Consider the following 55,386-nt stretch of genomic DNA (forward strand, 5'->3'; position numbering starts at 1 on the left):
TGGAACAGGCACAGCGGCGAGTCGGTGAAGTGCGCGTGGCCGTCGGCGTAGCGCACTTCGCTGGCCCAGCGCGGCCAGCGTGCCGCATACATGCCGCAGACCGGGCAGCGCGCCTCGGCCGGCACCGCGGCCGGGCGTTCGGGCGACGCCAGGTCCAGCGTCCCGGGCGCCCAGGTCGGCGCGCTGATGCAGACCTCGCCGGGGCCGTCGTCGCCGGTGTCGGCGACAGGCGGGCGCTCGCGCCGCGCCCAGGCGGCGGCGCCCGCGCCGGCGCAGGCGGCCAGCGCGGCGGCGGCCAGCAGGCGGCGGCGGGTGGGCATCACATGCGGCCGTCGTGGCGCACGCCGCCCGACAGGTCCACGTCCTCGGCCTTGATCGCGGCGAAGGCCAGCACCTTGCCGCCGTTCTTGGTCGCGAAGGCCTGGGCGTCGGCGACGTTGGCGAAGCCGGCCGAGGTCGGCCCCATCGAGCCGTGCTTGCGGCTGCCGAGCACGAAGGTGGCGGTCTGGGCGGCTATCCAGTGGCCCACCGGGCGCTCCCAGTCGGCCTGGGCCATGTCCTGCACCCAGGCGGCGGCCACCGGGCGCACCTGCTCGGGCGCGATCAGCGTCGACAGCAGCTCGGTGGCGTCGCAGAACCAGACGGTCTGCTCGCTGTCCTTGTAGCGCAGCTGGCCCTTGGGGCCGGGGTAGTCGGCCAGCAGCATGCCGTCGAGCGCACAGCTGGTCTTGGCGTCGGCCTCGACGGGCGCCAGCGCGGTGCCGGCGCTGCCGCCGCGGCTGCAGGCGCCCAGCCCGACGGCCAGCAGGCCGGCGCATCCGCACAGCAGGCGGCGGCGGGTGACGGCGGTTTGAAGAGTCGATTCGGTCACGGCTTGAACCTCCAGGCCGCCGCGGCCAGCGGCAGCACGATCCACAGGAACATCGCCCCGCCCAGCCGCCAGGGGTCGGCCAGCGCGGGCGGCACGACGCTCGCCAGCCCGTAGAGGCGGCGCACGTCGTCCAGCGAAAACACGTTGAGCACGCGGAACACGTCGGCCGGGTTGGCCAGCAGCAGCCAGGCCACGAAGTCGCCACCCCATTCGCCGCCCGAGGCCACCAGCAGGCCCAGCAGCACCAGGTCGAAGACGAGCACGAAGACGAACCACAGCGCGATCGCCAGTCCCGAGGCCTGGGCGCGGTCGCGCGCCAGCACCGAGACCAGCGTCGCCAGGCTCAGGAACGAGAGCCCCAGCAGCACGGCGCTGAAGACGAAGCCGCCGTAGTGCAGCAGCGCGGCGTCGCCGAAACGCTGCACCAGCACGACGGCGACGACGGCGAAGCCGGCGCAGGTCGACAGCGCCAGCGCCGCGGCCAGGCCGGCGAACTTGCCGACCAGCAGCTCCAGCCGCGTGATCGGCAGCGACAGCAGCAGGTCGAGCGACCCGCGCTCGCGCTCGCCGACGATGGCGTCGAAGCCCAGCAACAGCGCGATCAGCGGCACCAGGTAGATGACCAGGCTCACCAGGCTGGCGATCGTCAGCTCCAGGCTGCGCGGGCCGATCTGGCCTTGCGCCGCCGAGCCGAAGTAGGTGATGGCCAGCGAGAACACGGTGAACACCACCGCGACGACCAGCACCCAGCGGTTGCGCAGCCGGTCGCGGAACTCCTTGGCGGCCAGCGCGCCGGCCTGGCGGAACTCGAAGCCGGTGTTCATGCCTGCACCTCCTGGCGGGCGGTGGCGGGCGCCAGCACCGGCAGCTCGCCGCCTTGCTGCAGCCCGAAATAGACGTCTTCGAGCGAGGGCTCGCGCACGACGAGGTCGTCCAGCCCGGCACCGGCCAGGCGCGCCAGCAGCGCCATCTTCTGCGGCCGCGGGCACTCCAGCAGCGCGTGTTCGCCGTCGCGGGCCACGAAACGCACGCCCGCCGGCAGCGAGCCCGCCAGCCCGGCGATGGCTGCCGGCACGCCGCTGATCTGCACCCGCAGCGGCTGCGCCGACCGTTCGCGCAGCGCCTGCACGCTGCCTTGTGCGTGCACGCGCCCCTGGGCCAGCAGCGCCAGCGCGTCCACACGCTCCTGCAGCTCGGCCAGGATGTGCGAGCTGACGACGATGGTCGTGCCGCGCGCGCGCAGCGCGTCGAGCTCGGCATAGAACTCGCGCACCGCCAGCGGGTCCAGGCCGGTGGTCGGTTCGTCCAGCAGCAGCAGCCTGGGCTCGCCGAGCAGCGCCTGGGCGAAACCCAGCCGCTGGCGCATGCCCTTGGAATAGCCGCGCACCGGGCGCGAGGCCGCGGCGCCCAGGCCGACACGGTCCAGCAGCGGCGCGCATTCGGTGGCGTCGGCGCCCTTGAGCCGGGCGAAGAAACGCATCGTCTCGACGCCGCTCAGGTTGTCCCAGAGCACCAGGTTCTCCGGCAGGTAGCCGATGCCGCGGCGCACGGCGCGAAAGCCGCGGCCGCCGACGTCGGCGCCGCCGACGGTGACGCGGCCGGCGCTGGGTTCGATCAGCCCGAGCAGCAGCTTGAACAAGGTGCTCTTGCCGGCGCCGTTGTGGCCGACGAGCGCGAACAGCGTGCCCGCCGGCACGGCGAGGTCGACGCCGTCCAGCGCCTGCACCGTCTGGCCGCGGCCGCGGTAGCACTTGCCGACGCCGTGCAGCGCCAGCGCTTCAGCGTGTGCGTTCAATCCATTCGCTCCCGTTGGTGTGGCCGGGTTTCATCGCCGGCCGGTCGTCGACGACGCTGGGCACGCGCAGCACCGGGAACTGCTGTGCCAGCAGGCGCAGCGCCTGCACCGCCGGGCTGCCCATCAGCAGGCGCAGCGCCGGGTGGCGGTTCTGCAGCCGGTCGACGACGTCGTTGGCCTCGTAGGGCACGTCGCCGACGCCGTCGCCGTCGCGGTCCCAGCCGAGGTAGGTGCTGAAGTAGTTGCCGCCGTTCCAGTGCTCGTCGCGGCCACCGACGTAGCGCACGGCCTCGCGGTTGGCGATGAAGTCGTTGTGTTCGACGGTGTTGCGTGTCGAGCCGGCGGCCAGGTGCACGCCGACGGCGTTGCCGACGATCAGGTTGCCGCGCAGCGTGGCGTACTCGACGTCGTAGATGAAGAAGCCGCGCTCGTTGCCGGCGACGACGTTGTCCTCGATGACCGAGTCCTGCAGCGTGCGCAGCATGATCCCGTGGTCGCTGTTGCCCCAGGTGCGGTTGCGGCGCACCACCTGGTCGCGCACCTCCATCAGCGCCAGCCCGCCGCGATTCGCCCAGCTGTCGTTGTCCTCCCACAGGTTGCGGTAGGAGTTCATGTAGTGCGTGCCGTAGCGGCTGTGGTGCAGCCGGTTGCCGCGGAACACGGCGTCGTGCGAGACGTCGACGTAGAGTGCGTCGCGCACGAAGCTGATCTGGTTGCCGACGATCCGGGCACGCAGCGTGTTGTAGAGCTGCACGCCGTTGCCGCGCTGCGCCGAGTTCAGGTCGCGCAGGCCGGTGATGACGTTGTCTTCCACCCGAACGTCGTTGGCCTTCTCGATCCACAGCCCGAAGAGGTTGTAGGTCAGGTCGCAGCGACGGATGACGGCGCGGTGCGCGCCCGGCTGCACGTAGATGCCGGCCTGCTGGTCGACCAGGCTGTGGCCCGAGTCGCGCACGATCAGGCCTTCGATCGTCACGTCGGTGGCGCGGATGCGGATGACGTCGCCGCGCTGGCCGCCCGAGATCGTCGGCCGGTTGATGCCGCGCAGCGTCAGCGGCTTGTCGATGACGAGCTGGGTCTCGTAGCGCCCGCGTTCGATCTCGACGACGTCGCCCGCCGCGGCGCGCGCCACCGTGCCGGCCAGGTCGCCGCCCGGCGCGACGCGCCAGGTCGCGGCCCAGGCGGGCGCCGTGGCCAGCGCCACGGTGCAGGCGAGCGCGCGCAGGAGTTTCATGCGTCGGGCAGGCCGGCGGCCTTCAGCAGCAGGAACAGCGAGGCGCCGATCAAGAGGTTCTTGAAGCCGACGTAGCTGGCCATGTCCATCCAGCTCGCCTGGCGGAAGTTCATGCGCCACCACGGGCCTTCCTTCACGTAGCGCCGGCCCTGCAGGCGGATCAGCAGCTCGTAGAGGCTCCAGCCGAACCACCAGCCGATGACCGCGGCCTGCGACAGCCGGCCGCCGGCGGCCAGGCCCCAGGCGACGGTGACGGCGAGCGCCAGCGCCAGCCCGGCGGCCGACAGCGCACGCTGCTCGCGCCAGCCATCGCGTGTCCAGGGCCAGAGGTGGTCGTGCAGCTCGTGCGTCCACCAGGCGAGGCCACGCGCGCTCGCCGGGTAGGGCGGGCGTGCCGGGGCGCTGGCCATGCGCGGGTCGGGGCCGTCGTTCGTGCGCGGCACCGCGGTTTCGGGCTGGAGGGGGATGAAGTAGCCGTCGCGGCCGATCTTCGTGATCAGCAGGCCGTCGCGTTCACGGCGCTTGCGCTCCTGCGACAGCGGCGGGCAGGCCTTGGTGTCGGTGTAGAGCACCATGCAGTCCAGGCAGTGCAGGCACTCGCGGTGGTCGATGCGGCCCGCGGCGTCGATCGCCTGCGCGCCGCAGTCGGTGGCGCAGGCCTTGCAGCGGTTGCAGTCGATCTTGCGGCGCAGCCCGAACCAGCGGAAGGTGCTGGGCATCGCCAGCGCCGCGCCCAGCGGGCAGATGTACTTGCAGTACGGGCGCTCGATGAAGATCGACAGCCCCAGCAGCGTGGCGACGAACAGCCCGTAAGGCCAGGGCCGGTTCCAGATGCCGACGAGGAAGGTGGTCTTGAAGGGTTCGACCTCGGCCAGCTGCTCGGCCGTCGTCATCGACACCATGGACACCGCCAGCAGGCCGAAGAAGACGGCGTACTTGCCCCACTTCAGCCGGTCGTGCCAGGCGCGCGGCAGCTGGCGCTGGAAACGCGCCAGGCCGACCTTGCCGGCCAGCTTGTAGATGGCCTCGGACAGCGAGCCGAACGGGCACAGCCAGCCGCAGAAAAGGCCGCGGCCGAACAGGAACACCGTGACCGCGATGAAGATCCAGAACAGGAAGATGAACGGGTCGCTCAGGAACAGCGACCAGGTCCACTGGTACAGCACCGAGTGGAACCAGGTCAGCACCTGTGTCACCGAAGGCTGGGCCATCAGCCCGAAGCCGACGAAGACGATGGACAGCGCCCAGGCCGTGTACTTGAAGGCGTTGACCGGCCACTTGTTCTTGCGCGTCGATCGTTCGGTCAGCCGGTCACGCAAGGACCAGACGACGCCGACGGCCAGCAGCAGCGCGGCGAACAGCGCGATCTTCAGCCGCTGCGTCGACCAGACGCGCTTCCACGGCGCGTCGTCCTCGTCGGCCGCGGGCCGGCCGCCTTGCAGCAGCTCGTCGGGCAGCCAGTAGCCGGCCTCGAAACGCATGAAGCTGCGGTGGCCGGTGGCGCGGTCGACACGGCTGCCCAGGAAGGCCAGCTTCCACGGGTAGGCGGCCGAGAAGGCGCTGGAACGCACGATGAAGATCGCCGACTCGGTGACCGCCGGCGCGCCTGCGGCCTCGATGCCGTAGAGGTTCATCGCGTCGAGGTCGCGGAAGGTGAAGGCGTCGTGGCCCTGCTTGATCTGCACGCGGTCGAAGATGCCGCCGCGCACGAAGCCCGAGCCCTTGAACGATTCCTTGCCGGCGGTGCGCACGATGAAGATCGCGTGTTCGCCGTCGGCCAGCTGCGAGCGCAGGCGCGCGTAGCCGGCGTCGCCGAGCACGCTGGCGCCGACGCCGGGGTGGTTGAGGTCGCCGAACCAGAGTTCGATGAACGGTGCGCCGCCGTCGGCGTCCAGGCCGACCTGCTGCGGCGTCACGCGCAGGCGCTTGACGAGGCCGGCGTCCACGAGCTGCGGCCAGGTCCAGCGGCGCTCGGCGCCGGCCCACGACGCCGGCTCGCGGTTCACCGGCGCGATCAGCCCGACCTGACGGCCGACGGCCGCGCCCGACAGGCTCATCACCTGGTTCTGGGCGATGACGGTGACGGTGGCACCGGAGATCGCGTCGACGCCGAGGATGTTCTCGTCGGGCCGCGACGGCCCGACCTCGATCTTGTCGGCGATGCCCTTGCCGACGTACTGCTCGTTGAACCTGATCAGCGCCGACTCGGGGATGCCCAGCAGCAGGATCGGCTCGGAGTGCTTGAGCACCTTGACGCCGACGTAGCGGCCGTCCCGGGCGATGCCGATCAGCGTGACGACCGGCTTGCCGGAGTACGCCGGCGTGTCGGTGACGTCGGTCGACAGCACGACCCAGCCCAGCAGCGTTTCGCCGGCACCGTAGGCCTCGACGTAGGGCGGGCTGCCGCGACGCGTGGAGAAGCGCACGGCGCCGGGGAAGACCGCGGCGCAGGGCACACGCGCGCACAAGTCGGGCGCGCTCGCCAGGTCGGCGGGCAGTTCGGCCTCGTAGGCGCCGCCGGCGGCTTGCGCGGGCAGCGCGGCGGCGAAGGCCAGCCACAGCGCGACGAGGAACAGGGGCAGGGGCAACAGGGACTTCCTCATCGCGGCACGAATGGAAAAAACCCCGCCCGCGGGTGCAGGCGGGGTGACAAGACTCTCCTGAGGACGTTTCCGGAGAGAGGGACGAGCGACGAGGCCTAGGCCTCGACGATCATGCGGGTGCGCATCTCCAGGTGCAGCGCATGGCAGAAGTGCGTGCAGTAGCACCAGTACACGCCCGGCTTGCCGGCCGTGAACGTCACCGACTTCGTCTCCTGCGGGTTGACGATGAAGTTGACGTTGTGGTTCGGGATCGCGAAGCCGTGCGTCAGGTCCTCGACCTTGTCCAGGTTGGTGAGGATCAGCGTCACCTCGTCGCCGCTCTTCACCTTGAACTCGCGCAGGCTGAACGCCGGCGCCTGCGAGGTGAGCTTGACGGTGACCTTCCTGCCGTTGCGCGTGACGCCGGACTCCTTCGGGTCCTTCACCGCGATCGGCGATTCGTCGAGCGAATACACCTGCTTGGGCTTGACGATGTCGCGCTTGAAGATGATGAAGTCGTGCGGCTCGCCACGCACCGGGTGGTCGGCCAGCAGCACCATCTTGTCGCCCGAGATGTCGATGAACTGCTCGTTCTCCGGGTGCAGCGGGCCCACCGGCAGGAAGCGGTCCTTGCTGAACTTGCAGCCCACCGCGAGGTACTTGCCGTCGGCGGCCGCGGTCTCGCTGTGCGTGGCGCTCAGGTGGCCCGGCTGGTAGTGCACGTCCAGGCGGTCGACGACGTACTTGGCGCTCTTGTCGCCCTGGTGGAACTTGATCGCGGCGTCGACGTTCCACTTCACGACCTGGCTGTCCAGGAACAGCGTGGTGTAGGCGTTGCCGCGGCCGTCGAAGGCGGTGTGCAGGGGGCCCAGGCCCAGCTCGACCTCGGCGACGATGACGTCGTCGAGCTTCTCGAGCTTGCCGTCGAACCAGTCCAGCACCTTGGCGAGTTCGATGACGGTGCCGGTGGGCGAGAGCTTGCCCGAGCAGATGAAGTACTTGCCGTCGGGCGAGGCGTTGACACCGTGCGGGTTCTTCGGCACCGAGACGTAGCCGGCGAGCGCGGTCTTCGGGTCCTTGTTCGCTTCGCGCGTGGCGTCGACGACCGGCACCTTGCTGTCGCCGATGGTCTTGAACTTGCCGGCCTTGACCGCCGCCTCGACGCGCGCGACGTGGAAGAACAGGCAGGCGTCGCGCTCGGCGGACATCATGTCCTCGTAGTGCACGCCGCCTTCGGTGTTGTACTGGTTGGTCGCCGCGAGCTTGCCGTCGTACGAGGTGGCGACGAGGTCGCAGTTGCCGTCGATCAGCGCCTGCCAGCGCACTTCCATGGTCTCGGCGTCGACGCAGCTGAAGATCGAGCGGTACTTCGAGCCGTCCTCGGTGCCGGCGTTGGGCAGCGGGATCGCGAACTCGCCGCCGCAGAACACGCGCGTCGTGTAGTTGATCGCCGGGTCCACCGGGTCGCGCTTGTCCGGGAAGATGCCGTGGAAGCCCTGGACGTTGGGCAGCTGCGTGATCTTGTCGCAGACGAAGTAGTCCAGCCGGATGCGCGCGATGCGGGCGTTGATCTTGTCGTTGATCCACGCGTAGCGGCCGTCGTAGTTGCCGTCCTTGTACGAGGCGTGCGTGTGGTGGGTGTCGGCCACCGTGTAGCGCAGCGAGCCGTCGGGCTTGGTGCCCATGACCTTCTTCGACTCGTTGGTGATGCCCCAGCCGACCAGCGCGTCGGGGTTGAACACCGGGATGCGGTGGATCTCGCGACCCGAAGGCAGGCCCAGCACGCGCATGTCGCCGGTGTGGCCGCCGCTCCAGAGGCCGTAGTAGGAGTCGAGTTCGCCCGGGGCGAGGTGCGTCGCGTTGGCGGCACCGGCATGGCTGCCGGCCGCGGCCGACGCCGGCGCGGCGGCACCGGCGGCACCGCTCTTGTCGGTGCAGGCGCCGACGGCCACCGCCAGGCCCGACAGGGCCGCGGTGTTCAGGAAGCGGCGCCGCGCCGGCACGTCGGCCGCGGCTTCGGGGGTCTTGTCGTGTTGCATGTGACTCGGAAGGTCAGGGGGTGGGGCGGCTCCCGACGACCGACCGGTCATCACCTTGGAGCGCAAGGTGGATGCTGCGGATTTGGTGAATTCATCGCCTTAAACGAGTTCAAGGATTTCCTGGGACCGCCGGGCTATGGTTCGCGCCCACACCGCCTCGACCGCGGTCCCGCTGCCTGGCAGTGCTCTCCCGACACCGACACCATGACCCTCGCCCGCACCTTGATCGCCACCGTCGCACTTGCCGCGCTCGCCGCCTGCGGCCGCCAGGAGCCTCCGGCCGCGCCGGCCGCCGCGCCCCAAGCCTCGACACCCGCCCCCGCCGCCGCGACCACCGCCCCGGCCACGCCGGCCGCCACCGAAGTCGCTGCCGCCCCGGCGGCCAACGACACCGGCAAAGCCACCTACGGCAAGGTCTGCGTGATGTGCCACGGCGCCGGCATCGGCGGCGCGCCGAAGATCGGCGACAAGGCCGCCTGGGGCCCGCGCATCGCGCAAGGCCAGGACACGCTCTACAAGCACGCGCTCGAAGGCTTCACCGGCAGCCAGGGGATGATGCCGGCCAAGGGCGGCGGCGCGAACCTGAGCGACGACGACGTGAAAGCCGCCGTCGATCACATGGTCGCCGCAGGGAAGTGATGGCCCCCGGCCGCCTGGCGGCCGCCCCCCGAGGGGGCAACCTGACCGGACCGGGAGACCCGGATCCGGTCAGGCGCATTAACCGCGCCACTCCCCCTGGTCGCCGGTGGCGACCTGTCCCCGAGGGGCATCCGTGCCCACGACTCCGATGACTCTTTCGCCAATGCTTCGCCACCCCACCCGGCGCCGGCTGCTGCTCGGCGGCGGCCTGGTCATGGCCGCGCCGCTGGCCTCGCAGGCGATGCCGGCCGCCGCGGCCGGGCACGAATCGCGGGTGCTGATGGGCACGCGCATCGACCTCACCGTCGTCGACGCCGACCCGGCGCGCCGTGCCGCGGCGCTGGCCGCGGCCTGGCGGCGCATGGAGGCCGACGCGGCGCGCTGGAGCCGCTTCCGTGGCGACGGCGCACTGGCGCGGCTGGCCGCTGCCGCCGGTGCGCGTGCGCTGAGCGTCGACCCCGACACCGCCGAGCTGCTGCGCGGCGCGCGCCGCTGCGCCGAGGCCACCGACGGCTGCTTCGACCCCACCGTCGGCGCTTACGAAGACTGGCACTTCGGCGACGGTGCCGAGGCCCGTGTGCCCGCCGCCGCGCGGCTGGCGGCCCAGCGCCGGCGCGTCGGCTTCGAGCATCTGGAGATCGAGCGCGACGCGCCGCGTGCACGCCTGGCGCGCAGCGGCATGCGGCTGGATCTGGGCGGTTTCGCCAAGCTGCCGGTGCTGGCCGGCGGGCTGCAGGCGCTGCAGCAGGCCGGCGTGCGGCGGGCGATGGTCAACGGCGGCGGCGACGTGCTGTGCCTGGGGCAGGGCCGCGACCCGGCCTGGCGCATCGGCGTGCGCGACCCGGCCGAGCCTTCGCGGCTGCGCGGCGTCGTCGCGCTGCGTTCGGGCGTCGTCGCGTCCTCGGGCGACTACGAGCGCTTCTTCATCGATGCCCAGGGCCGGCGCCAGCACCACATCCTGGACCCGCGCAGCGGCTGGCCGACACGCGGCCTGCACGGCGTGACGCTGGTGGCCGAGCAGGTCGAGACCGTCAACGGCCTGGGCGCGGCGACCATGGTCGGCGGCGTGCGACGCGCGCAGAGCTGGCTGGCGGCGCGCCCCGGTGTCGACGCGCTGACCGTCGGCGACGATGGCGCCTGGTTCGCCGGGCGCATGGCCGAGCGCCTCGCTGCGCTGTGAGTGCGACCTAGAATCGCTTGACCTTGAGCAAGCGCGGCCGCCACCCATTCGCCCTCTGGATCGCCGCGCTGGTGATCCTGATGGCCTCGCTCGCGCCCTCGGTCTCGCAGGCGCTGGGTTTTGCGCGCAGCGCCGCGGCGGTGGAGATCTGCACCGCGCACGGCTCGGTCTGGGTCGATGCCGACACCGGCGACGAGACCGACGGCCCGGCGAGCGCCGGCCACCTGTTCGAGCACTGCCCCTTCTGCTCGCTGCACGCCCCGGCGCTGGGCCTGCCGCCGGCGCCGCTGGCCTTGCCCGGCGTGCCGCCGGGCGCGGAGCCGCTGCCGCGCGCCTTCCTCGCGGCCGCCCGCACGCCGCACGCCTGGGTCACGGCCCAGCCCCGCGCACCGCCGCGGGCCTGAACGAAACACGCTGACGCGCCGCTGCGGCCGTCATGCCTTCCGCCTTGGGCCTCCCGGCCCGCCCGTCCTGGCCGTCCGTCGGCCGGGGCTTCGTCGCCGTGCCCGCTCGGGCTGCGGCGCCACCGGATTTCGTTCCCATGTTCTGCCCCCGTACCCCCATCGCGGCCGCCGTGCTGCTGCTCGCCGCCACCGCGTCCGCCCAGGACGCCGCTGACACCTCGTCCAGCCCCGACCAGATCGTCATCACCGGCACGCGCGACCGCCTGCACCTCGCCGAGCCCGGCAGCACCGGCAGCCGCCTCGGCCTGACGGCGCGCGAGACGCCGGCCACCGTGCAGACGCTGACGCAGGAGGAGATCCAGGCCAAGGGCCTGCGCACCGCACGCGAGGCTTTCGCCGAGATCCCCGGCGTCATCGCCGGCAACGTGCCCGGCAACCCGGCGGCGGTGATGATGCGCGGCTTCTCCGGCAACACCGTCTCCATCCTGCAGGACGGCGTGCGCGTCTCGACCTCGACCATCGTGCAGCGCGACACCAACACCTGGCACTTCGAGCGCATCGAGGTGCTGAAGGGCCCGGCCTCGGTGCTCTACGGCGAAGGCGCGCTCGGCGGCGTCATCAACAAGGTGACGCGCAAGCCGACGCTGGACGGCAACCACGTCGACACGCTGCTGAGCGTCGGCAGCTTCGGCACGACGACGGTGGCCGCCGGCGCCAACCTCAAGCTGTCGGACAGCGTCGCGCTGCGTGTCGACGCCAGCCAGCTCGACTCGGACAGCCTCTACGACGTCGACGACAACCGCACACGCTCGCGCGGCGCCACGGCCAGCCTGCTGTTCGAACCCGGCGAGCGGCTGTCGGTGCTGCTCGCCGTCGACCACTTCAAGGACCGCTACGACAGCACCTACGAGGGCCTGCCGCTGGTGCAGGCTGCGGTCGCGCGCGACCGCAGCGGCATCGTGCAGAGCGCCAACGGCCTGGTCGTCGACCGCTCGCTGCGTCGGCGCAACTACAACCCCGACGGCGCCTACTCGGGTGCCGAGGACACGACGCTGCGCTCGCACATCGACTGGAAGTTCGCCGAGGGCTGGACCTCCAGCACCGACCTGACGGCCTACGCCGCGCACCGCGCCTTCGTGTACAGCTATGTGCAGACCTTCGTCGCCGCCAGCGACGGCTTCCCCGATGGCAGCTTCGCGCGATCGGCGCAGCGCTTCTATCACGACCACGACTTCTGGAACGTTCGCAGCGCGCTGGCGCACGACGGCCTCGTCGCCGGGCGGCGCAACCGCTTCACGGTCGGCGCCGAAGTCAACGACACCGACTTCTCCAGCCTGCGCCAGATCGCGCCGACCAGCGCGCTGGCCGCCGTCGACCCCTGGGCACCGCAGGTCGGCAGCTTCCCGAGCGCCGACAGCGTCTACACCGCCACCAACCTGAACTACGACTCGAAGCTGAAGACACGTTCGCTGTTCGCCGAGGACGCCTTCAACCTGACACCGGCCTGGCTGCTGGTGGCCGGCCTGCGCCACGACGACATCGACCTGCAGCGTGTCGTCACCGACTACAACGCCACGCCCGTCACGGTGCAGCGTTCTCGTCCGCACTACAGCCCGCTGTCCTGGCGCGTCGGCACGACCTACGATCTGTCGAAGGCGACGACGCTGTACGCGCAAGTCACCTCGGCGGCGGTGCCGGTGTCGACGATGCTGCTGCAGTCGATCAAGAACACCAGCTTCGAGCTCAGCCAGGGGCGTTCGGCCGAAGTCGGCTTCAAGTCCACGGCCTTCGACGGCCGGCTGACGCTGACCGGCGCGCTCTACGAGATCGTGCTGCACGACATCCTGACGCGCGACCCGGCCGACCCGTCGCTGACGGTGCAGGGCGGCACGCAGTCGTCCAAGGGGCTGGAGCTGGTCGCCGCGGCGGCGCTGACGCCGGCGCTGTCGGCCGGGGGCGGTGCCGGATACGTCGACGCGCAGTACGACAAGCTGATCGAAGCCGGCGGCGCGGTGCGCAGCGGCAACCGCCCGATCAACACGCCGGCGACGACCGCCAACGCCTGGCTGGCCTACGCGCTGCCCGGCCTGCCGCTGAGGCTGAGCGGTGCGCTGCACCACGCCTCGGGCTTCTACACCGACACCGCCAACTCGATCCACGTCGACGGCCATACGACGCTGGACGCCGCGGTGGCCTGGCGCGTCACGCCCGAGACGACGCTGACGCTGCGCGGCCGCAACCTGACCGACGCCTTCTACGGCGAGTACTCGGGCTATCTGACGACCAACGTCTACATCGGCGCGCCGCGCAGCGTCGAGCTGTCGCTGACGTCGAAGTTCTGACGATGCAGCGCTGGCGCGGGGTGGTGCGCAAGGCGCACCTGTGGCTGGGTCTGGGTCTGGGCGGCCTGTTCGCCGTGCTCGGGCTCAGCGGCTCGGTGCTGGTGTTCTACGAGGCGGTGGACGCGGCTTTGAACCCGGAGATCCGGGTTCAAAGCCGCCTGCCGGCGCCGGGCTGGGACTCGCCGGTCTGGGACCAGGCGCTGGCCACCGTGCGCGCCCGCTGGCCCGAGCGCCGCGGCGCCTGGCGCTTCGAGGCGACTGGCCGGCCCGGGCCGCTGGCGGCGCGCTACCAGCCGCCCGGCGTCGGCCACCACGGCCAGCGCATCATGGTCTGGCTGTCGCCCGACGGCCGCCAGGTGCTGCGCGAAGACGAGTGGGGCCGCTACGCGATGACCTGGCTCTACGACCTGCACATGAACCTGCTGCTCGGCGAAGGCGGCCGCGCCGTCGTCGGCTGGGCCGGCGTCGCGACGGCCGCGCTGCTGGCCAGCGGGCTTTGGGCCTGGTGGCCACGCGGCAGCTGGCGCCGTGCGCTGCACTTCAAGCGCGAGGCCGAACGCACGCGCCGGCTGCGCGACCTGCACAAGCTCGCCGGCCTGGCCGGCCTGCCGCTGCTGGCGATGCTGGTCGTCACCGGCGTGATGCTGGCGCTGCCCGACGAGAGCAATGCGGTGCTGGCGCGCACGCTGGGGCCGGTCACCAAGCCGGGGCCGGTGCGCGCGGCGTCGTCGGGCGAGCCGGTCGGCATCGCCACCGCGCTGGCCGCCGCGCACCGGGTGATGCCCGCAGGCCGGCTGGCCTGGGTCGAGGCGCCCGGGCCGGGCTTCGGTGCCTACATGGTGCGTGTGCAGCAGCCGGGCGACCCGAGTTACCGCTTTCCGCACAGCAGCGTCTGGATCGACCCGGCCAGCGGCGCCGTGCTGGCGGTGCAGGACCGGCAGCGTTTCGGCGCCTCCAACCTCGTCAACAACTGGCTGCACCCGCTGCACGACGCTTCGGCCGGCGGGCTGTGGCTGCGCGTGCCGGTGGCGCTGGCCGGGCTGCTGCCGGCGCTGCTGCTGGCCACCGGCGTCTGGCGCTGGGCGCTGCTGCGCCGTGCGCGCCGCGAGGCGTTCAGCCGGCGCGCCGCCTGAGCAGGTAGATGTCCATGATCCAGCCGTGGCGCGCGCGGGCTTCGGCGCGTGCGGCCAGGATCTTCGGCGCCGCCTCGGCCAGCGGCCCGGCGACGGTGATCTGCTCGGGCATGCCGACGTAGGCGCCCCACCAGATCTCGACGCCCTGCGGGTCCAGCGCCTCGAAGGCGCCGCCGGCGTCGAGCATCACGACGACGGTGTCCACCCCCGGCGGCCAGCCGTCTTCGCGCAGCCGGCGCCCGGTGGTGACGACGAAAGGCGCGCCGATCTCGTTGAGCGGGATCGCGTGCGCCGCGGTCAGTGCGTGCACCGAGGTGATGCCCGGCACCACCGTCACCTGCGGCGGCGGCTGCAGCCGTGCGGCGATGCGCAGCGTGCTGTCGTACAGCGACGGGTCGCCCCAGACCAGCAGCGCGACGCGGCGTGCGCCGGGGTGCTCGGCGATCGTCTGCATCCAGACCTCGGCGATGGCGTCGTGCCAGTCGTCGACGCGGCGGCGGTAGTCGGCGGTGGCCGCATCGCGCACCGGCAGGTCGAACTCGGCGACGACGGTCTTCGCGTCGCGCAGCACCTCGGCGCAGATCGTGCGCCGCAGCTCGGCCAGGTCGGCCTTGTCCTCGCCTTTGCGCGGGATCAGCACCAGGTCGGCCGCGGCCAGCGTGCGCATGGCCTGCAGCGTCAGGTGCTCGGGGTTGCCGGTGCCGATGCCCACCAGCGCCAGTTCGATCATCGTCGGTCCTCGTGTCGCCGGGGGGCGACGGGCGGGCGAGTGTACGGCGGGGGCCGGTGTTCAGGCCGAGGCATAGGGCTCGCGCGGCCGCGTGTCGGCGTCGATGCGCAGCGCCCGGCCCAGCGCCGGGTAGGCGCGCTGGGCGCAGTCGCGGCGTTCGCAGAGCTTGCAGCCGGGGCCGATCGGCACCGCGGCGTCGGCACGGTCCAGCGCCAGGCCGCGGCCGTAGACCAGCCGGCCGGCGTGGCGCAGGTCGCAGCCCAGCGCGACGGCGAAGCGGCGCCCGGGCCGGCCCCAGCCGCCGTCGTGCTGCGTCACGCAGCGTGCGATCCACAGATAGCGCCGGCCGTCGGGCATCTGCGCCAGCTGCGTCAGCACCTGGTCGGGCTGGGCGAAAGCCTCGTAGACCTTCCACAGCGGGCAGGTGCCGCCGGTGCGCGAGAAGTGGAAGTCGGTCGCCGACTGGCGCTTGGAGATGTTGCCGGCGCGGTCCACGCGCACGAAGAAGAAGGGCACGCCGGGCGTGCCGGGGCGCTGCAGCGTCGACAGCCGGTGGCAGACGGTCTCGAAGCTGACGCCGTGGCGCCGCGCCAGCAGTTCGATGTCGTAGCCCAGAGCCTCGGCGGCGCCGAGGAAGGCGCCGTAAGGCAGCAGCAGCGCGCCGGCGAAGTAGCTCGCCAGGCCGATGCGCGCCAGCGCCCGTGCTTCGTCGCTCGGCAGCGCCGGGTCGGCGACCAGCGTGGCGATCGGCGCGGCGGCTTCGAGCAGCGCCAGCTGCGCCGCCATCTGGAAGCCGCGCTGGCCGGGCGCCAGCTCGGGATGCAGGCGCAGCGTGCGGCGCACCGGGTCGTAGCGGCGCAGGCCGGCGGCCTCGTCGGGCGCGGCCAGGTGCACGTCGACGCCGTGGCGGCGCTCCAGCCGCTGCTGCAGTGCCGGCGCCAGGTCGGCGGCCGAAGGCGAGGCCACGCCCAGTTCGGCATGCAACGCCTCGGCCAGCGCATCGAGCTCGGCGACGTGGTTGTGGCGGGCGTAGAAGAAGTCGCGCACTGCCTCGTGCGGCTGCGCCGGGCCGACCTGCGCCAGCAGCTCGCGGTCGCCGGCCTGCGCGGCCAGCGCCTGCAGCCGCTGGCGCGTGTCGTGCGCCTGGTGGTGCAGGGCGATGACGCGGCGCGCCAGCCCCGGCATCTGCCGCGCCAGCGCCTGCAGCTCGGCCTGCGCCACCGGCTCGGCCGCGTCGCCGTCGGCCACGGCTTCCTGGAGCTGGGCCACGAGGCGCGCTTCGTCGTCCTCGCTGAACCACTGCGCGTCCACGCCCAGCGTGGCCTGCAGCTTCAGCAGCACCGGCACCGACAGCGGCCGCTGGTCGTGCTCGATCTGGTTCAGGTAGCTCGGCGACAGGCCCAGGCGCTGGGCCAGCGCCGCCTGCGTCAGCCCGCTGCGTTCGCGCAGCGTGCGCAGACGCACGCCCATGAAGGTCTTGCGCATCGTTCAGGTGCTTCGCAATCTTCGCAAGATGGCGAAGAAGGCTTCGCATTCATTCGCCGTTTCAGGCGTTCTCGGGAGGCGACAGCATAGCGAAGATTGCGAACCTCACGAACTCTCCGAAGACCCCGATGCACGCCGTGCAAGACCTCCCCCGCCACCGCCCGCTGCCGGCCGACCCGGCGCACGAACTCCCGGCGCTGGACCGCCTGACGCTGACCGAGCTGGTGCTGCCCGAGCAGAGCAACCACTACGGCACGCTGTTCGGCCCCTACGGCCTGGCGCTGCTGGGCAAGGCCGCCTACCTGGTGGCCACGCGTTTCACGCGGCAGGCCATCGTGATGGCCGCGGCCAGCCGGGTCGAGTTCCTGAAGCCCGCGCCGGTGGGCAGCGTGCTGCGTGTCGAGGCGCGCATCGCGCGCGTGGGACGCAGCTCGCTCACCGCCACCGTCGTCGCCAGCTTCGACGCCGCGCCCGGCACCCGCGGCGAGCAGGCGCTGCTCGGCAGCTTCGAGATGGTCGCCGTCGACGCCCACGGGCGGCCGACTGCGGTGCAGCCCTCGCCGGCCTGAGGGTGACATTCGTCATGTCGACCGCCTGACACCGTTCACTGGTGCGCGCCGCGCCGCCCGGCGACAGTGGCTTCCTGTCGGAGCCCGGGAGAACGGCGATGGATGAGGCGGCGGCCGTCGAGGCCCGCGATGTCGTGCACTGCTACGGCCCGGTGAAGGCGCTGGACGGCCTGAGCCTGGCGCTGGAGGCCGGGTGCGTGACCGGCCTGCTGGGCCCCAACGGCGCCGGCAAGAGCACGCTGGTCGGCCTGCTGCTCGGCCGCTGGCGGCCCCAGGCCGGCCGCGTGTGTGTCTGCGGCCAGTTGCCCGGCAGCCTGGCCGCACGTGCGCTGACCGGGGCGATGCTGCAGAGCGCCGCGCTGGCCGCCCAGCTGACGGTGGCCGAGCATCTGCGGCTGCACGCCTCGTATCACCGCGCGGCGCGGCCGCTGGAGCAGACGCTGGCGCTGGCCGGGCTGCAGGCGCTGGCCGGGCGCCGCTACGGCGCGCTGTCGGGCGGCGAGCAGCGGCGCGTGCAGTTCGCGCTGGCCTTGTGCGGCCGCCCGCGGGTGCTGGTGCTCGACGAGCCCAGCGCCGCGCTCGATGCCGAGTCGCGCCGCGCGCTGTGGCAGGCGGTGCGCACGCTGGCCGATGAGGGCGCCGCCGTGCTGATGACGACGCACCTGCTCGAAGAGGCCGAGGCGCTGTCCGACCGCGTCGTGCTCCTGGCCGCGGGCCGTTGCCTGGCCGACGGCTCGCCGGCGCAGATCCGCGCCCGCGTGGCGGCGCAGTCGCTGCAGTGCCTGAGTTCGCTGCCGCTGGAGCGGCTGCGCGCCTTGCCTGGCGTGACGGCGGCCGAACCGCGCGGCCGGCGTGTCGCGCTGCGCACCCAGGCCGCCGAAACCACGCTGCGGGCGCTGCTGGCGGCCGACGACACGGTGGCCGAACTCGAGCTCACCGCCACCCGCCTGGAGGACGCCGTGCTCGACCTGCTGCACCGGGAGACCGCATGAACGCCGCCTCGCTGCTGGCCGCCGAGACCCGCGCCGAGTGGCTCAAGGCCTGGCGCCAGCCGGCCTTCGCGGTGCCGACGCTGGCGCTGCCGCTGGCCTTCTACGCCTTGTTCGCGATCGTGCTGACGCGGCCCGGCAGCGGCAATGCCGCCTACCTGCTGGCGACCTACGGCGTGTTCGCGGCGCTCGGCCCGGCGCTGTTCGCCTTCGGCGCCGGCGTCGCGCAGGAGCGCGAAGCCGGGCAGCTGGCGCTCAAGCAGATCGCGCCGCTGCCGGTGCCGCTGTACCTGGGCGCCAAGCTGATCGTCTGCATGGGCTTCACGGCGCTGGTCGTGGCCGGCCTGTACGCGCTGGCCGCCTGGGGCGCCGGCGTGGTGCTGCCGCGGGCCGCCTGGGCAGCGCTGGCGGCGGTGCACGTGGGTGCGGCCTTGCCGACGGGGCTGCTGGGGCTGGTGATCGGGCTGCGCCTGTCCGGGCAGGCGGCGATGGCGGTGAGCAACCTCGTCTTCCTGGCGCTGGCGGTGCTGGGCGGGCTGTGGATGCCGGTGTTCCTGTTCCCGCCGTGGATGCAGGTGCTGGCGCTGGCGATGCCCAGCCACCACCTGGCCGAGATCGCGCTGGCGGCCAGCGGGCGCGACATCGGCGGCAGCCTGCCCGGCCACGCCGCGGCGGTGGCGGGTTTCATGCTCGTCTTCGCCGCCGGCGCGGGCTGGGCCTGGCGTCGGGCGGCGCGATGAAGCGCGGCGTTGCCGCGGCGCTGGCCGGCGCGGCGGCGCTGGTCGCCGGCTTCCTGGCGCTGCCCGAGCCGGGCGACGAGCACGAGCCGGCGGCGGCGCCGGGTTTCGTCGTGCGCGACGTGCGCGTGTTCGACGGCGAGCGTGTCGTCGAGCAGGCCACCGTCGTCGTGCGCGACGGCCGCGTCGCCGAGCTCGGCCCGGGCCTGGCGCCGCCGCCGGGGCTGGAGGTGGTCGACGGGCGCGGCCGCACGCTGCTGCCCGGCCTGATCGACGCTCATGTCCACCCCTGGGGCGACGCGCTGGCCGAGACGCTGAACTTCGGTGTCACTACGGTGTTGAGCATGTTCTCCGACCCCGCCGCGGCCCGCGAGCTGGCGCGCACGCGCGACTCGCTGGCGCCGCGCGCGCACGCCGACCTGTTCTCGGCGGGCTGGCTGGCCACGGCGCCGGCCGGCCACGGCACGCAGTTCGGCCTGCCGGTGCCCCCGCTGGGCACGCCTGCCGAGGCACCGGCCTGGGTCGACGCGCGCCTGGCCGAAGGCTCGGACTACATCAAGATCGTCTACGAGCCGCGCGACGCCAACGGCCTGGGCCCGCCGTTCCCGTCGCTGGACCGGGCGACGCTGGCGGCCCTGGTGGCGGCCGCGCACCAGCGCCGTCGCCTGGCGGTGGTGCACGTCTCGCGCCTGGAGCCGGCGCGCGAGGCGCTGCAGGCCGGCGCCGACGGCCTGGTGCACGTGCATGCCGACCGCGTCGCCGACGAGGCCCTGGTGCGCCTGGCGCGCGAGCGCGGCGCCTTCGTCACGCCGACGCTGGCCGTCATCGCCGGCAACGATTCGGCCGCGGCCGGTCGGCCCGGCCCGCCGCGCGAGACGGAGCGTTTCGCCGCCGACCCCGCCGTGCAGCCCTTCCTCACGCCCGAGCAGCGCCGCGGACTCGAAGCCGGGCGCGGCGCGCGCCTGTCGATCTTCCGGCTGGAGCTGGCGCTGGCCTCGGTGCGGGCGCTGCACGAAGGCGGCGTCGAGATCCTCGCCGGCTCCGACGCCCCGAACCCCGGCACCGCGCACGGCGCCAGCCTGCACCACGAGCTGGAACTGCTGGTGCGCGCCGGCCTGACGCCGGTGCAGGCCTTGCGCGCGGCCACCGCGGCGCCGGCCGCACGTTTCGCGCTGGGCGACCGCGGCCGCATCGCGCCGGGCCGGCGTGCCGACCTGCTGCTGGTCGACGGCGACCCGACGGCCGACATCCGCGCCACGCGCGCCATCGTGCGCATCTGGAAGAACGGTGCGCCGGTGCCGCGCCGCCGCTATCCTGAGGCGACGTGAAGACACGAGCCATGCCCGACACCAGCGCTCCCGAGCTGCAGCAGATCGACCGCGGCACGCGGCGCATGGGCTACTGGTTCCTCGCCTATCTGCTGCTGTACCCGCTGCCCTGGCTGGGGCACGCACCCGGCACGGCGGCGCTGCTGGCCTCCGCGGCCGGCGTGGCGGTCTTCCTGCCGCTGTACCTGGCGGGCTTCGGCCGCAGCGACCGGCGCGCGCTGGGCTGCGGCGCCGGCGTCGCCGCCGTCGGCCTGGCGCTCGAGCCCTTCGGCGGCGTCTGGGGCGTGTTCATCGTCTACGCCTGCGGCCTGCTTGGCGGCGTGCTGCCGCGCCGGCGCGCGGCGGCGGCCCTGGCCGCGCTGGCCGTGGTGCTGGCGGCGCTGGTGCTGTGGCGCGGCATCGGTCCGTGGCACTGGCTGCCGTCGGTGTTCTTCGGCGCCATGACGGCGGTGGTGTCGATGTACTCGGCGGCCTTCGCCGTGCAGAGCGCCGAGCTGGCCGCGTCGCGCGACGAAGCCCGGCGCCTGGCGGTGGTGGCCGAGCGCGAGCGCATCGCGCGCGACCTGCACGACCTGCTGGGCCACACGCTGACGGCCATCGCCGTCAAGGCCGACCTCGCCGGGCGCGTTGCCGAGGCCGAGCCGGCGCGCGCCAGGGCCGAGATCGAGGACATCCGCCGCATCGCGCGCGCCGCGCTGGCCGACGTGCGGGCCGCGCTCACCGACCTGCGCGCCACGACGCTGGCCACGGAACTGGCGGCGGCGCGCAGCGCGCTGGGCAGCGCCGGCGTCGAACTCGACGCCGAGCTGCCCGCGCTGCCCCTGCCGGCGGCGGTGGAGACGGCGCTGGCCTTCGTGCTGCGCGAGGGCGTGACCAACGTCGTGCGCCACGCGCAGGCCAGCCGCTGCCGGGTGCAGCTGGCCTGCGCCGATGGCGAGGTGACGCTGGCGGTGCAGGACACGGCGCACGCCCCGGCGGCGGCCCGGCCGGCGCCGCCGGCCGAGGGCCACGGCCTCGCCGGCCTGCGCCAGCGGCTGCGCGCGGTGGGCGGCGAGCTCTCGCTGATCCGCGCGCCGCAGGGCTCGACGCTGCTCGCGCGCGTGCCGCTGGCAGGCGAGGGCGGCGCGTGATCCGGGTCGTCGTCGCCGAGGACCAGGCGATGGTGCTGGGGGCGCTGGCGGCGCTGCTGGCGCTGGAGCCCGACATCGAGGTCGTCGGCCGCGCCGCCGACGGGCCGGCCGCCTGGGCGCTGGTGCAGCGCGAGCGTCCCGAGGTGCTGCTGTCGGACATCGAGATGCCGGGCCTGAGCGGGCTGGACCTCGCCGCGCGCGTCCAGGCCGCGAAGCTGCCGACGCGCGTGCTCATCGTCACCACCTTCGGCCGCCCGGGTTATCTGCGCCGGGCGCTGGACGCCGGCGTGCGTGGCTACCTGCTGAAGGACCAGCCCAGCGAGGAGCTGGCCGCCGCCGTGCGCCGTGTCGCCGCGGGCCAGCGTGTCGTCGCCACCGAGCTGGCCGAAGCCGCCTGGGACCTGCCCGACCCGCTGAGCGAGCGCGAGCGCAGCGTGCTGCGCCTGGCCGAGGAGGGGCGCAGCAACAAGGAGATCGCCGACACGCTGGGGCTGTCGCCGGGCACGGTGCGCAACTACCTGCACGAGGCGGCGCAGAAGCTGGGGGCCGACAACCGGGTCGAAGCCGCGCGCATCGCCAGGACCCGGGGCTGGCTCTAGCCGGCGCGCCGCCTGCGATCATCGGCGGTCCCGACTTCCGCCCGAATCCGCTTCTTGCCATGACGCAGGCAACCCCGGTGGCCGCCGAGCCGCTTCGCATCGACCCGCTCGCCCCCGCCGACGTGCCCGCCGTGCGCGCCCTGCTGGTCGCCGGGCTGACCGAACGCTGGGGCGGCTACGAGCCGCGTTTCAACCCCGACATCGAGGCCCTGGCCCAGGGATTCGACGGCCGGCTGACGCTGGTCGCGCGCCGGGGCGGCACGATCGTCGGCACCGGGGCGCTGCGGCCGGCCGGGGCGGGGCGCTTCGAGATCGTGCGCATGTCGGTCGCCAGCGAACACCGGCGCCAGGGCGTCGGCGCACAGGTGCTGGCGGCGCTGCTGGACGCAGCGCGGCAGCGCGGCGCGCACGAGCTGGTGCTGGAGACGACGCGCAGCTGGCAGTCGGCGATCGAGTTCTACGAGCAGCACGGCTTCCGACGCACGCACGACGACGGCGAGGACGCCTGGTTCGTGCGTGAGCTGCCCGCCGGCTGATGTCTCAGCCGGCCAGCGAGTCGTCGGCGCTGACGCAGCAGTTGCGCCCGCGGCGCTTGGCCGCGTAGAGCGCCTCGTCGGCACGCTGCAGCGCCACGACGACCGGCGTCGCGTGGCCGTCGGCCCAGGCGACGCCGATGCTCAGCGTGACGTGCCCGGCTTCGGCGAAGCCGTGGCCCTGCACCGCCAGGCGGATCTTCTCGGCCACCAGCGCGGCCTCGGCCGGCCCGGCCAGCTCGGGCAGCAGCACGGCGAACTCCTCGCCGCCCAGGCGCGCGGCGAGGTCGGTCTCGCGGATCGAGGCCTCCAGCAGCCGCGAGATCTCCTGCAGCACGCGGTCGCCGACGCTGTGGCCGAAACGGTCGTTGACCGACTTGAACAGGTCCACGTCGAGCATCAGCAGGCCGATGCCGCGCCCGGTGCGGCGTGCGCGCGCTTCCTCGTCGGCGGCACGCTGCTCGAAGGCGCGGCGGTTGGCCAGCCCGGTCAGCGCGTCCTGCGAGGCCAGCCGGGCGAGCTCGGCGTTGGCCGCCGAGAGCTGGCGCGTGCGGTCGTCGACGGTCTGCTCGAGCTGCGCGTTGGCCTGCTCCAGCCGGGCTTCGCGGTCCAGCAGGCTCTCGGTCATCGCGCGCACCGATTCGGTCATCGCCTCCAGCTCCGGCGAGCCGCAGCGCTGCGGGAAGGCGGCGCTGCTGCGGCCCTCGCGCACCGCGACCACCGCGGCGGCGAGCTGTTCCAGCGGCCGGCTCAGGCGCACCGCGAGCACGTAGGCGAGCGCGGCGACCAGCAGCGAGGCCACGAGCCCGACGATGAACAGCCGGTCGCGCAGCGCCGAGATCGGCGCCGTCGCCACCTCCAGCGGCTGGCGCAGCACGACGCTCCAGCCCAGGTCCGACTGCGCCGTGGCCGGCACCGCCGCGCGCGCCACCAGGTAGGCGCGGCCGTCGGCGTCGTTCTGCACGCCGAAGCGTCCCGGCCCGGGGGCCTCGGGCAGGCGCATGCCCGGCGCGTGCAGCGGGAACAGCAGCGTGCCGTCGCGCGCCAGGATCATCGCCTCGGTGCGCAAGGCCGCCGGGTCGCCGCGCACGGCGTCGGTCACGGTGCGGGCGATGCGCTGCCAGCGCACGTGGGCGGCGAGCACGCCGCGCACCTCGCCGTCGTGGTCGCGCACCGGCGCCGCCAGGTCGATGAAGTGCAGCGAGTCGGACGCCTCGTGGGCCAGCCGCCGGGCCAGCTGCGCGTCATCGTGAACGTCGCCGGTGTAGGGGCCGCGCAGGCCGGCGGCGAACCAGGGCCGCTGGCGGACGTCGGCGCCGTCGAGCCGCCCGCCGGTGGCGTTGAGCAGCCGCCCGGAGGCGTCGGCCACGCCGATCCAGACGTATTCGTCGTTGATCTCCTTGCGCAGCTGCAGCGAACGCAGCACACGCGGCGAGTTCAGCCGGCTCTCGACCAGCGAGGGCACGCGGCTCAGGATCTCGACTTCCTTCTCGCGTTCCTGCAGCCGCACGGCGAGCTGGAAGGCCGCCGAGCGCGCCGAGCTCAGCAACTGCTGGCCGACGAACTCCGCGCGCTGCTGGGTGGCCTGGCGCGCCGCATAGAGGCCCACGCCGAGCAGGGTGCACAAGGCCAAGCCAGCGGCCCACAGCGTGAGCCTGACTCGGAACGACCCCCAGGCCCGGGGCGAGACGTCCGGCGCCGCGCTCATCGGCCGACGCCGGGCCGCGCCACCGCGGGCCGCCTGCAGATGGACATGCCGCGACTGTGAAGGAGCGCCGCAGCCCTGTCACGGCCAGGCTTCACGCCCGGCGCCGTTGTCTTCAGCCGCGGCGGCGTTTTCCGGCGAGCAACAGGCCGCCCAGTGCCGCGGCGGCCAGCGGCAGCGTCGCCGGCTCGGGCACGGCCGTGAAATCGGTCACGACGGCGGTGGCGCTGCCGCCCCAGCCGTCGACCGAGTTCATCGCCAGGCCGAAGACCGCGTCGTGGTCCAGCACCAGGCTGAAGCGGCCGGACTGCGGGTCGAACGAGTCGCCGGCGCTCAGCGCCTGGAACTGGCCGTCGAGCAGCCAGCCGAAGACGTCGTTGTTCGAGCCGCCGTCGTCGGCGGTCGTGTAGGCCCAGTCGAAGCTGATCGTGGTGCCGGCGGCCAGCGCGACGGTCGCCGTCAGCAGCGTCGGCACGAAGGCCTGGTCGGGGCTGCCGGTGAAGTCGGCCGAGACCAGCGTCAGGCTGTCGGGCGCGATCGTCGCGACGCCGTTGCCGCCGTCGGTGTTGGCGACGGTCCAGGTCAGCGCGTCGACCGGGCCGGCGTGGGCGGCGAGGCAGCCGGCGGCCAGCAAGGCGGCGGCGACGGGGCGGAACAGGGTGCGGGCGTTCATCGGGCGAAGCTCTGGTTGACGAAGACCGAGCCGCCGAGGTCGGCGTCGGTGAAGCTGAAGACGAACCACTGGTTCGGGTTGTCCTGGCCGTCGGCGGTCGTCGGCAGGAAGTCGTTGTCGTTGCCGACGTAAAGCGTGTGGCGCGTGACGCCGTCGACGACGATGTCCTCGCCGAAGGCGATGCCTTCGAGCTTGGCCGGGATCGCCGTGGCCTTGATGCCGGCGGCGCCGAGCTTGGCGGCGATGTCCAGGAACAGCGTCTTGGTCAGCGCGTAAGGCGCCAGCGTCGCCGCGCCGCTCTTGCCGCTGACGTCGCTGCCGGTGGCCAGGTCGACCTTGTAGATGCGCTTGACGACGGCGCTGGAGCCGTCGCCGCGGCCCTTGCCGTCGCGCTCCAGCACCAGCAGCTCGTGCTCGTTGAGCGCCAGGATCTCGCTGCTGTTGTAGGTCTTGGACTTGTCGGCCAGGTAGTTGTCGTAGACGAACTGCTGGGTCGCGCCGCTGGCCAGGTCGATCTTCAGGATGCGGTTGTAGCGGCCGCCGTCGCCGCCGTCCTGGATCAGCGGGCTCTGGACCATCGCGAACAGCGTCTTGCCGTCGGGCGAGATCGCCAGGCCTTCCATGCCCTTGTTGGCGACGCGGCCGCTGGTGTTGGCGCTGATCTCGGTGCTGCCGACGGCCGCCTTGCGTGCCACGGCCAGTTCGGCCGGCAGCCGGGTGACGCGGCCGCGCGCGCCGGTGGCGCGGTCGAACTGGTAGACGTAGGGGCCGTATTCGTCGGAGACGAAGACCGTGGTGCCGCTGCGCGCCAGGCGGATGCCTTCGGGGTCCAGGCGGGCGTCGCTGCTGTCGGCCGAAGTCGTCGCCGGGTTGAAGTTGTCCGAGCGGCCCGAGAAGTAGAAGCGGTTGGCGCCGTTGGCCGCCGGCACCGCGCCGAAGCCGCCGGCCGTGCCGCCGTAGGCGAGCGCCGTGCGGCTGTAGAGCAGCGTCGTGCCCAGCAGCGTCGGCGTCAGCGTGAACGGCAGGCCGGTCTTCGTGTCGGGGGTCGCGCTCAGCGCCAGCGACAGCGTGTGGAAGCGCGGGATGTAGCTCGTCGTGTCGTCGACGGCGCTGTTCCAGGCCACGGCGTTGGGGCCGCGGTCGGGCAGGGCGAGGAAGGTGCTGCCGCCGGCCCAGGTGAGGCCGGAGCCCAGGCCGCCGAGCAGGTCGCCGCGCTGGCCGTTCTCCAGCGGCGCGCTCTGGCCCGAGAAGTCGCTGCCGTTGCCCGGCAGCGAACCGATGGCGATCAGGTCGACGGCGAAGGCGGCGCCGGAGGCACTGCCCAGGGCCAGCGCCGCGGCGGCGGCCAGCAGGCGGCGGTGATGTTTGGACAACCGGGTCATGGTGTTTGTGTTCCGACGATGACGAGCCGGGCGATGCTCGTGGGGGGGCGTGACGCTTGCGTGACGGCCCCCCGGTTCCGGGGGCGCGCGTGCCGCGGGCGGCGGCGCCGTGCCGACACCGGGCCCGGCTTTCGTTACCGTCGCGGCGGACCGAACCAGACGACCGCCATGGACTTCGTGCTCGCCTACCTCGCCCGGCAGGAGATCCTGCTGCTCTTCGTGCTCATCGGCTTCGGCGCGCTGGCCGGCCGGGCCCGGCTGGCCGGCGTCTCGCTGGGTGCCGCCGCGGTGCTGTTCCTGGCCATCGCGCTCAGCGCCTGGGGCAAGTCGCGCGGCCACGAGCTGGTCGTGCCCGAGGCGCTGGGCACGCTGGGGCTGACGCTGTTCACCTTCGCGATCGGCGTGATGTCGGGGCCGGGCTTCTTCGCCTCGCTCAAACGCGGCGTCTGGCCGATCCTGGCGACCGTCGGGGTGCTGACGAGCGCCGCGCTGGTGGCCGTGCTCGGCGGCCGGCTGCTGGGGCTGGACCCGGCGCTGGTGGCCGGCGCCTTCGCCGGCGCGGTGACCAACACGCCGGCGCTGGCTGCCGCGCGCGAAGCCGCCGGCAACAGCCCGCTGCCGACGATCGGCTACGCGGTGAGCTACGTCTTCGGCGTGCTCGGCATGCTGCTGGCGACGCAGTTCGCGCTGCGCGACCGTGCCCAGGACCACGACTCGCCGGCGCCGCTGGTCAACTGCACGGTGCGGGTCGAGACCGACGCCGAGCCGCGCATCGGCGAGATCGAGCGCCGCCACGAAGGCCGCATCCGCTTCTCGCGCGTCAAACACGGCGGCAGCCGCTTCCCGACGCAGGCCCCGGGCGACGCCGACGTGCTGCGCCGCAACGACCTGGTCACCGTCGTCGGCCCCGAGGACATCGTCGCGCGTGTCGCCGCCGAGCTGGGCCACGCCTCGTCGCACACGCTGCATGCCGATCGCAGCGAACTCGACTTCCGCCGCATCACGCTGTCCAACACCCAGCTCGCCGGCAACACGATCGCCGGGCTGGGGCTGATGCGCCGCTTCGGCGCCACCGTCACGCGCGTGCGCCGCGGCGACGTCGACATGCTGGCCAACGACGACCTCGTGCTGCAGCCCGGCGACCGCGTGCGCGTCATCGCGCCGCGTGCGCAGATGGCGGCGGTGTCGGGCTTTCTCGGCGACTCCGAGCGCGGGCTCTCGGACATCAACCCGGTCGCGCTGGGCCTGGGCATGGCGGCCGGCATCCTGCTCGGCAAGTTCGCCTTCCCGGTGCCGGGCGCCGTGTTCTCGATCGGCTCGGCCGCCGGCACGCTGGTGCTGGGCCTGGTCTTCGGCCAGCTCTGCCGCATCGGGCCGGTGGTGACGACGCTGCCGCATTCGGCGGCGCAGGCGATCGCCGAGCTCGGGCTGCTGGTCTTCCTCGCCCAGGCCGGCACCAAGGCCGGCGGCCAGCTCGGTGCGGCCTTCGCGTCGGGCGCCTGGATCGACCTGCTGCTGCTGGGGCTGGTGGTGACGACGACGACGGCCGTCGCGGTGACGCTGGTGATGCGGCGCGTCTTCGGCATGGGCAGCACGCGGCTGGCAGGGGTGCTGGCCGGCACGCAGACCCAGCCGGCGGTGCTGGCGTTCGCCAACGGCCGCACCGGCCACGACAGCCGCGTCGCCCAGGGCTACGCGCTGGTCTACCCGGCGGCGATGATCACCAAGATCCTGCTCGGCCAGGTGCTCGGCGGGCTGTAGCGCCGGGCGTGGCCCCGCGGCGCGCGGGCCGGTGCACCGCGCACCCATAATCGCGCCCGTTCCGACACCGCCGCCCCACGAGGGCCGCCTGCGCCATGAGCGTCCACGTCACCGACACCCCCGCGGCCGCCTCGCGCCCGCGCCTGAACCTCGTGCGCCTGCGCGAGATGGCCGCGCGAGACGAGCCGATCGCGATGCTGACCTGCTACGAGGCCACGCTGGCCCGCCTGGTCGACGCAGCCGGCGTCGACGTCGTGCTCGTCGGCGACTCGCTGGGCAACGTCGTGCAGGGCCGCTCGAGCACGCTGCCGGTGGACCTGGGCCACATGGCCTATCACACCGAATGCGTCGCGCGCGGGCTGTCCTCGGCCTGGCTGATCGGCGACCTGCCGTTCGGCAGCTACGAAGCCTCGCCGCAGCAGGCGCTGGAGTCGGCGATCACGCTGATGCGCGCCGGCGCCCAGATGGTCAAGCTCGAAGGCGGCGGGCCGATGGTCGAGACGGTGCGTTTCCTCGTCGACCGCGGCATCCCCGTCTGCGCCCACCTGGGGCTGACGCCGCAGCGGGTGCACGCGCTGGGCGGCTTCCGCGTCCAGGGCCGCGACGCCGCCGGCGCCGAGACGCTGGTGGCCGACGCCCAGGCGATGGCCCAAGCCGGTGCCGCGATGCTGGTGCTCGAACTGGTGCCCTCGGCCGTCGCGCGCCAGGTGCGTGCCGCCGCGCCCGGGCTGATCACGATCGGCATCGGTGCCGGCCCCGACACCCACGGCCAGGTGCTGGTGCTGCACGACATGCTGGGCTGGACGCCGGGCCGCCGGCCGCGCTTCGTGCACGACTTCAGCCGCGACGGCGAACACACGCGCAGCGTGCAGGACGCCGCCGCCGCCTACGTCGCCGAGGTCAAGGCCCGGCGTTTCCCCGACCCCGTGCAGCACGGCTACTGAATCCCGATGAAGACCATCCACACCATCGCCGAGCTGCGCGCCGCGCTCGCCGGCCAGACGCGCACGGCTTTCGTGCCGACGATGGGCAACCTGCACGACGGCCACCTCACGCTGGTGCGCCAGGCGGCGACGCTGGGCGGCCCGGTCGTGGCCAGCGTCTTCGTCAACCGGCTGCAGTTCCTGCCGCACGAGGACTTCGACCGTTATCCGCGCACCCTGGCGCGCGACGCCGAGCTGCTGGCCGGTGCCGGCTGCGACCTGCTGTTCGCGCCGGCCGAAGACGAGCTCTATCCCGAGCCCCAGGTCTACCGCGTGGCGCCGCCCGCGGCGCTGGCCGACATCCTCGAAGGCGAGTTCCGGCCGGGTTTCTTCGGCGGCGTCTGCACCGTCGTGATGAAGCTCTTCGGCGTCGTGCAGCCGGCGGTCGCGGTCTTCGGCCGCAAGGACTATCAGCAGTGGCGCGTCATCGACGCGATGGCGCGCCAGTTCGCGCTGCCCACGCAGGTGGTGGCCGGCGAGACGGTGCGCGCCGCCGACGGCCTGGCGCTGAGCTCGCGCAACGGCTACCTGAGCGAGGCCGAGCGCCGCGAAGCACCGGCGCTGGCCGCGGCGCTGCGTTCGCTGGCCGAGGCCACGCGCCGCGCGGCCGACCCGGCGGCGCTGGCGGCGGCCGAAGCCGCAGCCGCCGCGGCGCTGCGCGAGCGCGGCTGGGCGCCCGACTACCTGACGGTGCGCCGTCGCGAGACGCTGCTCGCGCCCGACGCCGCAGCGCTGGCCGCCGGTGCGCCGCTGGTGGCCTTGGCCGCCGCACGGTTGGGCGCGACCCGCCTCATCGACAACTTGGAGTTCTGAGAGTTCTCAGGCCGGGACGGCACGAACTGTCAACGCTTGTGGGTTCGCCGAGCGGGCCCGTGGGTTTTTCGGAGATAATAGCTGTGCGTCGCGGCCTTCGGGTCGTCGACGTTCGTCTATTTCTCTTCATGACCTTCAATATCCCGCGGGCTTGCCCGCGGGATACTTTTTCAAGGTTACAGACGAGTTTCACGCGCCGATCGGCAGGATACTCCGACCATATTGCGCGTGGAGCACCTCGGCCATCGCCAGGTAGATCGCCGAGAGACCGCAGACGATGCCCTCGAAGCCGGCGATCATGCCGATCGTCGCCGAGCCGCTGAAGTCGCGTGCGGCGAGCAGCGCGAACAGCAGCGTCAGGCTGCCGAACACGAACTGGATCGCGCGGTTGCTGCGCCAGGTGCCGACCCACATCCAGGCCGTGAACACGCCCCACATCACCAGGTACCAGCCCATGAAGCCCTCGGGCGTCGCGTCGGCCCAGCCGAGCTTGGGCAGCACGATCAGCGCCACCAGCGAGAGCCAGAAGAAGCCGTAGCTGACGAAGGCGGTGAGGCCGAAGGTGTTGCCTTTGCGGAACTCGAGGATGCCCGCGACGATCTGCGCGGCGCCGCCGTAACAGAGGCCCATGGCGAGCACCATGGCGCTCATCGGGAAGAATCCTGCGTTGTGGATGTTGAGCAGGACGGTGGTCATGCCGAACCCCATCAGGCCGAGCGGCGCAGGGTTGGCGAAGTGATCGTTGGAAGCAGACATGCGAGCCCTCGCGGAGGCTGGATAAAAGGCTCGCGACTGTATCAGGGTATACCCTAAATTCTGATATCCGATGGTCCTGCTGCGAGATTTCCCGGGGAATGATCGGGATATTCAATGAACTGATCGCCGGCGCCACTGGAAGCGGTCAGGCGCTGTTCGAATTTTTGCAACAGAGGCGTCGAGACCGGCGAACGGCGCGCCCGCGCGCAACGCCCAGAATTGCTTCCGTACCGAAAGCGCTCCTCGGTGACGCTGCCCCAGCGGGGCGTGCAAAGCGATCGAACAGCGCCGCCGGCCCGACTTTCCTACAGGACTGCACGATGAAGATCCTCCAGATCAATGCCAGCGCCCGCCGCGAAGGCGCCAACTCGACCCGTGTCGCCAACGACGTCGTCGCCGGCCTGCGCGCCGCGAACCCGGATGCCGAACTGACCGTGCGCGACCTCGCCGCCAACCCGCTGCCGGTGCTCGACGAAGCCGCGCTGGGCGCGCTGTTCACCCCCGCCGAAGCGCGCACGCCGGAGCAGGCGGCCCGCGTGGCCGTGGCCGACGCTGCCGTCGCCGAACTGCAGGCCCACGACGTCATCGTGCTCGGCGTGCCGATGTACAACTTCGGCGTGCCGGTGCAGTTCAAGAACTGGATCGACTCGGTGGCCCGCGCCGGCATCACCTTCCGCTACACCGCCAACGGCCCCGAAGGCCTGGTCACCGGCAAGAAGGTCATCGTCGCGCTGGCGCGCGGCGGCATCTACCGCGACACGCCGTCGGACTCGCAGGTGCCCTACCTGAAGTCGGTGCTGGGCTTCCTCGGCATGACCGACGTGCGTTTCGTCTACGCCGAAGGCCTGAACATGGGCCCGGAAGCCGCGGCACGCGGCTTCGCGCAGGCTCAAGCCGACATCGCTGCCGCGCTGGCATGATCGTCCGCGGCGGCAGGTGCCGCCGCAGACATCCCCCGAGGAGCCCGTGACGATCGCCTTGCCCGCCCATGAACTGCAGATGACGGTGTTGATGACCCCGGACACCGCCAACTTCTCGGGCAAGGTGCACGGCGGGGTCATCCTGCGCCACCTCGACCAGGTGGCCTACGCCTGCGCCAGCCGCTACGCCGGGCGCTACGTCGTCACGCTGAGCGTCGACCAGGTGATGTTCCGCCAGCCGATCCAGGTCGGCGAACTGGTCACCTTCCTCGCCTCGGTCAACCACACCGGCCGCTCCTCGATGGAGATCGGCATCAAGGTGCTGGCCGAGGACATCCGCGCCGGCGTCGTGCGCCACGTCAACAGCTGCTTCTTCACGATGGTCGCGGTCGACGACGGCGGCCAGCCGGTGGCCGTGCCGCCGCTGGAAGTGCGCACGCCCGACCAGAAGCGCCGCCATGCCGCGGCCGAGATGCGCCGCGCGATGCGGCGCGAGATGGAAGCCAAGGCCGCCGCGATCCACGAGGCGCACGCGCGCGGCGAATGACGCCGCGCAGCGGCCTCAGCCGCCGGTGACGGCGTCGGCCGGCGTGCGCCAGGCGCTGGGCGGCGGCGGTTCGGGCGAGAGTTCCAGCGGCTGGCCGTGCGGCGTGGCCAGCGCGCGGTCGACCAGCGCGCGCGACAGCGGCGACGCGAAGGTCTGGATGAAGTCGTAGGCGTAGTCGCGCAGGTAGATGCCGCGGCGCACCGCCAGCCGCGTCGTGTTCACCTCGAACAGATGGCGCACGTCGATCGCGTGCAGGCCGTGGTCGCGCGCCGGGTCGTAGGCGATCGAGGCGATGATGCCCACGCCCAGGCCGAGTTCGACGTAGGTCTTCACGACGTCGGCGTCCATCGCCGCGAGCACGATCTCGCGGCCCAGGTTCTCGCGCTCGAAGGCTTCGTCGATGTGGCGACGGCCGGTGTAGCCGGGTTCGTAGGTCACCAGCGGGAACTGCGCCAGGCGCTCCAGCGTCAGGCCCACGCCCTGGCGGTCCTCTTCGGCCAGCGCATGGCCTTGCGGCACGACGACGACGTGGCTCCAGCGGTAGCAGGGCAGGGCGACGAGTTCGTCGTAGTCGGCCAGCGCCTCGGTGGCGACGCCGATGTCGGCTTCGCCGTCGATCAGCCAGCGCGCGATCTGGCGCGGCGAACCCTGGTTCAGGTGCAGCGTGACCTGCGGGTTGGCGGCGAGGAAGTCGCGCACCACCGGCGGCAGCGCGTAGCGCGCCTGCGAGTGCGTCGCCGCCACCGTCAGCGTGCCGCTGCCGGCGCGCGCGAAGTCGGCGCCGGCGCGCTTCAGGTTGTCGGATTCGGCGAGCAGGCGCTCGATGATCGGCAGCGCCACCTTGCCCGGCTCGGTGAGCCCGGTCAGGCGCTTGCCGACACGCACGAAGAGGTCGACGCCGAGTTCGTCCTCGAGCTCGCGCACCTGGCGGCTGACGCCCGGCTGCGAGGTGTGCAGCACCTCGGCGACCGAGGTGAGGTTGAAGCGTTGCCGGACGGCTTCGCGGACGGCGCGGAGTTGCTGGAAGTTCACGCTGCGCATGGTGCAGGCGTTGTTTGCATGAACGAACGAATCGATTCGCCGACCCTCATGCGTTCAGCGAATAAGTGATCTTGCAGCCGGTCGTTTAAGAAATTCCGCGGGCCGTCGCCCTGTGGTGACGAGACCGAGGCGCAACGTACTCGGACCACCACCCCACCGGAGCACCGTCATGCTGAGCCTTCATACCAACGCCGCGTCTCTGTCCACGCAGAACTCCGTCGGCAACACGCAGCGTTCGCTGTCCTCGTCGATGTCCAAGCTGGGCACCGGCTATCGCATCAACTCGGCGATGGACGACGCCGCCGGCCTGCAGATCGCCACCCGCCTGGACGCCCAGACCCGCGGCATGGCCGTCGCCCAAAAGAACACCCAGAACGGCATCTCGATGATGCAGACCGCCGAAGGCGCGTTCGCCGAGACGACCAGCATCCTGCTGCGCATGAAGGATCTGGCGACCGAAGCCGCCAACGGCTCGTCGACCGCCGACGACAAGACCGCGATGCAGTCGGAATACGACGCGCTGGGCCGCGAACTGACCAACATCGTCAAGAACACCTCCTTCGGTGGCCAGAAGCTGTTCGGCGTCGGCACCGACGCGGCGGCCGTCACCGGCGGCACGAGCACGCTGGGCAAGGGCACCGGCGTCACGTTCCAGATCGGCTCGAGCGCCGCTGAAACGATGGTCGTCAACGTCTCCGACGCCCTGGGCAAGCTGACCGCCGACGACGGCAGCCTGGGCAAGGCCAGCGCGGCCTACGTCACGACCGCCGACGCGACGACGGTCGGCACCGAGCTGACCGGCGCCGCCAACGCGACGATCACCAAGCTCGACCAGGCCATCGCCGACGTCGGCACGGTGCGCTCGGCGCTGGGCGCGGCGTCCAACCGCCTCGACCACGTCTACAACAACCTGTCGAACATGAGCACGAACACGTCGGCCGCCAAGAGCCGCATCATGGACGTCGACTACGCCAGCGAGACCGCCAACATGACCTCCAAGCAGCTGCTGCTGCAGGCCGGCACCTCGATGCTCAAGCAGAGCGGCAGCATGTCGCAGCTCGCCCTGTCGCTGCTGAACTGAGTCCGACGAGCGGCGCGCCAGCGCCGCCCGCGTCGCCAGGGCCGACCGGCATCGCCGGCCGGCCTTCTTGCCGTCAACCGGCCGCGGCCGGCACGGCTCTTCTTCGAGGAGCAGGCGCATGGCGCTGCAGGATGTCCGCCGCAACGACCGGTACGACACGAACTGGCGTGCCGGCGTCGCCGCCGTCGGCGCCGGGCGCTGGGGCGAGGCCGAACGGGGTTTCCAGCGCGCGGTGCAGGCCTCTCCCGGGGCCCACGCCGCCTGGCTGTACCTGGCGCGAGCGCAGCTGCAGCTGGGCAAGCTCGACAGCGCGGTCGCCGCGGCGCGCCGGGCGCTGGCGCTGAAGGCCGGCGACGCGGTCGCCGCGATGCTGCTCGGCGAATGCCTGACGCACCGCCATCGCCATGCCGAGGCCGCCGAGGTGCTCGAAGCCGCGCTTGCGGCGAACCCGGCCACGCCCGAACTGCTGTCGGCGCTGGGCAGCGCGCTGCTGCTGGCGCAGCGGCCGCAGGACGCGATCACGCGGCTGATCCAGGCCAGCATGCTGAGCCCGGCCGACGCGCTGCTGCACTACCGCCTGGGCCTGGCCTTCAAGCGCCTGGGCGCCGAGAGCCAGGCGGCGATCTGTTTTCGCACCGCGCTGTCGGTCGACCACGACGGCGCGATCGCGCCGCTGGCGCTGCCGCTGCTCGTCAGCTCCAGCCAGCAGAGCTGCGACTGGAGCGAGCTCGAGCGCGACGGCGCGGCGCTGCTCGCGCTGCTCGACGTCGCCAGCGTCGAACGCGGCGGCGAGATCTCGCCGTTCTCGCTGCTGTCGCTGCCCAGCAGCCGCGCCCAGCAGCGCCACGCCGGCGCGCTGCACACCCGCCACCTGCTGCAGGGCCTGCGCCCGTCGCTGCCGCCGCCGGGGCCGCGCCGCCCGGGGCGCGTGCGCGTCGGCTACCTGTCTTCGGACTTCCACAACCACGCCACGGCGCTGCTGATGGTCGGCCTGCTCGAGTGCCGCGACCGCGAGCGCTTCGAGGTCTTCGCCTACACCCACAGCGCGCCTGACGGCAGCCCGCTGCAGCAGCGCCTGCTGGCCGCCTGCGACCAGGTCGTCGACGTCGCCCGCCTGAGCGACACCGAGGTCGCCGAGCGCATGCGCCGCGACGGCGTGGACATCGGCGTCGACCTCAAGGGCCACACGCGCGGCACGCGCATGACGGTGTTCGCGCAGCGTCCGGCGCCGGTGCAGGTCTCCTTCCTCGGCTACCCGGGCAGCACCGGCGCCGACTACCTCGACTACGTCATCGGCGACCCCGTCGTCACGCCGCTGGCGCACGCCGCGGACTACAGCGAGTGCATCGCCCAGATGCCGCACTGCTACCAGCCCAACGACCACCGCCGCGCGCTGCCGCCGGCGCCGCCGCGTGCCGAGCTCGGCCTGCCCGAGGACGCGCTGGTGCTGTGCTGCTTCAACCAGAGCTACAAGATCACGCCCGAGGTGCTGGCGCTGTGGGCGCGCGTGCTGCACGAGCTGCCGCAGGCGGTGCTGTGGCTGCTGGCCTGGAACGCCGACGGCCAGCGCCGGCTGCTGGCCGCGCTCGAGGCGCTGGGCATCGGCGCCGAGCGTGTCGTCTTCGCCGAGCGCCTGCCGGTCGACCAGCACATCGCGCGGCTGCGCGCCGCCGACCTGTTCCTCGACACCTGGCCGTACAACGCGCACACCACCGCCAGCGAGTCCTTGTGGGCCGCGGTGCCGGTGCTGACCGTGCCCGGCGAGACCTTCGCCTCGCGCGTGGCCGCCAGCCTGGTCGCCGCCTGCGGCCTGCCCGAGCTGGCCTGCGCCGACGCCGAGGACTACGTGCGTACCGCCGTCGAACTCGGGCGCTCGCCCGAACGCCTGCAGGCCCTGCGCTGCCATCTGGACGCGCGGCGCGCGGGCCTGCCGCTGTTCGACACCGAGCGCTACACGCGCGACTACGAGGCGCTGCTGCTGCGCATGCACGAGCGCCGGCTGCAGGGGCTGGCGCCGGCGGCGCTGCCCGCGGCCTGAGGAGCGCGCCGGCGGTGCTCAAGGAGATCGCGGTCGCCGACCTGCGTGTCGGCATGTTCGTGCACAAGATCTGCGGCTCGTGGATCGACCACCCGTTCTGGCGCACGCGTTTCGCGCTGCGCGAGGCCGAGGACGTCGCCAAGCTGCACAGCAGCGGGGTCGAGCGCCTGGTCATCGACCTCGAGCGCGGCGTCGACGTGCTGCCGGCGCTGGTGCCGGTCGACGAGCCGCTGTCCGACGCGACACCCGAGCCGGCGCCGCCGCCGGAGCCGCCGCGTGTCGGCCGCGACTACGTGCAGGCCGCGGCGCTGTGCCGGCGCAGCCTGGCACCGCTGCGCTCGCTGCACGACAGCGTGCGCCTGGGGCGCGCCGTCGCCACCGAGGCCTGCGAGCACCTGGTCGACGAGATCGTCGACTCGGTCGAGTACGAGCCGACGCTGCTCGTCGCCGTCGCCCGGCTGAAGGCCGCCGACGAGTACCTGTACCTGCACGCGCTGGCGGTGTCGGCGCTGATGGTCGCGCTCGGCCGCCAGATGGGGCTGGCGACGCCGCAGCTGCGCGAGGCCGCGCTCGCCGGGCTGCTGCTGGACATCGGCAAGGCTCGGCTGCCGTCCGAGCTGCTGACGCGCCCGGCGCGGCTGCAGGGCGACGAGCTGGCGCTGATGCGCCGCCACGCCGAGATCGGCCACGCGCTGCTGTCGCGCCTGGACGGCGTGCCGCGCAGCGTGCTCGACGCCGTGCGCCACCACCACGAGCGCCTGGACGGCAGCGGCTACCCCGACAAGTTGCGCGCCGAGGCCATTCCCGCTTTCGCGCGCATGGCCGCGGTCTGCGACGCCTACGACGCCGTGACCTCGCGCCGGCCCTATCGCGCGCCCTGGGACCCGGGGCTGGCGATGCGCCACCTGGCGCAGTCGCCGCGCGAGTTCGACGCGGTGATCGTGCAGCACTTCGTCAAGGCGGTCGGCATCTATCCGACCGGCACGCTGCTGCGGCTGAAGTCCGAGCGCCTGGCGGTCGTCGTCGGCCGCGGGGCCTCACTGCTGACGCCGCGTGTGCGGGTCTTCTACTCGGTCGACGAACGCCATGCGATCGAGCCCTTCGATCTCGATCTGTCCGATCCGCGCTGCGAGGACGCAGTCGCCGGCATCGAGCCACCGGAGGCCTGGCGTTTCCCGGGGCTGGAGCAGCTCTGGCTGCGTGGGTGATCGGCGTTTGGCCTAGGTCTGGCTCTCGCGCTGCGTGCCGCCTTGCTTGGTTCGTGAGCATTGGATGTGAGGGACGGCCGGCGGTCAAAGGCCTCGGCGTGCCACGATCGCCGGGTGGCCGGTTCCGTTCATGTCCTCCGGCCCGGCAAGCCGGGCCTCCTCCTGATACTTCACTCCACCGGCCACCCGGCGCCCGCGGCAGGGCGGTGCTGGGGCTGTTCGCTCGGGGGTGGCGGACCTCCCCCCGAAGGCGGGCGGTGGGCTTGGCGGCGGACGTGGGGCGGCACAGAATCATCTGTAACCGACGCCGCTTTCGGCGTCATTTTTACGCCTGCACCGCGGGTCGCTCGGCGACGGAAATCTCAAGCGCGACAAGGGCTTGAGTTGTCGTCCAGGGTGTCTGTTACGCGAGCGTTGGATTTGTTATGTGGCGTCTGGTTGCTGCATATAACAATAGTTGGTCACTTTAGGAGTCGCCATGCCAATCTTGTTTTGCAATGTCGGGTGGATGAGGTACTACAACGGTATTGATGGTGATTCAATCGAACGGGGTGGCGAATACAACCAACACTCAACAGGCCACGAAGTCTGTAACTTCAGCAGCAACGCCGGCACTCTTTACGGATATGTCCAGCCCACTGGCAAAATCAAGATCGAGAAATTGGGTGCCGGCAAGAAAGATGATTCCGTGAGTGGTGTAACCGTCGTATGGACGGCTGGGCCTGAAAGTGGTGGAACTGTCGTCGTCGGTTGGTACAAGGATGCGACGGTCTTTCGTGAGGCGCAGAAAATTGAAAAGCCGAGTGCAATTCAGAAGAAGAACGGCGTTAGCATATTCAGAATCAAGGCCCCAGCTGGTAAGGCAGTATTGCTTCCTGTTGAACAGCGAGAACTAATGATTCCGAGAGCAGTAAAGGGCGGAATTGGTCAAAGTAATGTTTGGTTCGCAGACAAGGAAGAAAGCCAAGAAATTGTGAACCGCGTCACTTCGCTCATCAATGGGGAGGCTATCGCCGCTCTCCCTGATGTGGATCAGAGTCAGGCTATTCTTGAAGGCAACCCTCGCCTTGTCGCACACCTTCGGCGTGAGCGAAATTCGGCGATTGTTAAAGCAAAGAAAGACGCAGTCCTTCGAGCCACAGGAAAACTCTGCTGCGAGACATGCGGATTTGATTTCAAAGAGGTTTACGGAGAATTCGGCGATGGGTTTTGTGAGGTGCATCACCTTCAGCCATTAGCCAAGGCTGATGGTGTTGTGAAAACAGAATTAGGTGATCTGGCAATTGTTTGCTCAAACTGTCACCGTGTCATTCATCGAACCGATCCGATGCTTTCCATTTCAAGCCTAGCGATGCATCTTCAGCGCCAGCGTGCCCAACACGGCGGTCCACACGAACGCTGCGCGATAAAGCCCGCGCAGCGCCGGTGACCTCTACGTTAGGCTGCACATGCTACGTAAACCTGTCGCCTTAGCCACGAAAGTCGCTGCACTAACTGAAGCGGGGTATCGCTGCGCAGTCCCTACCTGTCGAACAATATTAGCGCTTGACATTCACCATCTGGTGCATGTGAGCGAAGGGGGAGGAAACGAACAATCAAACCTGCTCCCGCTGTGTCCCACGTGCCACGCGCTTTTCCACAGAGGAGAGATACATCGTGACTCACTCTACGCATGGAAGTCGATGCTGGTTGCACTGAGCCAAGCGTTCGATCAACGCGACATTGACGATCTGCTGTTCGTAGGCGCAGATCGCCCAGCTGATCTGTTGTTATCGGGTGACGGGGTTGCACGGTTCTCTAGGCTCATCGGAGCCGGACTGGCGAACTACAGTCTCGCAATTGCTGATTATCAGAACGGCCGCTTGTTGTATCGAGTGCACCTGACAGAACGCGGCACGCTGTTGCTGCAAGCATGGAAGCTCGGTGACCGGAACGCCCTCGCAGCTGCGCTCGGTGCGGCCTCTCAAGAAACTCCTCCCAAGTGATTGATGCAGGCGGAGTTTTCTAGGCGGTGGCTGAGTCAGGCGTGACCGGACCGAGTGCCATGCCGAGCCGCTGCGCCTTGCGCTGCAGGTTGTGCAGTACACGCTGGCGGTATCGCTCCTCGTAGTAGGCCTGGCCTTGATCGGTGTACTCCTGGCCCTTGCTCAGCAGGCTGTAGATCAGCCGGGCGAGTTTGTGTGCGGCGGCCGTGACGGCTTTGGCCTTGTCCATGCGGGCGCACAAACGCCGGTAGTACGCGCCCAGCGCCGACTGGCTGGTGCGCAGCGCCGCGGCGGCCAGCCGCAGCGCCTGGGCGGCGCGGTTGGCCGTGGGACGGGTCTTGCCGCTCATGACCTTGCCGCCGGTGATCTTGGTGCCCGGGCACAGGCCCATCCAGGATGCGACTTCCCCTTTCCAGCGTCGGATTGCTGACTTGCACCTTCAATCGTGACGTCTCGACGTCGTGCTGGGTTGTGGGAAGTCCCTTCGTATTCCCTCCACCGGCCACCCGACGCCCGCGGCAGCCACCGACAGTTGTGTGCTAGCGGTGTGCCACCAAAGCCTCGGAGCCGGCCGCCGGGGCGTGTCCCGGAGTGAAGTATTAGGAGGAGGGCGGGCGCAGCTCGCCCGGGGGACATGAACGCAGGGACACGCCCCGGCGGCCGGCTCTCGCGCTGTTGCTCGCGGACGTGCTCCGAAGTTTCCTTCGTGAGCTTTGGCTGTGAGGGAAGACCTGCGGTCGGAGGCCGCAACGAGCCGCGGTCGCCGGGCGGCAGGAGACGACGCAGCGTGTTTAAGCCGCATAGCCGGCAGGTCGCCCTCAATCGGTGCGCGGGACAGACCCGCTGCTTGCAGAGGTGGATATGTCCTGGTCCCGGCTGAGCGCCGTCGCTCCGATCGTTTTCGACGCCGCCGCAGCGAGGGGCCGCGAAGCGCCGGCCGCTGCCGCCGCGCTGGCCGGCGCGGTGACGCCGCCGCTGCCGACGGCCGCCGCCGCGCCGGCGGTGCAGCCGGCGATCGTCGAGCTGCCGCCGGGTGTCACGGTGGGCGACGTGCTGAGTTTCGAGGTCGTCGAGACCGGCGCGCGGCTGCGCCTGGCCGCACGCGGCGCGATGTCGGGCGCGACGCCGCCGGGCTGGCAGCTCGACCCGCTGGCCTTGAGCCAGGTGCGCGGTGCCGCACCCGACGACGCCGCAGCGCTGGCCGTCGCCTGGCGCGCCGGCATCGCCCAGCGATTGCGCGCCGCCGCCGGCGAGACGGCATTGACGATGCCGCAGACGCCGCCGCCGCCCTGGGCCGCGTCGTGGCTTGGCCTGCCGCTGGCGCTGGCGATCCCGCTGCCCGAGGACGGCGAGGATGCCGCGCCGCCGCCGCCCGGGCTGCGGCGCGCGCCGGCGCTGCACCTGGTCGTCGACCTGCCGCGGCTGGGGCGCGTCTCGGCGCACCTGCAGCTGGGCGTCGGCGGGCTGTGGCTGGGGCTGGCCTGCGTGCGGCGCGAGTCGCTGCCGGCGCTCAAGCGGGTGCTGCCGGCGCTGGCCGCGGGCCTGCGCGACGCCGGCATCGTGCTGCTGCGCTGCCGCGTGCAGGTCGGCGGCCTGGCCGCCGGCGCCGGCGCGGTGCCGCTCGGCGTGCTGCCGGTGGGCTCGCTGCTGCCGCCATCGCTGTTCGCCGCGGCGACCGAGGTCGTGCTGGCGCTGGTGCAGGCCGATGCGGGCGCCGTCGCCAGCGAAGGCCTGCAGCGTCTCAGCCGAGAGTCCCGATGACGCTCACTTCGCGCGACTCCGGGATCTCGTTGTACGACAGCACCGTGAGCCCCGGCGCGAACAGCCGCGCGTAGCGCGCCAGCAGCGGCCGGATCTGCGGCATCACCAGCAGCACCGGCGCGGCGGCGAGCTGCTTCATCTGCTCCAGCACCATCGGCATGTGGGTCTGCAGCTGCGACAGCAGCTTGGGGTCGACCGGGAAGTTGTCCAGCGCGACCTTGGCGCCGCCCTGGCGGGCGTTGTTCAGCGCGCCCAGCAGCAGGTTCTCCAGCTCGGCGCCGAGGCTGAAGGCGCGCATCGTCGGCCCCGGGCCGGCGATGGCGTTGACGATCTGGCGGCGCAGCGTGCAACGCACCTCGGCGGCCAGCAGCACCGGGTCCTTGGTCGTCTCGGCGTTCTCCAGCAGCGTCGTGGCGATCGGCACGATGTCCTTGATCGACACGTTCTCGGCCAGCAGCAAGCGCAGCACCTTCAGCAGCTGGCTGTGCGTGTAGGCCTTGTCCAGCGCCGCGGCGAGCTTGGGCGCCAGCGCGCCGCAGCGTTCGATCAGCGCCGGCACGTCCTCGTGGCGCAGCAGCTCGCCGAGGTGGTCGCGCACGAGCTTGGAGACGTGCGTCGCGACGACGCCCGCCGGCTCGACGACCTGGTAGCCCAGGCCGAGCGCGTGCGCCTTCTGCCCGGGCTCGATCCAGACCACCGGCAGCTGGTAGGCCGGCTCGATGCCGGGCACGCCGTCCAGGTCGCCGTAGGTCTGCGGCGAGGGCAGGGCCATCAGCCGGTCGGGGAAGACCTCGGCCATCGCGATCGGCGTGCCGCCGAGCAGCACCGCGTACTGCGTCGGCCGCAGCGACAGGTCGTCGCGCGCGCCCAGGCGCGGCAGCACCAGGCCGAGCTGCTCGCTCATCGTCTGGCGCACACCCTTCAGCCGCTTGGCCAGCGGCGCGCCCTGCGCCGGGTCGACCAGCGCCGCCAGGCGGTAGCCGACGGTCACCGACACCGGCTCGACCACCGGCAGCGCCGGCCAGTCGATCTCGGCTTCGCGTTCGGCGACCAGCGCCTGCTCGACCGCCTTGGCGGTGTCGTCGGCCGGTACCACCACCGGGCGCCGCGCCATGCGCCAGGCGACGAAGCCCAGCACCGCGGCGAAGCCGCAGAAGGTCGGCCAGGGCATGCCGGGGATCGCGGCCAGCGCCAGCATCACGCCGGCAGCGCCGTAGAGCACCGGCGGCGAGGCCAGCAGCTGGCGCCCGATCTGCTGCTCGACGTCGCCCGAGTCGCTGACGCGGGTGACGATGATCGCCGCCGCGGCCGACAGCAGCAGCGCCGGGATCTGCGCGACGAGGCCGTCGCCGATGGTCAGCAGCGCGTAGGTGCGGAAGGCCTCGGCCAGCGGCAGGCCGTGCATCCAGGCGCCGATCGCGACGCCGCCGATCATGTTGATCAGCAGGATCAGGATGCCGGCGATGGCGTCGCCGCGCACGAACTTCGACGCGCCGTCCATCGCGCCGTAGAAGTCGGCCTCGGAGCCGACCTCGCGCCGCCGCGCCTGCGCCTTCTCCTGGTTGATCAGGCCGGCGTTGAGGTCGGCGTCGATCGCCATCTGCTTGCCGGGCAGCGCGTCCAGCGTGAACCGCGCCGAGACCTCGGAGATGCGTTCGGCGCCCTTCGTCACGACGACGAAGTTGATGATCATCAGGATCACGAAGACGACGATGCCGACGACGAAGTTGCCGCCGATGACGACGTTGCCGAAGCTCTCGATGACCCGGCCGGCGGCGTGCGTGCCTTCGTGGCCGTTGAGCAGCACGACGCGCGTCGAGGCGACGTTGAGCGTCAGCCGCATCAGCGTCGTCGTCAGGATGATCGTCGGGAAGACCGCGAAGTCCAGCGGCCGCTGCGTCGTCACCGCGACCAGCACGACGATCACCGCGAGCACGATGTTGAACGTGAACAGCACGTCCAGCAGCAGCGGCGGCAGCGGCAGCACGACCATCGCCAGGATGGCCAGCAGGAAGGCCGGCGCGGCGAGGCGGTTGCGCTTGAGCGCGGCCAGCAGGGTCTGGGTGGGGGTGGTGCTCATCGGGTCGGGGTCTCGGCCAGGTGCGGCGGCACCGGCAGGTCATCGGGCAGTTCGGGGCGGCGCACGCGCCGGCCGTCGCGGAAGGCCTGCAGCTGCATCACGTAGCCCAGCACCAGCGCCACGGCGCGGTACAGCGCCGCCGGCACCTGCTGGTTGACCTGGCTGGTGTGATAGATCGCGCGGGCCAGCGGCGGCGCCTCGACGACCTGCACGCCGTGTTCGGTGGCGACGCGGCGGATGTACAGCGCCATCTCGTCGACGCCCTTGGCGACGACGAAGGGCGCCTGCGCGCGGCGCTGGTCGTACTTCAGCGCCACGGCGTAGTGCTCGGGGTTGACGATCACCGCGTCGGCGCCGGGCACGGCCTTGCGCACGCTGCGCTGCGCGATCTGGCGCTGCAGCTGGCGGATGCGCTGGCGCACCTCGGGCCGGCCTTCGGTGGTCTTGTGCTCTTCCTTGACCTCCTGCTTGCTCATGCGCTGCTGGCGGCGAAAGAGGAAGGTCTGCAAGGGCAGGTCGATCAGCGCGAAGAGCACGAAGACCGCGACCAGCGCCAGGATGCCGCCGCGCACCAGCGCCAGGCCGTCGGCCAGCGCGCGGTCCAGCGTCATGCCCTGCAGCCGCAGGTAGTCCTCCGGCGCGGTGCTGGCGACGTGCCAGAGCACGGCCACCAGGGCCAGCGTCTTCAGCAGCGAGCCGGCGAACTCGGCCCAGTGGCGCGCGCCGAACAGCCGGCCGAGGTTGCTCGCCGGGTTTAGGCGCTCGGGCTTGGGCTCCAGGTTCTTGCTGCTGGCCACCCAGCCGCCGGGCACCAGGCCGGCGACGACGGCCAAGAGCGGCACCGCCAGCAGCGGCAGCACCATCTTCAGCAGCAGCAGGACCGAGGTCTTGAACAGCGTCGACCAGGTCTCGGCCAGCGCGGCGTCGCCGTCCAGCGGCACGAAGGCGGCGCCGAACAGCAGGCGGAAGTCGGCCAGGTAACCCGGCAGCAGCATCACGAAGACCTGCAGCCCGACGACGATGCCGGCGGCCGTCGCCCAGTCGCGCGAGCGCGGCACCTGGCCCTGCTCGCGCGCCTTGCGCAGCTTCTGCGGTGTCGCCTTCTCGGTCTTGTCGCCGCCGGACTCAGCCATGCGAGGCCCTCAGGCCGTGTTCGATCAGGTCGAGCACGCGCTGCATCATCGCCAGGTAGTGCGCCGGCAGGTGGCGCACCAGCGCCACCAACATCAGCAGGCCGAAGCAGGTGACGACGGCGAAGCCCAGCGAGTACAGGTTCAGCGCCGGCGAGACGCGGTTCAGCAGCCCCAGGCCGATCTGCACCACCAGCGCCGCCAGCACCAGCGGCAGCGCCAGCAGCATCGCCGCCGAGAACACCCAGGCCACCGCCAGCGGCAGCGCCTGCAGCGACAGCCCGGCCAGCCCGCCGCCCACCGGCCAGGCCTTGAAGCTGGCCCCGGCGACGCCGGCGACGACGAGGTGGCCGTCGACGGCGAAGAACACCAGGATGCCCAGCACGTGCAGCAGGCTGGAGACGACGTCGGAGGACTCGCCGTTCATCGGGTCGTTCATCACCGCCATCGACAGCCCGATCTGCGACGAGGCCAGATAGCCCAGCGTCGCCAGCACCGCGTTGACGAGGTGGAAGGCCAGCCCCAGCACCAGGCCGATCAGCGCCTGCTCGACGGTGGCGGCGACGCCGGCCAGCGACAGCGGGTCGATGGCCTGCACCGGCTGCGCGACCGGCAGCAGCACGACGGCCATCACCAGCGCCAGCAGCACGCGCAGCGTCAGCGGCAGCAGGGCGTCGCCGAGGATCGCGGTGGCGGCCAGGAAGGCGAGCACGCGGCAGAAGGGCCACCACAGCTGCCCGATCAGCCCCAGCCACTGGCCGTAGAGCGCTTCCATCGCCGTCAGCCCACGAGCGTCGCCGCGCGGTGGAAGACCGAGATGCAGAAGTCCATCATCGAGCCGACCAGCCAGCGCCCGGCCAGCGCGACGACGAGCAGCGTCGCCAGCAGCCGCGGCAGGAAGCTCAGCGTCTGCTCGTTGATCTGCGTCGCGGCCTGGAACAGCGCCACCAGCAGCCCGACCAGCAGCCCGGGCACGACCAGCACCGCGACCATGCGCGTCACCAGGCCCAGCGCCTCGCTGACGAGGTCGGCGGCGATCTCCGGGGTCATCATCGCCGCGGCTCCTAGAACTTCTGCACGCTGGTGACCAGCGTGTCCACGGTCAGCGTCCAGCCGTCGACGAGCACGAACAGCAGCAGCTTCAGCGGCAGCGAGATCACGAGCGGCGACAGCATCATCATGCCCATCGCCATCAGCAGCGAGGACACCACCAGGTCGATGACCAGGAAGGGGATGAACAGCATGCAGCCGATCTGGAACGCCGTCTTCAGCTCGCTGAGCACGAAGGCCGCGAGCTTGACGGTGAAGGCGTGTTCCTCGGGCTTGGCCACCGGCGCCTCGCCGGCCAGCCGCGAGATCTGCGCCAGCGCGGTCTTGCTGGTCTGGGCGAGCATGAAGGCCGAGATCGGCTTGGCGGCGCGTTCCAGCGCCTCGCTCATCACGATGCGCTCCTCGTCGTAGGGCACGAGGGCGTCGGTCCAGATGCGCTCGCCGACCGGGCGCATCACCAGGCAGGTGAGGATCAGCGCGACGCCGGTGATGATGCGGTTGGGCAGCCCCTGCTGCAGCCCCAGCGCCTGGCGCAGCAGCGCCAGCACGATGACGAAGCGCGTGAAGCTGGTCATCATCAGGACGAGCGCCGGCAGCAGGCCCAGCAGCGTCATCAGGATGACGATCTGGGTCTTCACCGTGAAGTCGGTGGTCGCGCCGCGCGTCGTCGTGCTGAGCACCGGCACGCCGTTGGCGGCCAGCGCCGAGGCGCCGGCCACCAGCAGCCCGGCGGCCAGCGCCCAGCGCGCCGCACGCGTCCAGCGCGGGGTGGCCCAGGCCAGATTCATGCCTCGGGCAGCCCGAGGTCCAGGTCCGAGACCTCGACCACCTTCAGCCCGTACTTGTCGCCGGTGACGACGACCTCGGCGCGGCCGATGGTCGTGCCGTTGACCTTGATCGTCAGCGGCTCGCCGGCCAGCGTGTCCAGCGGCACGACGCTGTCGGCGCGGATGCGGCTCAGCTCGTCCAGCGAGATGCGCGCCGAGCCGACTTCCAGCGTCAGCGTCACCGGGATCTTGCGCATCAGCTGCGCCAGCTTGCGCCCCGGCGCGGGCGCCTCGGGCACCGGTTCGACGGTGTCCAGGTCCAGCGTGTCCAGCGGGTCGATCGGAAGCGGTTCGCTCATCGTCGTGGCTTTCAGTCGGAGTCGGAGAAACAGGTGAGGCACAGCCGGCCGTCGTGCTCGGCGACGCGGGCCTTGAACAGGCGCAGGCCGTCGACCAGGGCGTCGGCTTCGCCGAGCGTGATCGGGAGCACGTCGCCGACCTTCAGCGCGGCGACGTCCGACAGCGGCAGCTGCTTGTCGAGCAGCTGCGCGACGAGGCGGAACTCCAGCCGCGTGGCCAGCGGCGCGACGGTGGCCTGGGCGCTGGAGGGCAGGCGCTCGGTGGCCAGCTGCGTCCACAGCCGCTCCAGCCACGAGGGCGCGAGCGCGACGCGCAGGCGCGCGGGTTCGCTCATGCCGGCTTCGGCGATCGTCGCGTCCAGCACCCAGGTGCCGCGGGCCGGCGCCGCGGCGGGCGTGCCGGCCGCCGGCGCCGCGACGGTGGCGGGCTCGGCCGGCAGCCCGGCTTCGAGCCGGCGTGCCGCCAGCGCCGCCCAGGCCGCACCCAGCTGCGCCGCCAGGCGCTCCTCGGTCGTGGTGGCGGTCGTGTCCTCGCCCTGGGCCTCGGTGCCGAAGCGCCGCGCCATCAAGGCCAGCAGCAGCCGGCGGTCGGCGCCGCAGACCAGCGTGCCGCGCGCGAACGCGTAGGCATGCCAGCCGCTGCCCTCGGCCTCGCGCTCCAGCCGCGCGAGCGAGGCGTCGACGACCTCGAAGCCGGCGCGGTGGCGCTGGTTGACCTGGCGCCGCAGCCAGCCGGCGAGGTCGGCCCGCCAGCGCCGCGCGAAGGCGTCGAGCAGGTGCACCGGGCGCCCGAGCGAGGTCGGGTCGATCGGCCGGCAAGGGGTCGAACGGGATGCGGTCATGGCATGCAATGAGACATCGAGCGGCGAATTCTAGGAATCGTTCGGCTTTTCGTTGGCGCAATTAAGCGGAATATGCATCGCTTTCTTTCCGACCGTTCATTTGCCCGAACTCGCATCATGCAGACCATGCCGGGTCGGATGGCAGGTGTTTTTCAGGGAATTCATCCGACTCACAATAAATGAAAAGAGCGCGCCGAGATGGTAATTCTGAAACTATCAGTTTTGCCATCTGATGTCATTCGGAGCGATATCGAAATCTGTCATGCCGTTAAAGAAGAGAACTAGTTCACGTGTCCGAAGCTATCCGCCGGTTACGGCCTGCAACAGCCCGGACGCCGCGCTTAGCATGCGCCGCATCAGGGCACACCCGTGCGAAAGCCGGGGTCGCAAAGCTTCCGGTCTAACCGTCCCCCCGAGCGGGACGCACGACAGCGGGGCCGCCGGGCGAAGCCGCCTCGAGCACCTCGGACGCACGAGGTGTGACGGCATCGTCTGTCCATGGCGCGGCGCGCCGTGGAGACCTTTGCGTTCACGCGGGTCGGGCCCTGTCACGAGCTCCGCACCCGATGTCACGAACGCCGCCACCTGCCACCGCCTGTCGCACCGCCCCGAGCGGAGCGCGCCAGACCGTTCGCGGATCGCCGGTGTCGCCGCTGCGGGCCGCCGTCAGATTCGTTGCCAGTTCGAGATCGATGTTCTGCATGCGTTTCCAGCGTTTCCGCTGGAGGCTAATGCCGGTTTTATTCGCGGGCTCCGGATTCACGCTCGGAAGACAAGCTCCGGAGTCACGAAAAATTAATGCGCCGTTGCCGTCAAGTCTTTTGACGGTGAACCGATAAGCGCTTATCCCCGTGTTCTTGGCGTAATGGGCCGGCAGCAGGCCCGAGCCGCCGCATGGTCCGAAGTTCCCGGTTGCCGCGAATGCGGTCGACTCCTGGAGGTTTGATGTCGCAAATGTTGATGTCGGTCATGGCGCAAGCCGAGCGCATGGCGGGCGAGGGCCTGCGCCTGGGCGCCGGTGCCGCGGCCGAGCCCTTGCCGGCCGCCGGTGAACACGGCGCCTCCGGCTTCGCCTCGAGCCTGGTCGACGCCGTGCGCAGCGTCGATGCCCAGGCCCAGGCGGCCGACGAGCAGCTCGCGGCGGTCGACTCCGGCCGCTCCAACGACCTCGTCGGCGCGATGCTCGCCAGCCAGCAGGCCGACCTCTCGTTCTCGATGCTGCTGCAGGTGCGCAACAAGGTCGCCGGCGCGGTCGACGAGCTGATCAAGCTGCAGCTCTGAGGACGACGCCGTGGCCAACCCGCTCGTCTCCACCCTGCGTCCCGCGCTCGCCCGGCTGCGTGCCGGCGGCCTGCCGGCGCTGCCGGCCGGGCTGCTGCGCGGCCTGACGCCGCTGCTGCTGGCCGCCGCCGCGGTGACGGCGCTGGTCGTCGCCTTCCAGTGGCGCGACCAGTCCAGCTACAAGCCGCTGTTCGGCGCCCGCGAGAAGGTCGCCGCCGCCGACATGATGGCCGTGCTCGACGCCGAGCACGTGCCCTACCGCGTGCACCCCGACAGCGGCCAGGTGCTGGTGCCCGAGGCCGAGCTCGGCCGCGTGCGCATGCTGCTCGCCGCCAAGGGCGTGACCGCGCGCCTGCCCGCCGGCCTGGAGCTGATGGACCGCGACGACCCGCTGGGCGTCAGCCAGTTCGTGCAGGACGTGCGTTTCCGCCGCGGCCTCGAAGGCGAGCTGGCGCAGAGCATCATGACGATGGACGCCGTCGACGCGGCGCGCGTGCACCTGGCGATCGCGCGCAGCTCGTCCTTCGTCACCGCCGCCGACGACCGCAGCTCGGCGTCGGTCGTCGTCACGACCAAGCCCGGGCGCACGCTGAACCCGGAGCAGATCGCCGCGACGATCAAGCTCGTCGCCGGCAGCGTCGCCAACCTCGACGCCTCGCGCGTCAGCGTCGTCGACCAGGCCGGCAACCTGCTGTCCGCGCGTGTCGACCTGGAGGACGGCCTCGAAGGCCTGGCCTCCGGCGGCATGGACGCGCGCCACCGCTACGAGCAGGACACGCGCCGCGGCGTCGACGATCTGCTGGGCCCGGTGCTGGGCGCCGGCAACTACCGCGTCAGCGTCACCGCCGAGGTCGACAACGACCGCGTGCAGGAGACGCGCGAGGTCTACGGCGCCGACCCCAAGATCACCAGCGAGGCGCTGCGCCAGGAGATGAACCGCGAAGGCATGGCGCTGGGCGTGCCCGGCTCGCTGAGCAACCGCCCGGTGGCGGTGGCTTCGGCGGCCTCGGGCGCCGACGGCTCCGGCCAGGCGCAGCGCAACGCCAGCACGCGCCAGTACGCCTACGACCGCAACATCACGCAGATCAAGCGCAGCCGCGGCCGGCTCGAACGCCTGAACGTCGCCGTCGTGCTGGCCAGCAGCGCCGCGCCCGGCGGCGCCACCGCCTGGACGCCGCAGCAGCTCGCCGACGTCGAACGCACGCTGGCCAGCGGCCTGGGCATCAGCAAGGAACGCGGCGACCGCCTCGTCGTCTCGGCGATGCCGTTCCCGGCGCCGCCGGCGCCGACGCCCTGGTACGGCGAACGCAACCTCTGGGTCGACGTCGGCGGCTGGCTGCTTTACGCGGCCGGCGGGCTGATGCTGTTCTTCGGCGTCGTGCGCCCCGGCATGCGCATGCTGCAGCAGCGTGCCGGCGCGGCGCCGACGCCGCTGGTGCCGCTGGGCGGCGCCGGCCCCGACGGCAGCGCCGCCGCGGCGCTGGCCGGCCCGGGTGGCGCGGCCGCGCTGCCCGGCCGTTCGCCGGTGGCGCCGCTGCTCGCCAACTACGACCTGCCGCCGCCGGGATCCGCCGTCGACGTGCTGGTCGACCACCTGAAGGTGCTGGCCTCCAAGGAGCCCGAGCGCGTCGCCGAGGTCGTCAAACAGTGGGTGCAGAAGCATGACCGAGCCGAGTAACGCCGTCGCCGAAGCGGTGGTGGCGCCGCCGACCCCGATCGAACGCGCCGCCATCGTGCTGCTGAGCATGGGCGAGGAGCCCGCCGCGGCGGTGCTGCGCTGCCTGTCGCGCGAGGAGCTGCTCGAGGTCACGCAGGTGATGTCGCGCCTGAGCGGCATCAAGGTCGAGACCGTGCGCCTGTCGCTGCAGCACTTCTTCGACGACTACCGCGAGCAGAGCGGCGTGCACGGCGCCTCGCGCTCGTACCTGCAGCGCTCGCTGGACTTGGCGCTGGGCCGCGAGGTCGCCGGCAGCGTGCTCGACACGCTGTACGGCGACGCGATCCGGCCGAAGATGGCACGCCTGCAGTGGGCCGCGCCGCGCTGGCTGGCCGACCAGATCGCCCACGAACACGTGCGCATGCAGGCCGTGTTCCTGGCTTTCCTGCCGTCGGCGCTGGCCGGCCAGGTGGTCGAGGCGCTGCCGGCCGACGGCCGCGACCGCGTCCTGCTCAACGTCGCCCGCCTGAAGGAGATCGACCGCGAGCTGCTCGCCGACCTGGACGTGCTGGTCGACCGCTGCCTGGCGAGCTTCAGCACCCAGGCCACCGCGGTCGAAGGGCTGCGCCAGGCCGCCGAGATCCTCAACCGCCTGCCCGGCGAGCGCCAGACGCTGGTCGAGCAGCTGCGTGCGCACGACCCCGAGGTCGTCGCCGAGATGGAGGTCAGCCTCTACGACTTCGGCATCCTGGCGCGCCAGACCGAAGCCAACATCACCCGCATCATCGAGGCCGTGCCGCTGGAGCAGTGGGCGGTGGCGCTCAAGGGCTGCGAGCCCGCGGTGCGCGACGCCGTGCTGCAGTCGATGCCGCGCCGCCAGGCCCAGGCCTTCGAGGACACGATGCGCCGCAGCGGCCCGGTGCCGCTGTCGCGGGTCGAGCAGACGCGCCAGCAGATCATGGCGCAGGTGAAGGCGCTGGCCGATGCCGGCGAGATCGAGGTCCAGCTCTTCGCCGAGGCCGTCGTCGAATGAGCAAGACCCGGCCCTACCGCTTCCCGCCGCTGGCCGGGCTGACCGCCGGCACGACGCTGCCGGCCGTCGCCGGGGCCGACGCCCAGGCGGCCGCCGCACGCGGCTACGCCGAGGGCCAGCAGCGCGGCTGGCGCGAGGGCTACGACGCCGGTGCCGCCCAGGGCCGCGAGGACGGCTGGGCCGCCGGCCTGGCGCAGGCGCGCGAGCAGGCCGAGGCCGAGCTGGTGCGCCGCGTGCAGGACAAGCTGGCCGAGGTCGCCGGTCCGCTGCAAGCGGCGATCACGGCGCTGGAAAGCGCCCAGGCCGAGGCCCAGGCGGCGATGCGGCGCGAACTCGTCGACCTGGTCGGCCGCGTCGCGCGCCAGGTCGTGCGCTGCGAACTGGCGCTGCAGCCGCAGCAGATCCTGAAGCTCGTCGACGAGACGCTGGCGACGATGCCGCCGCCGCACGAGACGGTGGACGTGCGCCTGAACCCCGAGGACCTGCGCCGCATCGAGGAGATCGACCCCGAGGCCACCGGCCGCTGGCAGCTGCTGGCCGACCCGCGCCTGGCGCCCGGCGAATGCCGCGTGCGCAGCGGCCGGCGCGAAGCCGACGCCGGCTGCCGCCAGCGCCTGGACGCGGTGATGGAGCAGGTCGGCGCCCAGCTGCTCGAAGCACCCGCCGAAGCCGGGGCCCCGGCCGTCGAGGAGGCCGGCGCATGATCGGCCGCGCGCTGCAGAGCGTTCGCCTGGCCGAGGTGCCGGTGGCCACGCCCACCGGGCGCCTGGTCGGCGCCAGCGGCCTGCTGCTGGAGAGCGTCGGCTGCGCCTTGCGCACCGGCCACCGCTGCAGCATCGAGACCGTCGGCGGCGAATGGATCGACGCCCAGGTCGTCGGCTTTCGCGACGAGGTCAGCTACCTGATGCCGTTCCGCCCGGCGACCGGGCTGTGCACCGGCGCGCGCGTGCTGCCCGGCCCCGAGGACACGACGCAGCTCATCGGTCCGTCGTGGCTGGGACGCATCGTCGACGGCCTGGGCGAGCCGGTCGACGGCCGCGGCCGGCTCGGCGGCGAGCACGTGCTGCCGGCGCACCCGCCGCGCATCAACCCGCTCAAGCGCCGCCCGGTCGACGCGCCGCTGGACGTCGGCGTGCGCGCGATCAACGGCGTGCTGACGCTGGGCAAGGGCCAGCGGGTCGGCCTGATGGCCGGCTCGGGCGTGGGCAAGAGCGTGCTGCTCGGGCTGATCACGCGCCAGACGGTGGCCGACGTCGTCGTCGTCGGGCTGATCGGCGAACGCGGCCGCGAGGTGCGCGAGTTCATCGACCTGTCGCTGGGCGAGGCCGGGCTGCGCCGCGCGGTGGTCGTCGTCGCGCCGGCCGACGAGTCGCCGCTGATGCGGCTGCGCGCCACCGAGCTGTGCCACACGATCGCCGCGCACTTCCGCGACCAGGGCCAGGACGTGCTGCTGCTCGTCGACTCGCTGACGCGCTACGCGATGGCGCGGCGCGAGGTCGCGCTGGCGCTGGGCGAGCCGCCGGCCACACGCGGCTACCCGCCGTCGGTCTTCGGCCGCCTGCCGCAGCTCGTCGAGAGCGCCGGCAACGGCGAGAACCCCGAAGGCAGCATGAGCGCCATCTACACCGTGCTCGCCGAAGGCGACGACCAGCAGGACCCGGTCGTCGACACCGCGCGCGCCATCCTCGACGGCCACATCGTGCTGTCGCGCGAACTGGCCGAACGCGGCCACTACCCGGCGATCGACATCGCCCAGTCGATCAGCCGCTGCATGGCGCTGGTCACGAGCCACGGCCACCAGGCCGCGGCGCGCCAGCTGAAGAGCATGGCCGCGCGCCACGCCCAGGTGCGCGACCTGCTGCCGCTGGGCGCCTACGTGCCCGGCGCCGACCCGGCGACCGACCGCGCGGTGCAGGCCTATCCGGCGATCGAGGCCTATCTGCAGCAGGGCACGCGCGAAGCCGCGCCGCTGGCCGACAGCGTGCAACGTCTGGAGGAACTGACCCGATGAACCGTGCCCAGGCTTCGCTGCAGGCCGTGCGCCGGCTCGCCGAGCTGCGCGCTCGCGACGCCGAGCGGCTGCAGACCGAACTCGCCGAACGCCAGGCGCAGCGCCGCCGCCAGGCCGAGGCCGTGGAGCGGCTGAACGCGCTGTGCGTCGGCGTCGGCGCCAGCGCCGTGCCGGCGGCCGTGCTGGCGGCCAACTGCGCCGCCTACAAGGAATCGCTGCTCGAACTCGGCCGCCGCCAGCAGGACGTGCTGGCGCGCCACGACGCCGACGTCGACGCCGCGCGCCTGGCGCTGATCGCCGCCTCGACGCGCCGCATGGCGCTGGAGCAGGCCGTCGACGGCCGCCAGCAGCGCCTGGACCGCGACGCCGCCGGCCGCGAGCAGAAGCGCCAGGACGACATCGCCACCCAGGTGTGGCTGAGGGGCCAGCGATGAGCACGCGGCTTCAGCAATCGTGCGCGGCGGTCGCCTTGTGCTCTGGAGAAGGGGCCTGACGCCCCGGGAGCCACGACCATGAGCACCTCGTTCGACCCCGCCTCGACCGCCACCCAGCTGGCCACGTCGTACACCCAGAACGCCTACAAGCTCCTGTCGACGCAGAGCACGGCGGCCCAGACGACGTCCAGCGCGCTGTCCAAGCTGCGCACCGCGCTGACGACCTTCGAGTCGGCGCTGTCTTCGCTGTCCTCGTCCAAGGGCGTGAAGACGCTGGCGGCGAGCTTCGACAACACCGCCTACGCCAGCGCGACGGCGACGAGCAAGGCCGCCACCGGCGCCTACTCGTTCTTCGTCGAGCAGGTCGCGACCAAGCACCAGACCAGCTTCGCGGCGCTGCCCGACGTCAGCGCCGCCGGCGCCGGCTCGCTGGCGCTGACCATCGGCGGCAGCAACTTCGGCGTCGACCTGAGCAGCGCCGACAGCGACGGCGACGGCAAGGTCACGGCCAGCGAGATCGCGCGGGCGATCAACGCCAGCAGCGCCAACGACGGCCGCATCGTCGCCAGCGTCATGAGCGTCAACGGCCAGAACCGCCTGGTGCTGACCGCCGCCGAGACCGGCGCTGCCGGCGCGATCACGCTCGACGCCTCGGGCGTCAGCGACGGCGCCCTGTCAGGCGCGCTGTCGGCCGAGAAGCTGCTGGTGCAGGGCCGCGACGCCGTGCTCTGGCTCGGCGAGCAGGGCAGCGGCGTCAAGATCCAGCAGGCCAGCAACAGCTTCACCGGCATCACCGGCGTCACCGTCAACCTGACCAAGGCGATGGCCAGCGGCGACAAGCCGGTGACGCTGAACGTCGGCGACGACGCCGCGGCCACGGCCGACAACGTCAAGAGCTTCATCAACGCCTACAACACGCTGGAAAGCCTGCTCGACGTCATGACGGCCAACGCCACCAGCAGCGGCACGGCCGCCGGGTCGTTCGCCAGCGACTCGGGCGTGCTGGCGCTGAAGAGCCGCCTGGGCAACCTGCTGCGCCAGAGCGTCGGCGGCGTGCGCCTGGCCGACTACGGCGTGTCGATCGCCCGCGACGGCCAGATGTCGCTGGACCAGACCAAGCTCGAAGCCGGGCTGAAGGCCAAGCCCGAGGGCCTGGCGACGCTGTTCGGCAGCGCGCGCACCGGCGCCACCAGCGGCGTGCTCGGCAGCCTGGCCGAGCTGGCGCGCAGCTGGAAGTCCGCCGACGGCCAGATCGCCAGCCGCATGGCCTCGGTCGACCGCACGCAAAAGAGCATCGCCAAGCGCCAGGAGGCGCTCGATCAGCGCTACGAGAGCCTGTACCAGATCTACCTGAAGCAGTTCACCAAGCTGCAGGAACTGCAGAACTCGATGAGCAACGCCAGCAGCCTGTTCGGCAGCCTGGCCACCACCAGTTGACCCTCCGCCCACCCGGAACCCGCCCGTGATCCAAGACGCCTACCACAGCTACCACGCCGTCGACCTCGGGGCCCGCACCGCGCAGGCCTCGCCGGTTCAGCTCGTGCTGATCCTCACCGACGGCCTGATCGAGGAACTCGCGCGCGCTCGCGCCCACATCGTCGCCCGCCGCTACGAGGCCAAGGCGCAGAGCCTGGAGAAGTGCGTCGCGATCCTCAACGGCCTGTCCAGCGCGCTCGATCTGGAGCAGGGCGGCGAGCTGGTGCAGAACCTCGAACGCCTGTACGACTTCTGCGCCCGCCAGCTCTACAAGGCCGGGCAGCAGCTCGAGC

General features: G+C 72.0%; 53 protein-coding genes, 1 pseudogene and 1 riboswitch (2 of these 55 only partly in view). Of the genes and pseudogenes, 32 read left to right on the plus strand and 22 right to left on the minus strand.

Annotation, left to right across the window (positions count from 1 at the left end; all coding sequences use genetic code 11):
- From RGE_RS09340 to nosZ, 7 genes are all read right to left on the minus strand, one after another.
- On the minus strand, positions 1-320 hold the 5' portion of the coding sequence (locus RGE_RS09340) for a nitrous oxide reductase accessory protein NosL (protein ID WP_052310983.1). Its footprint begins 304 nt before the window's first position; 320 of the gene's 624 nt are visible here — the first part of the coding sequence; the start codon lies at positions 318-320; the stop codon falls past the left edge of the window.
- Positions 320-871, minus strand: a complete 552-nt coding sequence (locus RGE_RS09345) for a nitrous oxide reductase accessory protein NosL (RefSeq protein WP_014428120.1) — start codon at positions 869-871, stop codon at positions 320-322. The genes RGE_RS09340 and RGE_RS09345 overlap by 1 nt, the downstream gene beginning before the upstream one ends.
- Positions 868-1,695, minus strand: coding sequence for an ABC transporter permease (locus RGE_RS09350; protein WP_014428121.1), 828 nt, complete (start codon positions 1,693-1,695; stop codon positions 868-870). Before RGE_RS09350 ends, RGE_RS09345 begins: the two co-directional genes overlap by 4 nt.
- A complete protein-coding gene (locus RGE_RS09355; RefSeq protein ID WP_014428122.1) occupies positions 1,692-2,666 on the minus strand; it encodes an ABC transporter ATP-binding protein in 975 nt (324 codons plus the stop codon). The genes RGE_RS09350 and RGE_RS09355 overlap by 4 nt, the downstream gene beginning before the upstream one ends.
- Positions 2,650-3,900, minus strand: coding sequence for a nitrous oxide reductase family maturation protein NosD (locus RGE_RS09360; RefSeq protein WP_014428123.1), 1,251 nt, complete (start codon positions 3,898-3,900; stop codon positions 2,650-2,652). The genes RGE_RS09355 and RGE_RS09360 overlap by 17 nt, the downstream gene beginning before the upstream one ends.
- A complete protein-coding gene (locus RGE_RS09365; RefSeq protein WP_014428124.1) occupies positions 3,897-6,488 on the minus strand; it encodes a NosR/NirI family protein in 2,592 nt (863 codons plus the stop codon). Before RGE_RS09365 ends, RGE_RS09360 begins: the two co-directional genes overlap by 4 nt.
- 110 nt (positions 6,489-6,598) lie before the next feature.
- Complete coding sequence (gene nosZ, locus RGE_RS09370) at positions 6,599-8,521, minus strand: TAT-dependent nitrous-oxide reductase (RefSeq protein ID WP_014428125.1); 1,923 nt, start codon at positions 8,519-8,521, stop codon at positions 6,599-6,601.
- A gap of 204 nt (positions 8,522-8,725) precedes the next feature.
- Between nosZ and RGE_RS09375 the strand changes: the two genes are divergently transcribed.
- The 5 genes from RGE_RS09375 (at position 8,726) to RGE_RS09395 (ending at position 14,219) form a co-directional block, all read left to right on the plus strand.
- On the plus strand, positions 8,726-9,160 hold the full coding sequence (locus RGE_RS09375; protein WP_014428126.1) for a c-type cytochrome: 435 nt from the start codon (positions 8,726-8,728) through the stop codon (positions 9,158-9,160).
- Between the two features lie 163 nt (positions 9,161-9,323).
- Complete coding sequence (locus RGE_RS09380) at positions 9,324-10,340, plus strand: FAD:protein FMN transferase (protein ID WP_014428127.1); 1,017 nt, start codon at positions 9,324-9,326, stop codon at positions 10,338-10,340.
- 23 nt (positions 10,341-10,363) lie between these two features.
- Positions 10,364-10,744: a DUF2946 domain-containing protein gene (locus RGE_RS09385; protein ID WP_014428128.1), complete on the plus strand. Its 381-nt coding sequence runs from the start codon at positions 10,364-10,366 to the stop codon at positions 10,742-10,744.
- A gap of 137 nt (positions 10,745-10,881) precedes the next feature.
- Positions 10,882-13,086 carry a TonB-dependent receptor gene (locus RGE_RS09390; protein WP_070099450.1) on the plus strand — a complete coding sequence of 735 codons (2,205 nt, stop codon included), beginning with the start codon at positions 10,882-10,884 and terminating at the stop codon, positions 13,084-13,086.
- A gap of 2 nt (positions 13,087-13,088) precedes the next feature.
- Positions 13,089-14,219, plus strand: a complete 1,131-nt coding sequence (locus RGE_RS09395; protein ID WP_014428130.1) for a PepSY-associated TM helix domain-containing protein — start codon at positions 13,089-13,091, stop codon at positions 14,217-14,219.
- Here RGE_RS09395 and cobF read toward each other — a convergent pair.
- A complete protein-coding gene (cobF, locus tag RGE_RS09400; protein WP_014428131.1) occupies positions 14,200-14,949 on the minus strand; it encodes a precorrin-6A synthase (deacetylating) in 750 nt (249 codons plus the stop codon). The genes RGE_RS09395 and cobF overlap by 20 nt on opposite strands.
- 60 nt (positions 14,950-15,009) lie before the next feature.
- Complete coding sequence (locus RGE_RS09405; RefSeq protein ID WP_014428132.1) at positions 15,010-16,434, minus strand: short-chain fatty acyl-CoA regulator family protein; 1,425 nt, start codon at positions 16,432-16,434, stop codon at positions 15,010-15,012.
- A 128-nt stretch (positions 16,435-16,562) separates the two neighbouring features.
- Between RGE_RS09405 and RGE_RS09410 the strand changes: the two genes are divergently transcribed.
- The 7 genes from RGE_RS09410 (at position 16,563) to RGE_RS23145 (ending at position 22,322) form a co-directional block, all read left to right on the plus strand.
- Positions 16,563-17,003, plus strand: coding sequence for an acyl-CoA thioesterase (locus tag RGE_RS09410; RefSeq protein ID WP_014428133.1), 441 nt, complete (start codon positions 16,563-16,565; stop codon positions 17,001-17,003).
- A gap of 98 nt (positions 17,004-17,101) precedes the next feature.
- Positions 17,102-17,995: an ABC transporter ATP-binding protein gene (locus RGE_RS09415; RefSeq protein ID WP_014428134.1), complete on the plus strand. Its 894-nt coding sequence runs from the start codon at positions 17,102-17,104 to the stop codon at positions 17,993-17,995.
- A complete protein-coding gene (locus tag RGE_RS09420; RefSeq protein ID WP_014428135.1) occupies positions 17,992-18,732 on the plus strand; it encodes an ABC transporter permease in 741 nt (246 codons plus the stop codon). Before RGE_RS09415 ends, RGE_RS09420 begins: the two co-directional genes overlap by 4 nt.
- Positions 18,729-20,057: an amidohydrolase family protein gene (locus RGE_RS09425; RefSeq protein WP_014428136.1), complete on the plus strand. Its 1,329-nt coding sequence runs from the start codon at positions 18,729-18,731 to the stop codon at positions 20,055-20,057. Before RGE_RS09420 ends, RGE_RS09425 begins: the two co-directional genes overlap by 4 nt.
- Positions 20,054-21,187, plus strand: a complete 1,134-nt coding sequence (locus RGE_RS09430; protein WP_148280152.1) for a sensor histidine kinase — start codon at positions 20,054-20,056, stop codon at positions 21,185-21,187. The genes RGE_RS09425 and RGE_RS09430 overlap by 4 nt, the downstream gene beginning before the upstream one ends.
- Complete coding sequence (locus RGE_RS09435; RefSeq protein WP_014428138.1) at positions 21,184-21,786, plus strand: response regulator transcription factor; 603 nt, start codon at positions 21,184-21,186, stop codon at positions 21,784-21,786. Before RGE_RS09430 ends, RGE_RS09435 begins: the two co-directional genes overlap by 4 nt.
- 59 nt (positions 21,787-21,845) lie before the next feature.
- Complete coding sequence (locus RGE_RS23145) at positions 21,846-22,322, plus strand: GNAT family N-acetyltransferase (protein WP_052310985.1); 477 nt, start codon at positions 21,846-21,848, stop codon at positions 22,320-22,322.
- Positions 22,323-22,326: 4 nt separating this feature from the next.
- Here RGE_RS23145 and RGE_RS09445 read toward each other — a convergent pair whose 3' ends face one another.
- From RGE_RS09445 to RGE_RS09455, 3 genes are all read right to left on the minus strand, one after another.
- A complete protein-coding gene (locus tag RGE_RS09445) occupies positions 22,327-23,946 on the minus strand; it encodes a sensor domain-containing diguanylate cyclase (RefSeq protein ID WP_232505003.1) in 1,620 nt (539 codons plus the stop codon).
- A 193-nt stretch (positions 23,947-24,139) separates the two neighbouring features.
- Positions 24,140-24,697: a PEP-CTERM domain protein gene (locus tag RGE_RS09450; RefSeq protein WP_014428141.1), complete on the minus strand. Its 558-nt coding sequence runs from the start codon at positions 24,695-24,697 to the stop codon at positions 24,140-24,142.
- Complete coding sequence (locus RGE_RS09455) at positions 24,694-26,079, minus strand: esterase-like activity of phytase family protein (protein ID WP_014428142.1); 1,386 nt, start codon at positions 26,077-26,079, stop codon at positions 24,694-24,696. The genes RGE_RS09450 and RGE_RS09455 overlap by 4 nt, the downstream gene beginning before the upstream one ends.
- A 168-nt stretch (positions 26,080-26,247) precedes the next feature.
- Between RGE_RS09455 and RGE_RS09460 the strand changes: the two genes are divergently transcribed.
- The 3 genes from RGE_RS09460 to panC all read left to right on the plus strand — a co-directional run bounded on the left by RGE_RS09460 (position 26,248) and on the right by panC (position 29,636).
- Entirely contained in the window at positions 26,248-27,840 is a 1,593-nt protein-coding gene (locus RGE_RS09460; protein WP_014428143.1) for an aspartate:alanine exchanger family transporter, read from the plus strand.
- Positions 27,841-27,935: 95 nt separating this feature from the next.
- Positions 27,936-28,784 carry a 3-methyl-2-oxobutanoate hydroxymethyltransferase gene (panB, locus tag RGE_RS09465; protein WP_014428144.1) on the plus strand — a complete coding sequence of 283 codons (849 nt, stop codon included), beginning with the start codon at positions 27,936-27,938 and terminating at the stop codon, positions 28,782-28,784.
- A gap of 6 nt (positions 28,785-28,790) precedes the next feature.
- The gene (gene panC / locus RGE_RS09470) at positions 28,791-29,636 is read left to right on the plus strand and encodes a pantoate--beta-alanine ligase (protein ID WP_014428145.1); all 846 of its coding nucleotides are present in this window, start codon (positions 28,791-28,793) and stop codon (positions 29,634-29,636) included.
- Positions 29,637-29,825: 189 nt separating this feature from the next.
- Here the strand turns inward: panC and RGE_RS09475 are convergent, their stop codons facing one another.
- Positions 29,826-30,392, minus strand: coding sequence for an acetate uptake transporter (locus tag RGE_RS09475; RefSeq protein ID WP_014428146.1), 567 nt, complete (start codon positions 30,390-30,392; stop codon positions 29,826-29,828).
- 320 nt (positions 30,393-30,712) lie between these two features.
- Here RGE_RS09475 and RGE_RS09480 point away from each other — a divergent pair, with 320 nt between their 5' ends.
- The gene (locus RGE_RS09480) at positions 30,713-31,312 is read left to right on the plus strand and encodes an FMN-dependent NADH-azoreductase (RefSeq protein ID WP_014428147.1); all 600 of its coding nucleotides are present in this window, start codon (positions 30,713-30,715) and stop codon (positions 31,310-31,312) included.
- A 52-nt stretch (positions 31,313-31,364) separates the two neighbouring features.
- Positions 31,365-31,859 carry an acyl-CoA thioesterase gene (locus RGE_RS09485; RefSeq protein WP_043785074.1) on the plus strand — a complete coding sequence of 165 codons (495 nt, stop codon included), beginning with the start codon at positions 31,365-31,367 and terminating at the stop codon, positions 31,857-31,859.
- A gap of 15 nt (positions 31,860-31,874) precedes the next feature.
- On the opposite strand, the gene RGE_RS09490 is transcribed toward RGE_RS09485, so the two are convergent.
- Complete coding sequence (locus RGE_RS09490; protein ID WP_014428149.1) at positions 31,875-32,891, minus strand: CysB family HTH-type transcriptional regulator; 1,017 nt, start codon at positions 32,889-32,891, stop codon at positions 31,875-31,877.
- A 178-nt stretch (positions 32,892-33,069) separates the two neighbouring features.
- Between RGE_RS09490 and RGE_RS09495 the strand changes: the two genes are divergently transcribed.
- From RGE_RS09495 to RGE_RS23635, 6 genes and pseudogenes are all read left to right on the plus strand, one after another.
- Positions 33,070-33,981, plus strand: coding sequence for a flagellin N-terminal helical domain-containing protein (locus tag RGE_RS09495; protein WP_014428150.1), 912 nt, complete (start codon positions 33,070-33,072; stop codon positions 33,979-33,981).
- A 118-nt stretch (positions 33,982-34,099) separates the two neighbouring features.
- Positions 34,100-36,019 (plus strand): O-linked N-acetylglucosamine transferase, SPINDLY family protein, encoded by a 1,920-nt coding sequence (locus tag RGE_RS09500; protein ID WP_014428151.1) that lies wholly within the window; start codon positions 34,100-34,102, stop codon positions 36,017-36,019.
- A gap of 14 nt (positions 36,020-36,033) precedes the next feature.
- The gene (locus RGE_RS09505; protein WP_014428152.1) at positions 36,034-37,227 is read left to right on the plus strand and encodes an HD-GYP domain-containing protein; all 1,194 of its coding nucleotides are present in this window, start codon (positions 36,034-36,036) and stop codon (positions 37,225-37,227) included.
- Between the two features lie 508 nt (positions 37,228-37,735).
- Positions 37,736-38,656, plus strand: coding sequence for an HNH endonuclease (locus tag RGE_RS23630; RefSeq protein ID WP_014428154.1), 921 nt, complete (start codon positions 37,736-37,738; stop codon positions 38,654-38,656).
- Positions 38,657-38,675: 19 nt separating this feature from the next.
- Positions 38,676-38,867: pseudogene (locus RGE_RS24995) on the plus strand (HNH endonuclease signature motif containing protein); the annotation flags it as partial.
- A 42-nt stretch (positions 38,868-38,909) separates the two neighbouring features.
- Positions 38,910-39,212, plus strand: coding sequence for a hypothetical protein (locus tag RGE_RS23635; RefSeq protein WP_232505004.1), 303 nt, complete (start codon positions 38,910-38,912; stop codon positions 39,210-39,212).
- 19 nt (positions 39,213-39,231) lie between these two features.
- Here the strand turns inward: RGE_RS23635 and RGE_RS09515 are convergent, their stop codons facing one another.
- Positions 39,232-39,603, minus strand: coding sequence for a hypothetical protein (locus tag RGE_RS09515; RefSeq protein ID WP_014428156.1), 372 nt, complete (start codon positions 39,601-39,603; stop codon positions 39,232-39,234).
- 470 nt (positions 39,604-40,073) lie between these two features.
- Here RGE_RS09515 and RGE_RS09520 point away from each other — a divergent pair, with 470 nt between their 5' ends.
- Positions 40,074-40,973 carry a hypothetical protein gene (locus tag RGE_RS09520; RefSeq protein ID WP_014428157.1) on the plus strand — a complete coding sequence of 300 codons (900 nt, stop codon included), beginning with the start codon at positions 40,074-40,076 and terminating at the stop codon, positions 40,971-40,973.
- Here the strand turns inward: RGE_RS09520 and RGE_RS09525 are convergent.
- From RGE_RS09525 to RGE_RS09555, 7 genes are read right to left on the minus strand one after another with little or no spacing between them, the layout of a single operon-like run.
- Positions 40,954-43,053: a flagellar biosynthesis protein FlhA gene (locus tag RGE_RS09525; RefSeq protein ID WP_014428158.1), complete on the minus strand. Its 2,100-nt coding sequence runs from the start codon at positions 43,051-43,053 to the stop codon at positions 40,954-40,956. The two genes, RGE_RS09520 and RGE_RS09525, sit on opposite strands and share 20 nt — an antisense overlap.
- Entirely contained in the window at positions 43,050-44,186 is a 1,137-nt protein-coding gene (locus tag RGE_RS09530; protein WP_014428159.1) for an EscU/YscU/HrcU family type III secretion system export apparatus switch protein, read from the minus strand. The genes RGE_RS09525 and RGE_RS09530 overlap by 4 nt, the downstream gene beginning before the upstream one ends.
- Positions 44,179-44,958 (minus strand): flagellar biosynthetic protein FliR, encoded by a 780-nt coding sequence (locus RGE_RS09535; RefSeq protein WP_014428160.1) that lies wholly within the window; start codon positions 44,956-44,958, stop codon positions 44,179-44,181. Before RGE_RS09535 ends, RGE_RS09530 begins: the two co-directional genes overlap by 8 nt.
- A 5-nt stretch (positions 44,959-44,963) precedes the next feature.
- Positions 44,964-45,236, minus strand: a complete 273-nt coding sequence (fliQ, locus tag RGE_RS09540; RefSeq protein ID WP_014428161.1) for a flagellar biosynthesis protein FliQ — start codon at positions 45,234-45,236, stop codon at positions 44,964-44,966.
- An 11-nt stretch (positions 45,237-45,247) separates the two neighbouring features.
- A complete protein-coding gene (fliP, locus tag RGE_RS09545) occupies positions 45,248-46,021 on the minus strand; it encodes a flagellar type III secretion system pore protein FliP (RefSeq protein ID WP_014428162.1) in 774 nt (257 codons plus the stop codon).
- Positions 46,018-46,359, minus strand: a complete 342-nt coding sequence (locus tag RGE_RS09550) for a FliM/FliN family flagellar motor switch protein (RefSeq protein ID WP_014428163.1) — start codon at positions 46,357-46,359, stop codon at positions 46,018-46,020. Before RGE_RS09550 ends, fliP begins: the two co-directional genes overlap by 4 nt.
- Before the next feature lie 11 nt (positions 46,360-46,370).
- The gene (locus RGE_RS09555; RefSeq protein WP_043783972.1) at positions 46,371-47,201 is read right to left on the minus strand and encodes a FliM/FliN family flagellar motor switch protein; all 831 of its coding nucleotides are present in this window, start codon (positions 47,199-47,201) and stop codon (positions 46,371-46,373) included.
- Between the two features lie 350 nt (positions 47,202-47,551).
- Positions 47,552-47,646, plus strand: a riboswitch (cyclic di-GMP riboswitch).
- Between the two features lie 500 nt (positions 47,647-48,146).
- Here RGE_RS09555 and RGE_RS09560 point away from each other — a divergent pair.
- The 8 genes from RGE_RS09560 to fliS all read left to right on the plus strand — a co-directional run.
- The gene (locus tag RGE_RS09560; RefSeq protein ID WP_148280154.1) at positions 48,147-48,482 is read left to right on the plus strand and encodes a flagellar hook-basal body complex protein FliE; all 336 of its coding nucleotides are present in this window, start codon (positions 48,147-48,149) and stop codon (positions 48,480-48,482) included.
- 10 nt (positions 48,483-48,492) lie between these two features.
- Positions 48,493-50,160: a flagellar basal-body MS-ring/collar protein FliF gene (fliF, locus tag RGE_RS09565; RefSeq protein ID WP_014428166.1), complete on the plus strand. Its 1,668-nt coding sequence runs from the start codon at positions 48,493-48,495 to the stop codon at positions 50,158-50,160.
- Positions 50,144-51,172, plus strand: coding sequence for a flagellar motor switch protein FliG (locus tag RGE_RS09570; RefSeq protein WP_014428167.1), 1,029 nt, complete (start codon positions 50,144-50,146; stop codon positions 51,170-51,172). Before fliF ends, RGE_RS09570 begins: the two co-directional genes overlap by 17 nt.
- Positions 51,169-51,876, plus strand: coding sequence for a flagellar assembly protein FliH (fliH, locus tag RGE_RS09575; RefSeq protein ID WP_014428168.1), 708 nt, complete (start codon positions 51,169-51,171; stop codon positions 51,874-51,876). Before RGE_RS09570 ends, fliH begins: the two co-directional genes overlap by 4 nt.
- A complete protein-coding gene (fliI, locus tag RGE_RS09580) occupies positions 51,873-53,183 on the plus strand; it encodes a flagellar protein export ATPase FliI (RefSeq protein ID WP_014428169.1) in 1,311 nt (436 codons plus the stop codon). The genes fliH and fliI overlap by 4 nt, the downstream gene beginning before the upstream one ends.
- Positions 53,180-53,617 (plus strand): flagellar FliJ family protein, encoded by a 438-nt coding sequence (locus tag RGE_RS09585; protein WP_014428170.1) that lies wholly within the window; start codon positions 53,180-53,182, stop codon positions 53,615-53,617. Before fliI ends, RGE_RS09585 begins: the two co-directional genes overlap by 4 nt.
- 78 nt (positions 53,618-53,695) lie before the next feature.
- On the plus strand, positions 53,696-55,054 hold the full coding sequence (gene fliD / locus RGE_RS09590; RefSeq protein ID WP_014428171.1) for a flagellar filament capping protein FliD: 1,359 nt from the start codon (positions 53,696-53,698) through the stop codon (positions 55,052-55,054).
- Positions 55,055-55,079: 25 nt separating this feature from the next.
- A protein-coding gene (gene fliS / locus RGE_RS09595; RefSeq protein ID WP_014428172.1) for a flagellar export chaperone FliS crosses the window boundary here: on the plus strand, positions 55,080-55,386 show its 5' portion. Its footprint extends 80 nt past the window's final position; only the first 307 of its 387 coding nucleotides appear in the window; it begins with the start codon at positions 55,080-55,082; its stop codon lies beyond the right edge, outside the window.

Origin of the sequence: Rubrivivax gelatinosus IL144 (genome assembly GCF_000284255.1) — a bacterium.
In the GTDB taxonomy this organism is placed as follows: domain Bacteria; phylum Pseudomonadota; class Gammaproteobacteria; order Burkholderiales; family Burkholderiaceae_C; genus Rubrivivax; species Rubrivivax gelatinosus_A.

Bases quoted from the DNA above. Each gene is read 5' to 3' on its own strand.
- RGE_RS09350 (WP_014428121.1), bottom strand. From the start codon at position 1,695: ATGAACACCGGCTTCGAGTTCCGCCAGGCCGGCGCGCTGGCCGCCAAG.
- RGE_RS09360 (WP_014428123.1), bottom strand. From the start codon at position 3,900: ATGAAACTCCTGCGCGCGCTCGCCTGCACCGTGGCGCTGGCCACGGCG.
- nosZ (WP_014428125.1), bottom strand. From the start codon at position 8,521: ATGCAACACGACAAGACCCCCGAAGCCGCGGCCGACGTGCCGGCGCGG.
- RGE_RS09375 (WP_014428126.1), top strand. From the start codon at position 8,726: ATGACCCTCGCCCGCACCTTGATCGCCACCGTCGCACTTGCCGCGCTC.
- RGE_RS09380 (WP_014428127.1), top strand. From the start codon at position 9,324: ATGCTTCGCCACCCCACCCGGCGCCGGCTGCTGCTCGGCGGCGGCCTG.
- RGE_RS09390 (WP_070099450.1), top strand. From the start codon at position 10,882: ATGTTCTGCCCCCGTACCCCCATCGCGGCCGCCGTGCTGCTGCTCGCC.
- RGE_RS09395 (WP_014428130.1), top strand. From the start codon at position 13,089: ATGCAGCGCTGGCGCGGGGTGGTGCGCAAGGCGCACCTGTGGCTGGGT.
- cobF (WP_014428131.1), bottom strand. From the start codon at position 14,949: ATGATCGAACTGGCGCTGGTGGGCATCGGCACCGGCAACCCCGAGCAC.
- RGE_RS09405 (WP_014428132.1), bottom strand. From the start codon at position 16,434: ATGCGCAAGACCTTCATGGGCGTGCGTCTGCGCACGCTGCGCGAACGC.
- RGE_RS09410 (WP_014428133.1), top strand. From the start codon at position 16,563: ATGCACGCCGTGCAAGACCTCCCCCGCCACCGCCCGCTGCCGGCCGAC.
- RGE_RS09415 (WP_014428134.1), top strand. From the start codon at position 17,102: ATGGATGAGGCGGCGGCCGTCGAGGCCCGCGATGTCGTGCACTGCTAC.
- RGE_RS09420 (WP_014428135.1), top strand. From the start codon at position 17,992: ATGAACGCCGCCTCGCTGCTGGCCGCCGAGACCCGCGCCGAGTGGCTC.
- RGE_RS09425 (WP_014428136.1), top strand. From the start codon at position 18,729: ATGAAGCGCGGCGTTGCCGCGGCGCTGGCCGGCGCGGCGGCGCTGGTC.
- RGE_RS23145 (WP_052310985.1), top strand. From the start codon at position 21,846: ATGACGCAGGCAACCCCGGTGGCCGCCGAGCCGCTTCGCATCGACCCG.
- RGE_RS09450 (WP_014428141.1), bottom strand. From the start codon at position 24,697: ATGAACGCCCGCACCCTGTTCCGCCCCGTCGCCGCCGCCTTGCTGGCC.
- RGE_RS09455 (WP_014428142.1), bottom strand. From the start codon at position 26,079: ATGACCCGGTTGTCCAAACATCACCGCCGCCTGCTGGCCGCCGCCGCG.
- RGE_RS09460 (WP_014428143.1), top strand. From the start codon at position 26,248: ATGGACTTCGTGCTCGCCTACCTCGCCCGGCAGGAGATCCTGCTGCTC.
- panB (WP_014428144.1), top strand. From the start codon at position 27,936: ATGAGCGTCCACGTCACCGACACCCCCGCGGCCGCCTCGCGCCCGCGC.
- panC (WP_014428145.1), top strand. From the start codon at position 28,791: ATGAAGACCATCCACACCATCGCCGAGCTGCGCGCCGCGCTCGCCGGC.
- RGE_RS09475 (WP_014428146.1), bottom strand. From the start codon at position 30,392: ATGTCTGCTTCCAACGATCACTTCGCCAACCCTGCGCCGCTCGGCCTG.
- RGE_RS09480 (WP_014428147.1), top strand. From the start codon at position 30,713: ATGAAGATCCTCCAGATCAATGCCAGCGCCCGCCGCGAAGGCGCCAAC.
- RGE_RS09495 (WP_014428150.1), top strand. From the start codon at position 33,070: ATGCTGAGCCTTCATACCAACGCCGCGTCTCTGTCCACGCAGAACTCC.
- RGE_RS09500 (WP_014428151.1), top strand. From the start codon at position 34,100: ATGGCGCTGCAGGATGTCCGCCGCAACGACCGGTACGACACGAACTGG.
- RGE_RS23630 (WP_014428154.1), top strand. From the start codon at position 37,736: ATGAGGTACTACAACGGTATTGATGGTGATTCAATCGAACGGGGTGGC.
- RGE_RS23635 (WP_232505004.1), top strand. From the start codon at position 38,910: ATGCTGGTTGCACTGAGCCAAGCGTTCGATCAACGCGACATTGACGAT.
- RGE_RS09515 (WP_014428156.1), bottom strand. From the start codon at position 39,603: ATGGGCCTGTGCCCGGGCACCAAGATCACCGGCGGCAAGGTCATGAGC.
- RGE_RS09520 (WP_014428157.1), top strand. From the start codon at position 40,074: ATGTCCTGGTCCCGGCTGAGCGCCGTCGCTCCGATCGTTTTCGACGCC.
- RGE_RS09525 (WP_014428158.1), bottom strand. From the start codon at position 43,053: ATGAGCACCACCCCCACCCAGACCCTGCTGGCCGCGCTCAAGCGCAAC.
- RGE_RS09530 (WP_014428159.1), bottom strand. From the start codon at position 44,186: ATGGCTGAGTCCGGCGGCGACAAGACCGAGAAGGCGACACCGCAGAAG.
- RGE_RS09535 (WP_014428160.1), bottom strand. From the start codon at position 44,958: ATGGAAGCGCTCTACGGCCAGTGGCTGGGGCTGATCGGGCAGCTGTGG.
- fliQ (WP_014428161.1), bottom strand. From the start codon at position 45,236: ATGATGACCCCGGAGATCGCCGCCGACCTCGTCAGCGAGGCGCTGGGC.
- fliP (WP_014428162.1), bottom strand. From the start codon at position 46,021: ATGAATCTGGCCTGGGCCACCCCGCGCTGGACGCGTGCGGCGCGCTGG.
- RGE_RS09550 (WP_014428163.1), bottom strand. From the start codon at position 46,359: ATGAGCGAACCGCTTCCGATCGACCCGCTGGACACGCTGGACCTGGAC.
- RGE_RS09555 (WP_043783972.1), bottom strand. From the start codon at position 47,201: ATGACCGCATCCCGTTCGACCCCTTGCCGGCCGATCGACCCGACCTCG.
- RGE_RS09560 (WP_148280154.1), top strand. From the start codon at position 48,147: ATGTCGCAAATGTTGATGTCGGTCATGGCGCAAGCCGAGCGCATGGCG.
- RGE_RS09570 (WP_014428167.1), top strand. From the start codon at position 50,144: ATGACCGAGCCGAGTAACGCCGTCGCCGAAGCGGTGGTGGCGCCGCCG.
- fliH (WP_014428168.1), top strand. From the start codon at position 51,169: ATGAGCAAGACCCGGCCCTACCGCTTCCCGCCGCTGGCCGGGCTGACC.
- fliI (WP_014428169.1), top strand. From the start codon at position 51,873: ATGATCGGCCGCGCGCTGCAGAGCGTTCGCCTGGCCGAGGTGCCGGTG.
- RGE_RS09585 (WP_014428170.1), top strand. From the start codon at position 53,180: ATGAACCGTGCCCAGGCTTCGCTGCAGGCCGTGCGCCGGCTCGCCGAG.
- fliD (WP_014428171.1), top strand. From the start codon at position 53,696: ATGAGCACCTCGTTCGACCCCGCCTCGACCGCCACCCAGCTGGCCACG.